Origin of the sequence: Comamonas testosteroni, assembly GCF_030505195.1 — a bacterium.
Lineage (GTDB): Bacteria > Pseudomonadota > Gammaproteobacteria > Burkholderiales > Burkholderiaceae_C > Comamonas > Comamonas testosteroni_G.
This window is the reverse complement of record NZ_CP129673.1, coordinates 113027-169039: the sequence shown is the minus strand read 5'-3', so window position 1 is coordinate 169039 and position 56013 is coordinate 113027. Positions and strand designations below refer to the sequence as shown.

The 56013-nt window shown below is 57.2% G+C and carries 56 protein-coding genes and 4 pseudogenes (1 of these 60 running past the window's edge); 33 read left to right on the top strand and 27 right to left on the bottom strand.

The window, feature by feature from the left end:
* From QYQ99_RS28275 to QYQ99_RS28245, 7 genes are all read right to left on the bottom strand, one after another.
* A protein-coding gene (locus QYQ99_RS28275; RefSeq protein ID WP_302093304.1) for a DsbA family protein crosses the window boundary here: on the bottom strand, positions 1–281 show its beginning. The gene continues 448 nt to the left of window position 1, outside the view; 281 of the gene's 729 nt are visible here — the first part of the coding sequence; the start codon lies at positions 279–281; its stop codon lies off the left edge, out of view.
* Between the two features lie 287 nt (positions 282–568).
* Positions 569–1534 carry a signal peptide peptidase SppA gene (gene sppA, locus QYQ99_RS28270; protein ID WP_052084774.1) on the bottom strand — a complete coding sequence of 322 codons (966 nt, stop codon included), beginning with the start codon at positions 1532–1534 and terminating at the stop codon, positions 569–571.
* 74 nt (positions 1535–1608) lie between these two features.
* The gene (locus QYQ99_RS28265) at positions 1609–1926 is read right to left on the bottom strand and encodes a hypothetical protein (protein WP_046462385.1); all 318 of its coding nucleotides are present in this window, start codon (positions 1924–1926) and stop codon (positions 1609–1611) included.
* 231 nt (positions 1927–2157) lie between these two features.
* Complete coding sequence (locus QYQ99_RS28260; RefSeq protein ID WP_052084773.1) at positions 2158–2619, bottom strand: PD-(D/E)XK nuclease family protein; 462 nt, start codon at positions 2617–2619, stop codon at positions 2158–2160.
* A gap of 29 nt (positions 2620–2648) precedes the next feature.
* Positions 2649–3137 (bottom strand): hypothetical protein, encoded by a 489-nt coding sequence (locus QYQ99_RS28255; protein WP_198529036.1) that lies wholly within the window; start codon positions 3135–3137, stop codon positions 2649–2651.
* A gap of 330 nt (positions 3138–3467) precedes the next feature.
* Positions 3468–4853 carry a YfaP family protein gene (locus tag QYQ99_RS28250; RefSeq protein ID WP_052084772.1) on the bottom strand — a complete coding sequence of 462 codons (1386 nt, stop codon included), beginning with the start codon at positions 4851–4853 and terminating at the stop codon, positions 3468–3470.
* Positions 4846–5397, bottom strand: coding sequence for a hypothetical protein (locus tag QYQ99_RS28245; RefSeq protein ID WP_157839538.1), 552 nt, complete (start codon positions 5395–5397; stop codon positions 4846–4848). Before QYQ99_RS28245 ends, QYQ99_RS28250 begins: the two co-directional genes overlap by 8 nt.
* Positions 5398–5661: 264 nt before the next feature.
* Between QYQ99_RS28245 and QYQ99_RS28240 the strand changes: the two genes are divergently transcribed.
* The 5 genes from QYQ99_RS28240 (at position 5662) to QYQ99_RS28220 (ending at position 9809) form a co-directional block, all read left to right on the top strand.
* The gene (locus tag QYQ99_RS28240) at positions 5662–6429 is read left to right on the top strand and encodes a hypothetical protein (protein ID WP_034367522.1); all 768 of its coding nucleotides are present in this window, start codon (positions 5662–5664) and stop codon (positions 6427–6429) included.
* 14 nt (positions 6430–6443) lie between these two features.
* Complete coding sequence (locus QYQ99_RS28235) at positions 6444–7592, top strand: toxic anion resistance protein (RefSeq protein ID WP_080750473.1); 1149 nt, start codon at positions 6444–6446, stop codon at positions 7590–7592.
* 3 nt (positions 7593–7595) lie between these two features.
* Positions 7596–8624, top strand: a complete 1029-nt coding sequence (locus QYQ99_RS28230; RefSeq protein WP_034367520.1) for a hypothetical protein — start codon at positions 7596–7598, stop codon at positions 8622–8624.
* Between the two features lie 311 nt (positions 8625–8935).
* A complete protein-coding gene (locus QYQ99_RS28225; RefSeq protein ID WP_034367514.1) occupies positions 8936–9397 on the top strand; it encodes a hypothetical protein in 462 nt (153 codons plus the stop codon).
* Between the two features lie 133 nt (positions 9398–9530).
* On the top strand, positions 9531–9809 hold the full coding sequence (locus QYQ99_RS28220) for a hypothetical protein (RefSeq protein WP_034367512.1): 279 nt from the start codon (positions 9531–9533) through the stop codon (positions 9807–9809).
* A 277-nt stretch (positions 9810–10086) separates the two neighbouring features.
* On the opposite strand, the gene QYQ99_RS28215 is transcribed toward QYQ99_RS28220, so the two are convergent.
* The 5 genes from QYQ99_RS28215 to QYQ99_RS28195 are packed head-to-tail and all read right to left on the bottom strand — an operon-like array spanning position 10087 to position 16453.
* The gene (locus tag QYQ99_RS28215; RefSeq protein ID WP_034367509.1) at positions 10087–13053 is read right to left on the bottom strand and encodes a Tn3 family transposase; all 2967 of its coding nucleotides are present in this window, start codon (positions 13051–13053) and stop codon (positions 10087–10089) included.
* 30 nt (positions 13054–13083) lie between these two features.
* Positions 13084–13536 carry a chromate resistance protein ChrB domain-containing protein gene (locus tag QYQ99_RS28210; RefSeq protein WP_034367505.1) on the bottom strand — a complete coding sequence of 151 codons (453 nt, stop codon included), beginning with the start codon at positions 13534–13536 and terminating at the stop codon, positions 13084–13086.
* Positions 13533–14141 carry a superoxide dismutase gene (locus QYQ99_RS28205; protein ID WP_034367502.1) on the bottom strand — a complete coding sequence of 203 codons (609 nt, stop codon included), beginning with the start codon at positions 14139–14141 and terminating at the stop codon, positions 13533–13535. Before QYQ99_RS28205 ends, QYQ99_RS28210 begins: the two co-directional genes overlap by 4 nt.
* Positions 14142–14150: 9 nt before the next feature.
* Entirely contained in the window at positions 14151–15518 is a 1368-nt protein-coding gene (chrA, locus tag QYQ99_RS28200; protein ID WP_034367497.1) for a chromate efflux transporter, read from the bottom strand.
* The gene (locus QYQ99_RS28195; RefSeq protein ID WP_034367493.1) at positions 15515–16453 is read right to left on the bottom strand and encodes a chromate resistance protein ChrB domain-containing protein; all 939 of its coding nucleotides are present in this window, start codon (positions 16451–16453) and stop codon (positions 15515–15517) included. Before QYQ99_RS28195 ends, chrA begins: the two co-directional genes overlap by 4 nt.
* Before the next feature lie 180 nt (positions 16454–16633).
* Here QYQ99_RS28195 and QYQ99_RS28190 point away from each other — a divergent pair.
* From QYQ99_RS28190 to QYQ99_RS28170, 5 genes and pseudogenes are all read left to right on the top strand, one after another.
* Positions 16634–16699 (top strand): annotated as a pseudogene (locus QYQ99_RS28190) (hypothetical protein); the annotation flags it as partial.
* A 74-nt stretch (positions 16700–16773) separates the two neighbouring features.
* Positions 16774–18453, top strand: a complete 1680-nt coding sequence (locus QYQ99_RS28185; RefSeq protein ID WP_000179844.1) for a Mu transposase C-terminal domain-containing protein — start codon at positions 16774–16776, stop codon at positions 18451–18453.
* Positions 18454–18455: 2 nt separating this feature from the next.
* Positions 18456–19364: a TniB family NTP-binding protein gene (locus tag QYQ99_RS28180; protein ID WP_003155746.1), complete on the top strand. Its 909-nt coding sequence runs from the start codon at positions 18456–18458 to the stop codon at positions 19362–19364.
* Complete coding sequence (locus QYQ99_RS28175; RefSeq protein ID WP_006122485.1) at positions 19361–20578, top strand: TniQ family protein; 1218 nt, start codon at positions 19361–19363, stop codon at positions 20576–20578. Before QYQ99_RS28180 ends, QYQ99_RS28175 begins: the two co-directional genes overlap by 4 nt.
* Positions 20579–20639: 61 nt before the next feature.
* Entirely contained in the window at positions 20640–21263 is a 624-nt protein-coding gene (locus tag QYQ99_RS28170) for a recombinase family protein (RefSeq protein ID WP_003155741.1), read from the top strand.
* A gap of 110 nt (positions 21264–21373) precedes the next feature.
* Here QYQ99_RS28170 and QYQ99_RS28165 read toward each other — a convergent pair whose 3' ends face one another.
* A complete protein-coding gene (locus QYQ99_RS28165; RefSeq protein ID WP_048608579.1) occupies positions 21374–22219 on the bottom strand; it encodes an ANT(3'')-Ia family aminoglycoside nucleotidyltransferase AadA11 in 846 nt (281 codons plus the stop codon).
* Between the two features lie 156 nt (positions 22220–22375).
* On the opposite strand from QYQ99_RS28165, the gene QYQ99_RS28160 reads away from it, so the two are divergent.
* The 9 genes from QYQ99_RS28160 to QYQ99_RS28120 all read left to right on the top strand — a co-directional run bounded on the left by QYQ99_RS28160 (position 22376) and on the right by QYQ99_RS28120 (position 27425).
* Positions 22376–22591 (top strand): hypothetical protein, encoded by a 216-nt coding sequence (locus QYQ99_RS28160; protein WP_143008597.1) that lies wholly within the window; start codon positions 22376–22378, stop codon positions 22589–22591.
* A 186-nt stretch (positions 22592–22777) separates the two neighbouring features.
* On the top strand, positions 22778–22993 hold the full coding sequence (locus QYQ99_RS28155) for a hypothetical protein (protein WP_143008597.1): 216 nt from the start codon (positions 22778–22780) through the stop codon (positions 22991–22993).
* Between the two features lie 186 nt (positions 22994–23179).
* Positions 23180–23395, top strand: a complete 216-nt coding sequence (locus QYQ99_RS28150; RefSeq protein ID WP_143008597.1) for a hypothetical protein — start codon at positions 23180–23182, stop codon at positions 23393–23395.
* Positions 23396–23581: 186 nt separating this feature from the next.
* On the top strand, positions 23582–23797 hold the full coding sequence (locus tag QYQ99_RS28145) for a hypothetical protein (RefSeq protein WP_143008597.1): 216 nt from the start codon (positions 23582–23584) through the stop codon (positions 23795–23797).
* A 175-nt stretch (positions 23798–23972) separates the two neighbouring features.
* Positions 23973–24986, top strand: a complete 1014-nt coding sequence (intI1, locus tag QYQ99_RS28140; protein WP_000845048.1) for a class 1 integron integrase IntI1 — start codon at positions 23973–23975, stop codon at positions 24984–24986.
* A gap of 285 nt (positions 24987–25271) precedes the next feature.
* Positions 25272–25577: a hypothetical protein gene (locus tag QYQ99_RS28135; protein ID WP_071038013.1), complete on the top strand. Its 306-nt coding sequence runs from the start codon at positions 25272–25274 to the stop codon at positions 25575–25577.
* Positions 25561–25920 carry a hypothetical protein gene (locus QYQ99_RS28130; protein WP_157128429.1) on the top strand — a complete coding sequence of 120 codons (360 nt, stop codon included), beginning with the start codon at positions 25561–25563 and terminating at the stop codon, positions 25918–25920. Before QYQ99_RS28135 ends, QYQ99_RS28130 begins: the two co-directional genes overlap by 17 nt.
* 298 nt (positions 25921–26218) lie before the next feature.
* Positions 26219–26863, top strand: coding sequence for a recombinase family protein (locus tag QYQ99_RS28125; protein WP_071038012.1), 645 nt, complete (start codon positions 26219–26221; stop codon positions 26861–26863).
* A gap of 250 nt (positions 26864–27113) precedes the next feature.
* On the top strand, positions 27114–27425 hold the full coding sequence (locus tag QYQ99_RS28120; RefSeq protein WP_157128428.1) for a hypothetical protein: 312 nt from the start codon (positions 27114–27116) through the stop codon (positions 27423–27425).
* Here the strand turns inward: QYQ99_RS28120 and QYQ99_RS28115 are convergent.
* The gene (locus QYQ99_RS28115; RefSeq protein ID WP_034390491.1) at positions 27418–28644 is read right to left on the bottom strand and encodes an IS256 family transposase; all 1227 of its coding nucleotides are present in this window, start codon (positions 28642–28644) and stop codon (positions 27418–27420) included. The two genes, QYQ99_RS28120 and QYQ99_RS28115, sit on opposite strands and share 8 nt — an antisense overlap.
* Positions 28645–28712: 68 nt before the next feature.
* Here QYQ99_RS28115 and QYQ99_RS28110 point away from each other — a divergent pair.
* Together QYQ99_RS28110 and uvrB are read left to right on the top strand one after the other, a co-directional pair.
* Positions 28713–28865, top strand: a pseudogene (locus QYQ99_RS28110) (DUF488 family protein); the annotation flags it as partial.
* Positions 28866–29190: 325 nt separating this feature from the next.
* Positions 29191–31167 carry an excinuclease ABC subunit UvrB gene (uvrB, locus tag QYQ99_RS28105; protein WP_071038011.1) on the top strand — a complete coding sequence of 659 codons (1977 nt, stop codon included), beginning with the start codon at positions 29191–29193 and terminating at the stop codon, positions 31165–31167.
* 161 nt (positions 31168–31328) lie between these two features.
* Here uvrB and QYQ99_RS28100 read toward each other — a convergent pair whose 3' ends face one another.
* Positions 31329–32234 carry a LysR family transcriptional regulator gene (locus tag QYQ99_RS28100; protein WP_043387383.1) on the bottom strand — a complete coding sequence of 302 codons (906 nt, stop codon included), beginning with the start codon at positions 32232–32234 and terminating at the stop codon, positions 31329–31331.
* 283 nt (positions 32235–32517) lie between these two features.
* On the opposite strand from QYQ99_RS28100, the gene QYQ99_RS28095 reads away from it, so the two are divergent.
* The 8 genes from QYQ99_RS28095 to QYQ99_RS28060 all read left to right on the top strand — a co-directional run bounded on the left by QYQ99_RS28095 (position 32518) and on the right by QYQ99_RS28060 (position 42936).
* Positions 32518–33627, top strand: a complete 1110-nt coding sequence (locus QYQ99_RS28095) for an S-(hydroxymethyl)glutathione dehydrogenase/class III alcohol dehydrogenase (RefSeq protein WP_043387381.1) — start codon at positions 32518–32520, stop codon at positions 33625–33627.
* 51 nt (positions 33628–33678) lie between these two features.
* The gene (locus tag QYQ99_RS28090; RefSeq protein WP_046462314.1) at positions 33679–34077 is read left to right on the top strand and encodes a VOC family protein; all 399 of its coding nucleotides are present in this window, start codon (positions 33679–33681) and stop codon (positions 34075–34077) included.
* A gap of 172 nt (positions 34078–34249) precedes the next feature.
* Positions 34250–35581 carry a DUF3422 family protein gene (locus QYQ99_RS28085; RefSeq protein WP_302093303.1) on the top strand — a complete coding sequence of 444 codons (1332 nt, stop codon included), beginning with the start codon at positions 34250–34252 and terminating at the stop codon, positions 35579–35581.
* Between the two features lie 55 nt (positions 35582–35636).
* Positions 35637–36467, top strand: a complete 831-nt coding sequence (gene fghA, locus QYQ99_RS28080) for an S-formylglutathione hydrolase (protein WP_071038009.1) — start codon at positions 35637–35639, stop codon at positions 36465–36467.
* Positions 36468–36485: 18 nt separating this feature from the next.
* Positions 36486–37805 carry an NAD(P)/FAD-dependent oxidoreductase gene (locus QYQ99_RS28075; protein ID WP_084084743.1) on the top strand — a complete coding sequence of 440 codons (1320 nt, stop codon included), beginning with the start codon at positions 36486–36488 and terminating at the stop codon, positions 37803–37805.
* 213 nt (positions 37806–38018) lie between these two features.
* Positions 38019–38792, top strand: coding sequence for a ZIP family metal transporter (locus QYQ99_RS28070; protein ID WP_084084741.1), 774 nt, complete (start codon positions 38019–38021; stop codon positions 38790–38792).
* Between the two features lie 131 nt (positions 38793–38923).
* The gene (locus QYQ99_RS28065) at positions 38924–40237 is read left to right on the top strand and encodes a replication-associated recombination protein A (protein ID WP_071038007.1); all 1314 of its coding nucleotides are present in this window, start codon (positions 38924–38926) and stop codon (positions 40235–40237) included.
* A gap of 44 nt (positions 40238–40281) precedes the next feature.
* Positions 40282–42936 carry an excinuclease ABC subunit UvrA gene (locus QYQ99_RS28060; RefSeq protein WP_071038006.1) on the top strand — a complete coding sequence of 885 codons (2655 nt, stop codon included), beginning with the start codon at positions 40282–40284 and terminating at the stop codon, positions 42934–42936.
* Between the two features lie 514 nt (positions 42937–43450).
* Here QYQ99_RS28060 and QYQ99_RS28055 read toward each other — a convergent pair.
* The 4 genes and pseudogenes from QYQ99_RS28055 to QYQ99_RS28040 form a co-directional block, all read right to left on the bottom strand.
* A pseudogene (locus tag QYQ99_RS28055) lies at positions 43451–43690 on the bottom strand (Tn3 family transposase); the annotation flags it as partial.
* Between the two features lie 143 nt (positions 43691–43833).
* On the bottom strand, positions 43834–46749 hold the full coding sequence (locus QYQ99_RS28050) for a Tn3-like element IS1071 family transposase (protein ID WP_003158660.1): 2916 nt from the start codon (positions 46747–46749) through the stop codon (positions 43834–43836).
* A 145-nt stretch (positions 46750–46894) separates the two neighbouring features.
* Positions 46895–47155 (bottom strand): annotated as a pseudogene (locus tag QYQ99_RS28045) (DUF4158 domain-containing protein); the annotation flags it as partial.
* A 2-nt stretch (positions 47156–47157) separates the two neighbouring features.
* On the bottom strand, positions 47158–47718 hold the full coding sequence (locus QYQ99_RS28040; protein WP_003124096.1) for a recombinase family protein: 561 nt from the start codon (positions 47716–47718) through the stop codon (positions 47158–47160).
* Between the two features lie 413 nt (positions 47719–48131).
* On the opposite strand from QYQ99_RS28040, the gene QYQ99_RS28035 reads away from it, so the two are divergent.
* From QYQ99_RS28035 to QYQ99_RS28015, 4 genes are all read left to right on the top strand, one after another.
* A complete protein-coding gene (locus QYQ99_RS28035) occupies positions 48132–49610 on the top strand; it encodes a SulP family inorganic anion transporter (RefSeq protein WP_029306730.1) in 1479 nt (492 codons plus the stop codon).
* 14 nt (positions 49611–49624) lie between these two features.
* A complete protein-coding gene (locus QYQ99_RS28030; RefSeq protein WP_029306729.1) occupies positions 49625–50488 on the top strand; it encodes a universal stress protein in 864 nt (287 codons plus the stop codon).
* Positions 50489–50504: 16 nt separating this feature from the next.
* A complete protein-coding gene (locus tag QYQ99_RS28025; RefSeq protein WP_029306728.1) occupies positions 50505–50840 on the top strand; it encodes a TraR/DksA family transcriptional regulator in 336 nt (111 codons plus the stop codon).
* Positions 50841–51290: 450 nt separating this feature from the next.
* Positions 51291–51554 carry a hypothetical protein gene (locus tag QYQ99_RS28015; RefSeq protein WP_157839568.1) on the top strand — a complete coding sequence of 88 codons (264 nt, stop codon included), beginning with the start codon at positions 51291–51293 and terminating at the stop codon, positions 51552–51554.
* A gap of 99 nt (positions 51555–51653) precedes the next feature.
* On the opposite strand, the gene QYQ99_RS28010 is transcribed toward QYQ99_RS28015, so the two are convergent.
* The 8 genes from QYQ99_RS28010 to QYQ99_RS27975 form a co-directional block, all read right to left on the bottom strand.
* Positions 51654–51890 (bottom strand): hypothetical protein, encoded by a 237-nt coding sequence (locus QYQ99_RS28010; RefSeq protein ID WP_157839567.1) that lies wholly within the window; start codon positions 51888–51890, stop codon positions 51654–51656.
* Between the two features lie 65 nt (positions 51891–51955).
* Positions 51956–52462, bottom strand: a complete 507-nt coding sequence (locus QYQ99_RS28005) for a hypothetical protein (protein ID WP_034367799.1) — start codon at positions 52460–52462, stop codon at positions 51956–51958.
* A gap of 221 nt (positions 52463–52683) precedes the next feature.
* Positions 52684–53049 carry a hypothetical protein gene (locus QYQ99_RS28000; RefSeq protein ID WP_034367795.1) on the bottom strand — a complete coding sequence of 122 codons (366 nt, stop codon included), beginning with the start codon at positions 53047–53049 and terminating at the stop codon, positions 52684–52686.
* Between the two features lie 202 nt (positions 53050–53251).
* Positions 53252–53614, bottom strand: a complete 363-nt coding sequence (locus QYQ99_RS27995; RefSeq protein ID WP_034367793.1) for a hypothetical protein — start codon at positions 53612–53614, stop codon at positions 53252–53254.
* Positions 53615–53621: 7 nt separating this feature from the next.
* Positions 53622–54434, bottom strand: a complete 813-nt coding sequence (locus QYQ99_RS27990; RefSeq protein ID WP_034367790.1) for a hypothetical protein — start codon at positions 54432–54434, stop codon at positions 53622–53624.
* Complete coding sequence (locus tag QYQ99_RS27985; protein ID WP_157839566.1) at positions 54434–54703, bottom strand: hypothetical protein; 270 nt, start codon at positions 54701–54703, stop codon at positions 54434–54436. Before QYQ99_RS27985 ends, QYQ99_RS27990 begins: the two co-directional genes overlap by 1 nt.
* Positions 54704–54778: 75 nt before the next feature.
* Complete coding sequence (locus QYQ99_RS27980) at positions 54779–55381, bottom strand: DUF262 domain-containing protein (protein ID WP_052084796.1); 603 nt, start codon at positions 55379–55381, stop codon at positions 54779–54781.
* 187 nt (positions 55382–55568) lie between these two features.
* Positions 55569–55781, bottom strand: coding sequence for a hypothetical protein (locus QYQ99_RS27975; RefSeq protein WP_034367783.1), 213 nt, complete (start codon positions 55779–55781; stop codon positions 55569–55571).
* Between the last annotated feature and the right edge of the window lie 232 nt (positions 55782–56013).

Sequence of the window (56013 nt, the reverse complement as noted above, 5' to 3'; positions counted from 1 at the left end):
TGCATCCATTGCCAGTTCACATTGCCTTTGCTGGCGTCCACGAGCTGCTTGGGCGTGTTGTGGAAGCGTTTGCAATATGGGCACTCCAGGTCGGAGAACTCCACCAGTGTGTAGCGCGCATCCATGGAGCCGTAGATGTGCTTGCCATCAGGCACAAATTCGGGAGCGGCAGTGAACTTCTGCAGCTTGCTCTGGGCCATGGCTTTCTGTTTGTCTTCAACGATCTTGTTGAAGGCTTTGGCCACTGCATTGTTGAATTCGTCTTCTGTCTTGAAGCTCACGGACGAGCCTTTGCCGAATGAGCTTGTGATGTCGTTGAGCTTGTAGAGTTGCCAGCCCAGGAAGCCAGCGATGATTAAACCGAAGATGGGTAGAAAGATGTTGATGAATGCATTTCGGAACTGAACCGCTTTAGGTTCAGAAGTTTGAGCGGAAGTAGGGGCGTTCATGTTCATTTGGAAGCGGCTGATTTAGATCTGAGCGGAGCTGAGCAAGCACAGGAAGAGAATGACAACGATCAGGGCTGCGATGACATTTTTTGGCAGGTGCTTCATTGCCAGCGACGGAGTTAGCGAAGGGAGGGGAGGGCGTTGCTGAGTAATGCGCGAGCTTCAACCTTGGCGCGCTGAGACATGCGCTTGAAGAAATCTTCGCTTGGGGTGTAGTCAACGAGCTTGCTGACGCCAATAACGTCACTGGCGACCTGCTCCATGCTACCCAGGCCATCGATAAGGCCCAGGTTCTTGGCTTGCTCCCCGTTCCAGATCAGGCCCGAGAAGATCTTGGGGTCGTCTTGAAGGCGATCACCACGACCAGTTTTTACGCGTGAGACAAACTGCTCATTGGTCTGGGCCAACAATGCCTCCCAGAATTTCTTGATCTCGGGCGAGAGGGGAGAGAAGGGGTCAAGCAGTGCCTTGTGCTCGCCAGCGGTTATCGCGCGACGTTCAATGCCTAGCTTGTCCATGAGGCCGGTGAAACCGAAGGTGGAGCTGATCACTCCGATGGAGCCTACCAGGCTCGCCCGGTCTGCATAAATTTCATTGGCCGAAACAGCGATGTAGTAGCCGCCAGATGCACCGATGTCGTCAATGACCGCATAAACCTTCTTCTCAGGGAACTTGGCGCGTTGGACCAAGATTTCATCGTGGATACGCCCGGAGGGAACCGGGCTACCACCTGGCGAGTTGATTTTGATGATGATGGCCTTGGAATGCTCATTCTTGAATGCTTTCTGAATGGCCGGGATCAGGCGGTCAGAATCAGCCAAAGAGCCAGCAGCAATTTCCCCTCGCACGTTGACGAAGGCGGTGTGCGCCTTTGACTCTTCCGATGAAGACCATGGCCAGTTGCCGCCATTCATTGAGAGGACGATGAAGGCCAACGGAAAGAGAAGAACACCTATGGCCCTCATCATGTTGGCCAGAATGTTCCAGCGATTGTGGCGGCGATACTGGCTGTGTATTTCCCAGATGGCTTGATCGACGGACAAAGGAGGGGTAGGAGCTGACCTTGAAAACAGCTTGAACTTCATGGATTACTTTCTATATTGGCGACGACGCAGACCTTGCTTTCAGTCTTGGGTCTTCATGCCAGGGGTCCGCTAGCTCAGATCAGGTTGAGCTTGAGCAGGCGCATGAGCAAATCGATCACAAGGCCCAGCAAGGGGCTGAGAATCAAAGTGGAAACGAGGGTGGTGAATCCCTTGGCGTTTTCTTCAGCACAGAAGAATTTGTAGGCGAGAGGTGCGATGCCGATCACCCCAGCAAGCGCCGAGCCTGCAATTCCCAGCTCAGGGATGAATACAGCTTGGGCACACACCAGCACACCTGTGACGGTGCTGTATCGGCGCAGAGTAGCTTCCTCCTGAGTAGACAGCTTGAAGCTCTCGGTTTGCAGCTCTTGGTATGACGGTGAGTTAGGCATACAGCCCCCTTGTGAGTGAATGTTTCGGTTTGTTTAAATCCTATGCGCCTTTAAAAAAATGCAAGTTTTCAGCAATGCCCCAAAAGGGCCGATGCACCTACGAAGGCCGGTTTAAGCGCTTAAATTGTTCTGAGAGGACAGAGTAGGACCGCAGGGACACCTTTTTCGCATGCGAAAAAGTAGCCACAACATGCCGCTTTTTCGCATGCGAAAAAGCGAACAGGCCACAGCTCAGCCTGTAGCGATCCGAACGACAGCCCGGTCGCTGAGCAACCGAACCCGGTGATAGACCACAGTTTTGTCATTGACGGAGCCAACAACTGTTCTGATATAGCCGTGGCTAACGTTCGCGGTAGGGTACTTCTGACGTAGAGCTACAGCGTAGACAGACAACTGAACAACGTCTGATTCCATGACCCGGTGGGCCGAACGTGTCTTGGTATCAAGAGGAATGACTTCTCCACCTGGGGCGAGGAATACTTGATCGACACGCCCTTGGATAGGGATGGGGTGAGTGCATGAGATTGCTTCCTCATTCATCAGCACAGATGACCTGCGGAGTTCTCGCGGCATGTTCTCGCCTTGCTGCCAGAAATGCGCGCCACCTGCAATCCTGTGCATCAGTTGCTCGAATGCGGAGAGCGCGAGAGGAACGCCGAAGACGACGATCAGGAATTTAGTTGAGGTGTCCATGTATCCCTCTTGGTGCTGTTGACCTGTCCCTATTTACACAGGGGACGGTTTTGTTTGCTGGGCAGTTTGACGTTAGAGATCAATCCGTCTGTGAGGATGGAGGCAAGTGAAGCTGTGAGCTTGTATGGCTCAACTTCCTTGCCGGAGTAGATGAACCTGGGGTGCATGCCTGGTTGGAAGATGCCATGTGGGATTGCTTCGTCATCCCCGAACCACATGCGAAGTCGGAGATCGACAACATATCCAGCAGGCAGTTGAATCCAGTAGTGCGGTGTGACGTACTTCTTCCGATTGCTCAGCATCAAGTGCCCGGACATGCATTTATGAGGCAGCTTTATTCTGTTGAATAAGTACGAAATAACCCATGTCATGTTGTCGCACTCAATTCGGCAATCATCTAAGGCCAGAAGGCCAAGTTCCGCCTCTTCAAGCCATTCTTGATAGGGCGAGGGCATGATCGGCAAGGTTGGGCAGGCTATAGAAGCCTCTTTCAAAGTCGCTTCCAGATGATTTGTCATTTTTCAGATTGTTTTGATGTAACTTACAAGTGGTGTCTAGGTTGCAAGACACTCTTGTGGCGCGGCCAGATAGCGACTTACAGGCGACTTCTAAATAAGAAATCATGCGATTCTGTTGTCTTTCATTGCTGAATCTACTTCTAGATCGCTTTCAAGTAACTTCGACTCCCTGAGCCGCCTACCAACGGTGATCAACATGGAACAGAGGAACCTACAAGTCGTGTTTCCTCAGAAAAGAATACTTGAATGGAGAAAAATGCAAGCCCAAAGAAAAGGGCACTAATAAATAGTGCCCTTGGGTTATGGATACGCTCAGGATCTAAGCGATTCTCAACCGACCTTCTTTACCTTTACCGCACCAGTGGTCTGGTCACGTTTGACATTGATACGTATGGGCATGAGGTAGGTCTGTGTGCCAGTGGCAGTTCCCAGCGTCACAGACTCGGTGGCGATAACGCCTCCATCGGGAGTAGCTACTTGAATGTTGGCTCGACGCCCATCGGCTCTGCTGTAGTTGGCCACACCGATGTTGTAGTCTCCATCCATGATTCTGTTGGTGTCGCAGGAGGCATAGAAGTGCTCAGGGCCATAGCCAGAGATGTTGTCCACATCAAGGCGACCACTGGAGCCGATTTTGTTGCTGAAGTACACCTTGTTGCCGTTCGGCTCGTAGGTGTGCAGATCGACATCACCAGGACCATCCCAGTCCAGAGTCACAGTAAACAGACCTGGTTGCGCAACTTTAGGAGGAGCTTGGATAGAGCTGAGTGCGTTAATGATATGTCCGTCAATCAGCGGCTTTGTGGGAATCAACTCATTCAAATATATCATTTCAAGTGAATGGCCTTTCCAGTCAGTTGGGCCAGGATTTAGACGCTCAAGCAACCCTGGGATGACCGTATAAACTGGTGGATTGGTAAAAAATAGGTTCAGGCCCTTAATCACCAGATCTTTGTCAGCCACAACATGTGGGCCATGCGTGAAGGGTGACGCAGAGGCAATATGAACCACTTTGACAAAGTTAGAAGTGGTCAGTTTGAGGGCATTTTTATATGCCTCGTGAACGAATAAATTTCCCTGGGAATGGGCGACCATTACCAGTTTTCGACCCTCATTGATCGTGGTTTCGAGTCGTTGGCGGTGTTCGACCTCGGTTTGCCAGATTGCTTCGGTTTCATCACCAATAATCAATGAAGCAAGGTTTGCGATGCCAAACCGTGCAGCAATAGCTGAAGGGACTTGAGTAATTAAGTAATCCTGATAGGAATTAATCCAGTCGGTGAAGCCGTTGAAGACTGTACCAAGCTTATCGAACCAGCTATCACCAGGCTTATTAAGATCGCCACTAATGGCTTGCTGAAACAACTCCCAACGACCAGACAGGTTTTCGTCCTGCTGCAGAACGCGCTGTTCAAAGACTTCGATGAAGTCTCGCCAGCCCTTGGAGTCGTTGAAGTAGTTTTGCACGATCAAGGTTTCGCCCGTAGGGACCGCAAAACGCTTCTCATACTGTTGCGCGCGTAGCAAAGCCGCAGAGCGCTCAGCATCTTGGCGGGTGTTGAGAACACCGTTGAAATAGCCAATGGTGTAGCCATCAAGCGTCTGGCACTGGGCGGGCGCTGGAAGGCCAGTTGCGGCTAGGCCTGCTGTGGAAGAGAGCGCGATAGCGCTTGCCAGGACAACCGAAATTGCTTTTTGGAAAATATTCTTATTCATCGCAGTTACCGTTAAGTTGGCCTGTAAACACCATCCCGTTTGAAGCATGGCTGAAATCCACCATCGCTAGGAGTCGTTTTTTGGTATTAGCAGTAATGGCCGATATCTGCTTGCTGACGAAGTAAGGCTTTATTTCAAGGTCCTTATTTCTTGCTGTTTCGAAAATGCATCCATTGGCACGGGTGTATGCGTTGTTGATGTCGCGCACAGCATCTTTATCGTTCACATCCACAGTGAGCATAGACTGCTCAACTTGAGCGGCTTTGGTGGCCGCTTGACGTATTTCTGCAGGGAATACTTGAGAAATATAGGCGTCGATATCGTCGCGGACACCATTGCTGTCAGAATCAATACCCGTCAATGTATCGTCTCGATTCAATTTTGGCAGTTGGCCTGATTCTTCCAATGCAGCAATCTTTTGGGCAACGGTCAAAGGCTTTTCAGGTTCTTCCGGTTTCCCAGATGAAGCAGATGAATCTCCCCCTCCACATCCTTGCAGGAAAGCAATCACTGCAAGAGTGACAAGTTTATTTTTGAATTTCATGGATGCCTTAGTTTGGTATCAGTTGAATATCGATTAAGAATTACTAATGGTGTTCAAAATCGATTGACGATGATACCAAAAGTTACAGGTGCTCCGTCGCTGATTTGGCCCTTCCTGGGCAATTGCCCGTTCGAGGCTATGAGTGCTTCCAAATATGCTTTGCGCAGCAGCTTGCATTTTTTGAAGTGCTGGTAGTTTTAGTCGGGCAACATTTGAAGTTGCCCTTCATTCTGTTTGAACAATACAAATTGAGAGGGCCGATTAATGATGGATTCCATCGAGGTCATCACTTCAGAGCAAATACCAGAGTTGTTCCGTAACCCACTGGGTATCGGTGACTTTGGCAAGCTCGTCCGAGATCCTGAGATCGATGTCAAGCTGGACAAGCTACTGGGGAGCAATCCCTCTGCTGGACTTGCACGAAGCATTCGCGGAGTGGTGATGTGTTTAGAAGATGCAGACCCGAAAGCCATCTCGGAGAAGCCGTCTAAGTGGTCGAGATTCACTGGGCTGGCCCAGACAAAGCGTGTGCGCTTTGAGGTGGCCAAGATCAACATGGATCAACTGCTCAATGCAGCGACCAAGGAAGCCGCGCTGGTGCGCGATGTCATCGATGTGATTGAGTCTCTGTGCTCTACCTATGGAGCCGAGGCCCAAATCATCAGCAACCACATTGAAGCGGGTCAGAAATATCTGGCTCAAACGCCAGATAGCCAGGGTGGTGCATTGGCATTTGACCTGGAAACGAGCCGAGAGCGCTTTTCTCGCCGGTTGATCAACCTTCAAGCCATGCAGGTTTCCCACGCACAAACAGGCCAGCAGCTCCAACTGCTCAAGTACCAGTTGATCGATGTGCTGGATCGGTTTGACGAAACCGCTCAGGTGCTGGTGCCGCTGTGGCGTCAGAACATGCTGGGCCTGGGCGTGCAAAACCACGTTACGGGCGAGCAGCTGGCCATGGCTATCCAAGCCCATGAAAACCTGCGCAAGAGCTTCGCAGACAACCTCAAGTCCATTTCGGTCACTCAGTAACAGGGAAAAGAATCATGAACACGATTGCGACAAAGACACCGACATCTACATATCCCGTTGAAGTCCATCAGCTGAGCGACAAGCAACTGAAGGTCATGGGTCTGGGTAATGGCGATCTGGAGCACATCGCGCAGCTGGTGCAAGACATCGATCCGATGAATCCGGGAACGGTCAACACCTTCGGAAAGCGAGCGGGTGAACAGACTACGGCATATGCCGACGAACTGTTGAGCCAGGTTCGGAACGGTGAAGTGGGGCAAATGGGCGACCAGCTGGTTGAAGTCGTCGGCATTGCCCAGAAAACCAACATGAACGTACTGACAGGACGGCGCTCTAACCTCCCGGTGATTGGGCCATGGATCGACAAGCTGAAGATGCGCGGAATGCGCCTGCAGAACCAGTTCGAAACATCCAAGGAGCAGATCGACAAGGTGATCACCGAAGTTCAAACGACCGTGGCGGGGCTGAGCAAACGCAATGAAACGCTGGAAGTGATGTTCGACAACGTTCGCAAAGAGTATTACGAGCTGAGCGTGCACATCGTAGCTGGCCGCGTTGCATTGGCGCGCGTGCATCAGCTGATCGAGCAGCGCCAGCAAATTGCGAGCAATCCTGCGGAGCTGCAGGAGTTGTCCGATATGCAGGCTTTTGCGAGCAACCTGGGGCTGCGTATCGGCAACCTCGAAGCGCTTCAGCAATCGTCCCTGCAGATGCTCCCCCAGATCCGTGTGATCCAGTCCACGAACTTCGTCCTGGTGGACAAGTTCAACACCATCACTACGCTGACGATCCCAATCTGGAAGCGGCAGTTTGTGCTGGCCATGGGCCTGAATGAATCGAAAAATGCCGCAGAGCTGACTGTGGCCATCGATGATTTCACGAACAGCATGCTCACACGCGGTGCTGATTTGCTGCACAAGAACGCGGTGGCCACGGCTAAGTCAAATCAGCGCTTGCCTATCGATGTCAAGACTCTGCAGTACGTGCAGGACATGTTGGTGAAGACCGCAAACGATGTGAGCCAGATCCAGCTGGAAGGCAAGAGGGAACGCGAGCAGTCGAGTATGCAGATTGAGCACATGTGTGCGCAGATGAAAAAGCAAATTTCGACCAATAGCCAGAATCTGGGCATCTCTCGCGCAAGCGCAGCCACAGGAGCCTAAATCATGAGCGAGACACGTACCAAAAATTGGGGCGCTAAAGGGGTTGAGAAGACCGTGCTTGAAACGAGCTGGATTGAAGAGGTATCGGGCACATTGTTCCAACGTGCGAATCGCCTCAAGCGCGTTTGGCAAATGGCGGCCATTGTTGTCTTCGTAGCGGCAGCAGTTGCAGCTGTCCTGGCTTGGTTGGGAATGGGGCATGAGCCACTGCGGAGCATCGGCAGTCCCGATATTCCGAAGGCACTGGCCAAAGCCTTGGAGGCGAGCGGACCCGCAGAGACTAGCGGGGCGGTGGATGGGATTCGAACCGGAATGAACTCTTTTTCCACCTTTGTCACCCTGAGCAACCTAGTCAAAGTCGTTGGAGTATTGTCCGCGACAGCTCTGGCCATTAGCGGATTGATATTTGGTCAATTCGCTCGTGTGTTCATGGGGTTGATGCTGATCCCCGCATCCTTTGTTTTCCAGAATGTCATCGAAGGGATTGCTCCTCAACACGATGGACTCGAAAGCAGCTTGTTTTCATCAAGCTCCGAGCGAGCAGAGCACCGCCAGTCCAAGAGCGATGCAAGACAAAAGCAGATCGAGGAGGCCATCAGCTTCGGCCTGCCTGCACGCGTCACCGAGTTGATAGGCAATGCATCTGCTGATGCCCAAGAGTTCGGGCCATATCTTGTTGCGCAGGCACAGCTGAAACAGAAGGATTCTGAGATCAACTGGGATGCCTACCGTGCCAACCTGGATTTGGCACTGGAAAGGGCATCGAATGCAACGCCCGAACTGCAGTACTCCGCAGACGTGCTAGCCATGATGGAGAACAAGGCATGGGGTATGAGCCGAAGTCTTCGCTCCTTCAATCATGAGCAGCAGGAAGCTGAGGCCAAGAGCAGACTCAACCTATGGGCGAATTTGGTTCTGGCTGTATGTGGGCTGATGGCACTGCTGTCCGGTTTTGTGTTTGCTCTTGAGCAATACATGCGCAAGAACCTAAAGACGATTTACAGGCTGTCTGGCGTGTCAGCCAATACCTGAAATCACTTTGAGGCTTGGCCCAGTTTCATGGGCCTTTTTTTTGGGAAGGGCAGGGGATGACAAAGGATGAAATGACCGGAGATCTGTTCCCAGAGAGCGTCCCCTTGCCAGTGGAAAAAGCCAAGGCCAAGCGCGCGTCTCGCCGCGTGCTGATGCATGTGTCGGACGCTGGAACCAGCGAGTCTGGTCAGTACATCGCAGTCATGTCATGTCGGCGCTGCGGCATCTCTACAGGCTGGCTGAGCTTCGACAGCGTGACGGACGTGAAGCGCGGCATAGCATGCGTAGATTGCAACGGAGCAACAAAGTAGATGGTTCGACTACTGGGATTGTGGGTCTGCGCTATGGCGTGGCATCTGTGCAGGCTCATCACCTTGCGGCCAATGTTCGCGCTTTTGGCCGACTCGATAGCGACTGTGAGTTCCTTCAGTCTGGTGTTCTTTGTTGCTGGCTGGAGCAGGCTGTACTTGTCCGGTGGCGCGGACTGGCCACACATGCTCATCAATCTGGTGCTGTTCTACCTGTGCATTGTGATCTGTCTTGAGCGACGGACTCGCAGCTCCAGCTTGGTTTGCGCGGCCCTGGGCTTTAGCGCCGCCGTTGATGTCCTGATGATAGGTCTTTACGCCTCGGGCGCTATCTCCGGCCTGAATCCGGGTGCGCGGCTGATGGTCTTGAAAGTCCTTGGCATAGGCGTGCTGCGCCAGCAATTCCTGCGGTGTCCGCCTGATGTTCAAGCGAACGGATATCGCCGGAGCAAAGCACACCGTTAGCAACTGAGGCGCGGGAGTCAAGTTGTCAGGTTAGGACAGGTGAGTTATGTCACGATGCCAACTTGTTACAAAATGCATCTGACGCGCTAACTGTTTCGCATGCGAAAACCTAAGAGATAGAAAAAGAGGAAGTATGTTGAAGAAGAAGTGGGCGATTCTTTGGGTAGTGCGATACGCACCCATTGAGTTGATTTTGGGCCTCACATTGTTCCTGGCAGGAAGCTTTGGGTTGCACTCTTGCATAGAAGCGAGCAAGACAGAACTGCCCTTTGATACTGTGGTGACAGCATTCGGCATCTGGCCGTGGTTGCTCACATTGCTGGTTGGACTGGGCGCCATCCTGTATGCATGGAACATCGGGGCAGGAGTGAAAATGCTCCATGACAGCTTAGAAAGGGCCACAGCCAAATGAGCATTTATCGACTGAATGGTGTGCATGGAGAGATTGTCACAACCGCATTGCCCAGTGGCGACATGGCGGTGTCCAGCCCCAGCAATGGACCACTTGAGCAGATCGTATTTGATGTGTGCCGGTGGGACGGTAAGCGCAACCCGAGCTACGAAGGCTGGATAGTGCCCCACTCCAAGGTGGGAAAGATCAAAGCCCAGCTGGCTGAGAAATGCACACTGATCCGCGCATGAACGATAGCCAGGGCGGGGTCGTCTCAGAAAACGGACCGCAAAGTACGCTAAGGCGGCTGCAGCGGTCGTAGGGGCCTGAATTTGCCAGCTCCGATCTTGGCGCTGCTGCGCCAGAGGTAATCGCCGGTCAGGTTGATGTGCTCCCAGCCCAGCGGCGACAGGTACTGCAACAGCGCATCATCGACGCCGAGACCGTTTCCACGCAGCGCATGCGCTGCGCGCTCCAGGTAGACCGTGTTCCATAACACGACAGCCGCCGTCACCAAGTTTAGGCCGCTGGCCCGGTAGCGCTGCTGCTCGAAACTGCGGTCGCGAATTTCACCCAGCCGGTTGAAGAACACGGCGCGGGCCAACGCGTTCCGCGCTTCCCCCTTGTTGAGTCCGGCGTGGACACGGCGGCGCAGCTCCACGCTTTGCAGCCAGTCGAGGATGAACAGCGTGCGCTCGATGCGTCCCAGCTCACGCAGGGCGACGGCCAGGCCGTTCTGGCGTGGATAGCTGCCGAGCTTGCGCAGCATTAGTGAGGCCGTCACCGTGCCATGTTTGATCGAGGTAGCCAGCCGCAGGATTTCATCCCAATGGGCACGGACATGCTTGATGTTGAGCGTGCCGCCGACCATCGGCTTGAGCGCCTCATAGGCGGTATCGCCCTTGGGGAGGTAGAGCTTAGTGTCGCCCAGGTCGCGGATGCGCGGCGCGAAGCGGAAGCCCAGCAGGTGCATGAGCGCGAAGACGTGATCGGTAAAGCCCGCCGTGTCGGTGTAGTGCTCCTCGATCCGCAGGTCGGATTCGTGGTAAAGGAGGCCGTCGAGCACGTAGGTCGAGTCGCGCACGCCGACGTTGACCACCTTGGCGTGGAACGGCGCGTACTGGTCAGAGATGTGGGTGTAGAAAGTCCGTCCTGGGCTGCTGCCATACTTCGGGTTGATATGGCCGGTGCTTTTGGCCTTGCTGCCTGTTCGGAAGTTCTGACCGTCCGACGATGACGTGGTGCCGTCGCCCCAGTGACAGGCGAAGGGATGCCGGAACTGGGTGTTGACCAGTTCTGCCAGCGCCGTTGAATAGGTCTCGTCGCGGATGTGCCAGGCTTGCAGCCAGGCCAGCTTGGCGTAGGTCGTGCCGGGGCAGGACTCGGCCATCTTGCTCAAGCCCAGGTTGATCGCATCGGCCAGGATCGTGGTCAGCAGCAGGTTCTTGTCCTTGGCCAGGTCGCCGGATTTCAAGTGCGTGAAGTACCGGGTGAAGCCCGTCCACTCATCGACTTCGAGCAGTAGTTCGGTGATCTTGACGTGCGGCAGGATCATTGCTGTCTGGTCGATCAGCGCCTGCGCGGTGTCGGGCACCGCCGCGTCCAGCGGCGTGATCTTCAGGCCCGACTCGGTGATGATGGCATCCGGCAAGTCGTTGGCCGCCGCCATGCGGTTGACGGTGGCAAGCTGCGCTTCTAGCAGTGTCAGCCGCTCGTACAGGTACTGGTCGCAGTCGGTGGCCACGTCCAGCGGCAATTCGCTGCCCTGCTTGAGGCTGGCGAACTTCTCGTGCGGCACCAGGTAATCCTCGAAATCCTTGAACTGACGCGAGCCCTGCACCCAGATGTCGCCCGAGCGCAGCGAGTTCTTGAGTTCCGACAGCGCGCACAGTTCATAGTAGCGCCGGTCGATGCCGGCGTCGGTCATCACCAGCTTCTGCCAACGAGGCTTGATGAAGTCGGTCGGGGCATCAGTGGGCACCTTGCGGACGTTGTCAGTGTTCATGCCGCGCAGTACGTCGACGGCGTCGAGCACGCCCTTGGCGGCGGGCGCGGCCCGCAGCTTGAGCACGGCCAGGAATTCCGGCGCGTAGCGGCGCAAGGTAGCGTAGCTCTCGCCGATGCGGTGCAGGAAATCGAAGTCATCGGGCTGCGCGAGCTTCTGCGCCTCGGTGACGCTCTGGGCGAAGGCATCCCAGGACATGACGGCCTCGATGGCGGCGAACGGGTTGCCGCCCGACTGCTTGGCGTCGATCAGCGCCTGGCCGATGCGTCCGTACAGTCGCACCTTGGCGTTGATCGCTTTGCCGGACGCCTGGAACTGTTGCTGATGCTTGTGTTTGGCGGCGTTGAACAGCTTGCCCAGAATGCGGTCGTGCAGGTCGATGATTTCGTCGATGACGGTGGCCATACCCTCGATGGCCAGCGCGACGAGGGTGGCGTAGCGCCGTTGCGGCTCGAACTTGGCCAGATCAGCGGGCGTCATCTGGCCACCCTCGCGGGCGATCTTGAGCAGCCGGTTCTGGTGAAGCAGCCGTTCGATGCCAGTAGGCAGGTCGAGCGCTTGCCAGGCTTTCAGGCGCTCGATGTGTTCGAGCATGTGGCGCGAGTTCGGCTTGACGGGCGACTGGCGCAGCCAGGCCAGCCAGGTCGTCTTGCCGAACTCGCGGCGCTTGAGCAGATCATCGAGGCGATGCCGGTGGGGGTCTGTCAGCGGCTCGGACAGCGCTTCGTAGATGCGCCGGTTGGCGCGAGTAATGGCCTCGGCGCAGATGCGTTCAATGACGCCCGGTGACGGGAGCAGCACGCTCTTTTGTCGCAGCCCTTCGATCAACTCCGTCGCCAACACGATGCCTTTGTCGGTCTGCCAAGCCAGTTCATCCAGGCTGTGCACGCTGGGGCGATAGTGCCGCGTTGCGAAGGCCTGGAAACCAAAGATCGATTGCAGTTCCAGCAGGTGCTCGCGGCGCGTCTCGGCGCGCTGGCCGTAGTCCGCCCAGGCTTCGGGTGGCACCTTCAGTTGCGTGGCTACCAGACGCAGCAACGGCGGAAACGGCTCCGTATCTACCGCGAGCATCATGCCGGGATAGCGCATGTAGCAGAGCTGCACGGCGAAGCCCAGGAGGTTGGCTGGACCGCGCCGTTGCCGGATGATCGAGAGGTCGGATTCGCTGAACGTGTAGTAGCGGATCAAGTCCTCCATGGTGTCCGGCAACGCCAGCAGGCTCTCGCGCTCGGCGGCGGACAGGATCGAACGGCGCGGCATGTCCGGCGACTCCCTCTCGAATTCGCTTGGTTACATCTTCGGCGGCCAGTTATGCGTCTCACTCTGGCAGTGCTTGCACCATGCATAGAACGCGTCGTACATCACCATGCCGTGCTTGAGCATTTCATGGTCGTCGCTGAAGTTCTGCGACAAGCCAAGAGATAGCGCGTACAACCCTGTCGACTGCGGCGTCAGGTCAAGTCGGGATGTATCGGCACCGCGAACAATCACGGCGAGCTGTTTGAGGGCAGGGTCATCCATCGCGTACTTGGCCAGGAAGGCATCGAAGCTGCAAAGCTCACCGTCATGGGAAAGTTCCACTCCAGGAATGTCATACGGGACCGCGCCGGTCTCCTGAGCGATGCGCAGCACGTCGCCTGCCGGGACGTAGAGGAACTCGGCATCCGTGTCGATGAACCGCGTCACCATCCACGGGCAGGCAATGCGATCGATCTTCGGGCGTTCGCGGGTAATCCATTTCATGAGAGTCCTCCTGAGGGTTGGTGACTAGCCCAGCGAATAGCCGCTCGTTGCCAGTCGATGTTGGCCATGAATGCATCTACATAGGCACCGGCCTTGGCGCCATAGTCGATGTGATACGCGTGTTCATACATATCAAGCGCCAGGATTGGCAAAGCGCCAGCCAAGGTGTGGCAGTGATCGGCGGCCCACTGGTTGCTCAACTTGCCGTCGCGCGCTGATTGGACCAGCAGCACCCAGCCGGAACCGCCGCCGAGCGCCTTGCCCATCGCCGAGAATTCGGCCTGCCAGCGCTCGACGCTGCCAAAGTCGCGCTCGATCGCCTCGCACAGCGGGCCTACGGGCAACACGCCGTTGCCGCCCAGCGAGTCGAAGTAGATCTCATGCAGCAGCATCGAGTTGTAGGCGATCAGTTCTTCGCGTTTGAGACCGTTCAGCAGGAAGCCGGCTTCCTGCGTGAAGTCAAGGGTGCCGAGCTTGGTGTGGATGGCGTTCAGGCGTTTGACGGCCCCGGAATAGTTGTTTTCGTGATGGCTGGCGATCAGCTTTTCGGACAGACCATTTAGGGTACTTGCGGGGAAAGGCAGCGGTTTAATGTCGAAGGACATGGTGTCACCTCACAAGATCAAGGTCTTCAATATCAGGCCCAGCACCGCACATGCCGCGATGACGTGAATCACGTTTCGCTTGAAGCGGAACAAGGCCACTGCCGCACCGATGGTGATCAGTGCCGACACCCAGTCGAAGTGCCCGGCGAGGCCTTTGGGCCAGAGCACGTGATAGGCGAAAAACACGGCCAGGTTCAGGATCACACCGACCACCGCTGCCGTTATCGCAGTCAGCGGCGCGGTAAACCGGAGATCTCCGCGCGTCGACTCTACGAACGGCCCTCCGGCGAGGATGAAAATGAAGGACGGCAGGAAAGTGAACCAGGTCACCAGCGCGGCTGCGACCGCACCGGCAACGAACAACATATCGGGGCCGAATAGTGCCTGTACATAGGCCCCCACAAAGCCGACGAAGGCCACCACCATAATGAGCGGCCCCGGATTGGCCTCGCCGAGCGCCAACCCATCGACCATCTGCGTGGGGGTGAGCCAACTGTAATGGCCGACCGCACCCTGATAGATGTACGGCAATACTGCATAGGCCCCCCCAAAGGTCAGTAATGCGGCTTTCGTAAAGAACCAGCCCATCTGGGTCAGGGTGTGGTCCCAGCCATAGGTGCCGAGAAGGAATGCCATGGGGATCAGCCACAACAGGCAACCCATCGCGGCAACCCGCAGCGAGCCAGACCAGCGGAACAGGGCGTGCGACGGTATGGGGGTGTTGTCATCGATCAGCGCGGGGCCATAGGATTTATCGGCCGCACGATGCGCGCCGCCGGCCCTGAATTTGTCCGGGGTAACGCGACCGCCGATATACCCTATCAGCGCGGCCCCGGCGACGATGGCCGGAAACGGCACATTCATCGCGAAGATGGCGACGAATGCCCCAGCGGCAATCGCCCACATCAGGCCGTTCTTGAGAGCACGCGAGCCGATCCGATGCACGGCCTGCACGACAACCGCGGTGATGGCAGGTTTGATGCCGTAGAACAGGCCGGAAACCAGCGGCGTGTCACCGAACGCAATGTAAATCCACGACAGCGCGATCAGAAAGAAGAGCGAAGGCAGCACAAACAGGACACCTGCAACTATGCCTCCCCAAGTTCGGTGCATTAGCCAGCCCATGTATGTGGCGAGTTGCTGCCCCTCCGGGCCCGGAAGCAGCATGCAGAAGTTGAGCGCATGCAGAAAGCGACGCTCGCTGATCCAGCGCCGCTGTTCGACCAATTCGCGGTGCATGATCGCGATCTGTCCGGCGGGGCCGCCGAAGCCTATGAACCCGATCTTTAACCACAGGCGAAACGCTTGCCAAAAGCTGACAACTTGTGGGGAGGGAGGCACTGCCACAGCCTCCTTGGTTACGACGGTTTGAGTCATACGGTGAGGGTCCCTTTTTCAAAGCTGGCCAGTAAGCCATCGAACACAGTGGAGGCGATGGCCAATAGTTGATCGTCGTGGTCAACCGTTTCCCGCAAACCGGCCAGTACGCTTTCGATACCAGTGGCCTCTGGCGGCTGGATGCCGCCCACGTCGAGGTAATGCACCACAAGGCCAATCCTTGTGATGGCGGGCTGTTCCAGCCCAAAGCTCGCCGCCAGGACCTCGAACGTGACACGGCTGCCGACATGGCTGAACGTCGCGCCATCGAAGTCGAAGCCCAACGCATCCGGCGGGCAGTCCGCAGGGGTTGCCAACCAAAGGATGCGCGCCTGCGGGTCGATGAAGCGCCGGATCAGCCATGCGCTGGCGAGCCGATCAACCCAAGGACGTGCGCGAGTGGCCCAGGTACGGGCCTGGTAATCCAAACGATCCAAGCGGGTAATAGTCCCCTCTACAGCGTGCGGCTCGTCCGGCGACAGCGTGCGGGCGCAAGCTTGTTCCAGTTCACACAACGCACTGTCCGCTTGACGCTGAGCCTCGCCGGGGTAGAAGTCGATTTCAACCAGCGTAGTAAAGGATTTGCGAAGCTTACGCACCTGCCGCAGCACGTCTTGCACGGTATCCAATGTCAGCGTCTGCCTGAGATGATGGACATCGACTAGCAAGGCAGCAAAATCGTTGCTGCGGTCGAATAATGCGACGAAGTTGACCCCTTCAGGGTCTTCCATACGCAGCACATGAGCGACCCCACCGCCTTCACGCACATCGGAGGCCAAGTTATCCAGCACCGCGCGGCATTCGTCGCGGTCGGGCATCAGGTACACGCCGTCGCGCAGCACCGCAGCGCCGGAGGCTTTGAGGGCACGCCACGTCCGTTGCCGGACGGTCGCGTTTTCAGTAGGCAAGGAAAGGATAAGCGAAAGCAAATTCATTTCGTAGATGTTACTACAATAATGAGATAAGATCTACAAAATAAAGTCTTGAGTAGATTGCAAAAACGGTCATTTGCGCAATCACAATGGAGGCAGCACACCCATAAGGTGTTGTGCGTTGCTAAAACGTATTGCAAAATAAAAACAAATGGCAATAGGAATAAGCAATCATGCGCATCTGTCATTTTCAGAAGACGACTGCACCAGTTGATTGGGCGTAATGGCTGTTGTGCAGCCAGCTCCTGACAGTTCAATATCAGAAGTGATCTGCACCAATCTCGACTATGCTCAATACTCGTGTGCACCAAAGCGAGGTGAGCATGGCGACGGACACCCCACGGATTCCAGAACAAGGCGTGGCCACTCTGCCTGATGAGGCTTGGGAGCGTGCGCGCCGTCGTGCGGAGATCATCAGTCCGTTGGCGCAGTCGGAGACGGTCGGGCACGAAGCGGCCGATATGGCGGCTCAGGCGCTGGGCTTGTCTCGGCGCCAGGTATACGTTCTGATCCGGCGTGCCCGGCAAGGCAGCGGCCTCGTGACGGATCTGGTGCCCGGCCAGTCCGGTGGAGGTAAAGGTAAGGGGCGCTTGCCGGAACCGGTCGAGCGCGTCATCCACGAGCTACTGCAAAAGCGGTTCCTGACCAAGCAGAAGCGCAGCCTAGCGGCCTTTCACCGCGAAGTCACTCAGGTGTGCAAGGCTCAAAAACTGCGAGTGCCGGCGCGCAATACCGTGGCCTTACGGATCGCTAGCCTTGACCCGCGCAAGGTCATCCGCCGGCGGGAAGGCCAGGATGCCGCTCGTGACCTACAAGGTGTGGGCGGCGAGCCTCCTGCCGTGACCGCGCCGCTGGAGCAGGTGCAGATAGACCATACGGTCATCGACCTGATCGTGGTCGATGACCGCGACCGGCAACCTATTGGCCGCCCGTACCTGACCCTCGCCATCGACGTGTTCACCCGCTGCGTGCTCGGCATGGTCGTCACGCTGGAAGCGCCGTCTGCCGTTTCGGTTGGCCTGTGCCTCGTGCATGTCGCCTGCGACAAGCGCCCTTGGCTGGAAGGACTGAACGTGGAAATGGATTGGCAGATGAGCGGCAAGCCCTTGCTGCTCTACCTAGACAACGCGGCCGAGTTCAAGAGCGAGGCCCTGCGCCGGGGTTGCGAGCAGCATGGCATCCGGCTGGACTATCGCCCGCTGGGACAGCCGCACTATGGCGGCATCGTGGAACGGATCATCGGCACGGCGATGCAGATGATTCACGACGAACTGCCGGGAACGACCTTCTCCAACCCTGACCAGCGCGGCGACTACGATTCCGAAAACAAGGCCGCCCTGACGCTGCGCGAGCTAGAGCGCTGGCTCACATTGGCGGTCGGCACCTACCACGGTTCGGTGCACAACGGCCTGCTCCAACCGCCGGCCGCGCGCTGGGCCGAGGCCGTGGCGCGTGTCGGCGTACCGGCCGTCGTCACACGCGCTACTTCGTTCCTGGTCGATTTTCTGCCGATCCTCCGGCGCACGCTGACCCGCACCGGCTTTGTCATCGACCACATCCACTACTACGCCGATGCGCTCAAGCCGTGGATTGCACGGCGTGAACGCTGGCCGTCCTTTCTGATCCGGCGCGATCCGCGCGACATCAGCCGTATCTGGGTCCTGGAACCGGAGGGACAGCATTACCTGGAAATTCCCTACCGTACCTTGTCGCATCCGGCTGTCACCCTCTGGGAACAACGGCAGGCGCTGGCGAAACTGCGGCAGCAAGGGCGCGAACAGGTGGATGAGTCGGCGCTGTTCCGCATGATCGGCCAGATGCGTGAGATTGTGACCAGCGCGCAGAAGGCCACACGCAAGGCGCGGCGTGACGCGGATCGCCGCCAGCACCTCAAGACATCAGCTCGGCCGGACAAGCCCGTTCCGCCGGATACGGATATTGCCGACCCGCAGGCAGACAACTTGCCACCCGCCAAACCGTTCGACCAGATTGAGGAGTGGTAGCCGTGGACGAATATCCCATCATCGACCTGTCCCACCTGCTGCCGGCGGCCCAGGGCTTGGCCCGTCTTCCGGCGGACGAGCGCATCCAGCGCCTTCGCGCCGACCGCTGGATCGGCTATCCGCGCGCAGTCGAGGCGCTGAACCGGCTGGAAGCCCTTTATGCGTGGCCAAACAAGCAACGCATGCCCAACCTGCTGCTGGTTGGCCCGACCAACAATGGCAAGTCGATGATCGTCGAGAAGTTCCGCCGCACCCACCCGGCCAGCTCCGACGCCGACCAGGAGCACATCCCGGTGTTGGTCGTGCAGATGCCGTCCGAGCCGTCCGTGATCCGCTTCTACGTCGCGCTGCTCGCCGCGATGGGCGCGCCGCTGCGCCCACGCCCACGGTTGCCGGAAATGGAGCAACTGGCTCTGGCACTGCTGCGCAAGGTCGGCGTGCGCATGCTGGTGATCGACGAGCTGCACAACGTGCTGGCCGGCAACAGCGTCAACCGCCGGGAATTCCTCAACCTGCTGCGCTTCCTCGGCAACGAACTGCGCATCCCGTTGGTTGGGGTAGGCACGCGCGACGCCTACCTAGCCATCCGCTCCGATGACCAGTTGGAAAATCGCTTCGAGCCGATGATGCTGCCGGTATGGGAGGCCAACGACGATTGCTGCTCACTGCTGGCCAGCTTCGCCGCTTCGCTCCCGCTGCGCCGGCCTTCCCCAATTGCCACGCTGGACATGGCTCGCTACCTGCTCACACGCAGCGAGGGCACCATAGGGGAACTGGCGCACTTGCTGATGGCGGCGGCCATCGTCGCCGTGGAGAGCGGCGAGGAAGCGATCAACCATCGCACACTCAGCATGGCCGTTTACACCGGACCCAGCGAGCGGCGGCGGCAATTCGAGCGGGAACTGATGTGAAGCCTGCGCCGCGCTGGCCGCTGCATCCCGCCCCGAAAGAAGGCGAGGCGCTGTCCTCATGGCTCAACCGCGTGGCCCTTTGCTATCACATGGAGGAGCCCGACCTGCTGGAGCACGATCTTGGTCACGGCCAGGTCGATGACCTGGACACCGCGCCACCACTCTCGCTGCTGGCGTTGCTTTCCCAGCGGAGCGGCATCGAGCTGGACCGGCTGCGCTGTATGAGTTTCGCCGGATGGGTGCCTTGGCTACTGGACAGCCTTGATGACCAGATTCCAGACGCCTTGGAAACCTATGCGTTTCAGCTCTCGGTGTTGCTGCCAAGACTCCGCCGTAAGACGCGATCCATCACGAGCTGGCGTGCCTGGCTGCCCAGCCAGCCGATAAACCGCGCCTGTCCGCTCTGCCTGAGCGATCCGGAGAACCAAGCCGTACTGCTCGCGTGGAAGCTGCCCCTGATGCTGAGCTGCCCGCTGCATGGCTGCTGGCTGGAATCCTATTGGGGCGTGCCAGGGCGGTTTCTCGGCTGGGAGAACGCCGACGCCGAACCGCGCACCGCCAGCGACGCGATTGCGGCGATGGACCAGCGTACCTGGCAGGCACTGACAACCGGTCACGTGGAGCTGCCGCGCCGACGCATCCACGCCGGATTGTGGTTTCGACTTCTTCGCACGCTGCTCGATGAGCTGAACACCCCGCTTTCCGCGTGCGGAACCTGCGCGGGGTATCCCCGCCAAGTCTGGGAAGGCTGCGGGCATCCGCTGCGTGCTGGGCAAAGTCTGTGGCGACCGTATGAAACCCTGAATCCGATAGTACGGTTACAGATGCTGGAGGCGGCGGCAACGGCAATCAGCTTGATTGAGGTGAGGGACATCAGCCCGCCAGGCGAGCAGGCAAAGCTATTCTGGTCCGAGCCCCAAACCGGGTTCACCAGTGGCCTGCCGACGAAAGCGCCGAAGCCCGAGCCCATCAATCACTGGCAGCGTGCAGTCCAGGCCATCGACGAGGCCATCATTGAAGCGCGACACAACCCCGAGACGGCACGCTCGCTGTTCGCGTTGGCTTCCTATGGTCGGCGCGATCCCGCTTCCTTGGAACGGTTGCGCGCCACCTTCGTGAAGGAAGGCATCCCGCCGGAATTTCTGTCACATTACCTGCCTGATGCACCCTTTGCATGTCTTAAACAAAATGACGGGTTAAGTGACAAATTTTGACGGATAGAGCTTTCCGGCTCACACTGTCACATAATCGAACGTATACGTGACGGGTGAAAAGGTGCTGATCGGCTACATGCGGGTATCGAAGGCGGACGGATCCCAGTCCACCAATTTGCAACGCGATGCGCTCATCGCCGCTGGTGTGAGCCTTGCGCACCTTTACGAGGATCTGGCCTCGGGCAGGCGCGATGATCGCCCAGGGTTGGCTGCTTGCCTGAAGGCGCTTCGTGAAGGGGACACGCTGATCGTGTGGAAGCTCGATCGGCTTGGCCGTGATCTGCGCCACCTGATCAACACCGTGCACGACCTAACTGCGCGTAGCGTGGGCCTGAAGGTCCTGACCGGTCACGGTGCGGCGGTCGACACGACGACTGCCGCCGGCAAGCTTGTGTTCGGTATTTTTGCCGCGCTGGCCGAGTTCGAGCGTGAGTTGATTTCCGAGCGAACAGTCGCTGGACTTATCTCGGCGCGCGCTCGCGGCAGGAAAGGGGGGCGCCCCTTCAAGATGACCGCCGCCAAGCTACGCCTGGCGATGGCCAGCATGGGGCAACCGGAAACCAAGGTGGGCGATCTCTGCGAAGAACTCGGGATTACCCGGCAGACGCTCTACCGGCACGTGTCGCCCAAGGGCGAACTGCGGCCAGACGGCGTAAAGCTGCTCTCCCTCGGTTCAGCCGCATAAATGGAGGCGACCTGGAACGGGGCGCTGTTCAGTGCGGCAACGATCCGATTACCGGTGTCGACCCAGAGCAGCCGTAGAGCTTTTGGGAAAGCTGTCGTTCAACACCTGAATTAAGCCGACCCGCGAAGCGGGTTCGGCTTGAATGAATTGTTAGACATCACTGGCATGGCACCAAGCAATTTAGTGGCTTCATGTTTCACGAAGTGAACGAACGCCGCCAACTGATCCGCGCGTGAGGCCAAGCAATCTTCTCCTTGTCCAAGATAAGCCTGCCGGGCTTCAAGCAGTACGGGCTTATGTTGATCTGGCAGACGCTCAATTGCCCAGTTGGCAACGATATCCTTCGGTGCGATCTTGCCGGTTGCTGCGCTGTACCAAATGCGAGACAAGGTAAGCACTACATTCCGCTCATCGCCTTCCCAATCCGGCTGCGAATTCCATAGTTTCAGAGTGTCGCTCAATGCCTTGAATAGATCGCCTTCCGGAACTGGGTTAAAGAAATCCTCTGCGGCCGAACCTGCCAATGCAAGGCTATGCTGCCTTACTTTAGTTAGCAGAATAGCCAGATCAACATCGGTTGTGGCGGGCTCGAAGATGCCCGCAAGAATGTCCTTACGCTGCCACTCCCCGAATTGCAGTTCCCGTCTGGCCGGATAACGCCAAGGGACAACATCACCATGCACGACGATGGTAACTTCCAAGGCGCGGAGAGCCTCACTTTGGCCAGGGGAGGCAGAAATTTCCAAGAGATCTACGACCAGGGCTTGTCGGACAGTCTCATCGAGCTGTGCAGCCACAGTAACCAGCAAATCAATATCACTGTATGGCTTCAGGCCACCGTCCAGTGCAGAGCCGTACAAATGCACGGCCAGCAACGTTGATTCCAGATGACGCTCGATGGCGTTGAGAGCCAGTGATAGCTGTACCGAAATCTCGGCGGGTACTGCGTTACTCATGATGTCTAACGTTTGAAATAAGGGGCGGGACAAAGCGCTAGCTTTGGACCGTCCCTGTTGATTGATGGGTTAGGCCAGTGCTTTTCGCAAGAATACCAGCGCTTTGCGCCGCAGCAAACTGACCAGGAACAATCGAATTTCTGACTGCAAAAACTGGTGCACCGAAACAACAACCTGACCGAAGCGATGGGTTTAAACCTGTGCAAGAACGGAGGTTTTCAACCCGCGACCTTGAACGAAGCCAAGGATGTTCTGGCGCGCATTTGGCCGAGAATGTTTCTTGAGACACAACCAGAAAAATGCGCGCCTTGTGCTGAAGAAGCCAATACCGTGAAAAACTTCTGCAAAAACGTTGTTTTTTGCTTTTCCTGACCGAAGCCAATTTTTAAAGCTCTGAACAAATAGGCCTAACGTTTGAAATAAGGGGCGGGACAAAGCGCTAGCTTTGGACCGTCCCTGTTGATTGATGGGTTAGGCCAGTGCTTTTCGCAAGAATACCAGCGCTTTGCGCCGCAGCAAACTGACCAGGAACAATCGAATTTCTGACTGCAAAAACTGGTGCACCGAAACAACAACCTGACCGAAGCGATGGGTTTAAACCTGTGCAAGAACGGAGGTTTTCAACCCGCGACCTTGAACGAAGCCAAGGATGTTCTGGCGCGCATTTGGCCGAGAATGTTTCTTGAGACACAACCAGAAAAATGCGCGCCTTGTGCTGAAGAAGCCAATACCGTGAAAAACTTCTGCAAAAACGTTGTTTTTTGCTTTTCCTGACCGAAGCCAATTTTTAAAGCTCTGAACAAATAGGCCTAACGTTTGAAATAAGGGGCGGGACAAAGCGCTAGCTTTGGACCGTCCCTGTTGATTGATGGGTTAGGCCAGTGCTTTTCGCAAGAATACCAGCGCTTTGCGCCGCAGCAAACTGACCAGGAACAATCGAATTTCTGACTGCAAAAACTGGTGCACCGAAACAACAACCTGACCGAAGCGATGGGTTTAAACCTGTGCAAGAACGGAGGTTTTCAACCCGCGACCTTGAACGAAGCCAAGGATGTTCTGGCGCGCATTTGGCCGAGAATGTTTCTTGAGACACAACCAGAAAAATGCGCGCCTTGTGCTGAAGAAGCCAATACCGTGAAAAACTTCTGCAAAAACGTTGTTTTTTGCTTTTCCTGACCGAAGCCAATTTTTAAAGCTCTGAACAAATAGGCCTAACGTTTGAAATAAGGGGCGGGACAAAGCGCTAGCTTTGGACCGTCCCTGTTGATTGATGGGTTAGGCCAGTGCTTTTCGCAAGAATACCAGCGCTTTGCGCCGCAGCAAACTGACCAGGAACAATCGAATTTCTGACTGCAAAAACTGGTGCACCGAAACAACAACCTGACCGAAGCGATGGGTTTAAACCTGTGCAAGAACGGAGGTTTTCAACCCGCGACCTTGAACGAAGCCAAGGATGTTCTGGCGCGCATTTGGCCGAGAATGTTTCTTGAGACACAACCAGAAAAATGCGCGCCTTGTGCTGAAGAAGCCAATACCGTGAAAAACTTCTGCAAAAACGTTGTTTTTTGCTTTTCCTGACCGAAGCCAATTTTTAAAGCTCTGAACAAATAGGCCTAACTTTGTTTTAGGGCGACTGCCCTGCTGCGTAACATCGTTGCTGCTCCATAACATCAAACATCGACCCACGGCGTAACGCGCTTGCTGCTTGGATGCCCGAGGCATAGACTGTACAAAAAAACAGTCATAACAAGCCATGAAAACCGCCACTGCGCCGTTACCACCGCTGCGTTCGGTCAAGGTTCTGGACCAGTTGCGTGAGCGCATACGCTACTTGCATTACAGCTTACGAACCGAACAGGCTTATGTCCACTGGGTTCGTGCCTTCATCCGTTTCCACGGTGTGCGTCACCCGGCAACCTTGGGCAGCAGCGAAGTCGAGGCATTTCTGTCCTGGCTGGCGAACGAGCGCAAGGTTTCGGTCTCCACGCATCGTCAGGCATTGGCGGCCTTGCTGTTCTTCTACGGCAAGGTGCTGTGCACGGATCTGCCCTGGCTTCAGGAGATCGGAAGACCTCGGCCGTCGCGGCGCTTGCCGGTGGTGCTGACCCCGGATGAAGTGGTTCGCATCCTCGGTTTTCTGGAAGGCGAGCATCGTTTGTTCGCCCAGCTTCTGTATGGAACGGGCATGCGGATCAGTGAGGGTTTGCAACTGCGGGTCAAGGATCTGGATTTCGATCACGGCACGATCATCGTGCGGGAGGGCAAGGGCTCCAAGGATCGGGCCTTGATGTTACCCGAGAGCTTGGCACCCAGCCTGCGCGAGCAGCTGTCGCGTGCACGGGCATGGTGGCTGAAGGACCAGGCCGAGGGCCGCAGCGGCGTTGCGCTTCCCGACGCCCTTGAGCGGAAGTATCCGCGCGCCGGGCATTCCTGGCCGTGGTTCTGGGTTTTTGCGCAGCACACGCATTCGACCGATCCACGGAGCGGTGTCGTGCGTCGCCATCACATGTATGACCAGACCTTTCAGCGCGCCTTCAAACGTGCCGTAGAACAAGCAGGCATCACGAAGCCCGCCACACCGCACACCCTCCGCCACTCGTTCGCGACGGCCTTGCTCCGCAGCGGTTACGACATTCGAACCGTGCAGGATCTGCTCGGCCATTCCGACGTCTCTACGACGATGATTTACACGCATGTGCTGAAAGTTGGCGGTGCCGGAGTGCGCTCACCGCTTGATGCGCTGCCGCCCCTCACTAGTGAGAGGTAGGGCAGCGCAAGTCAATCCTGGCGGATTCACTACCCCTGCGCGAAGGCCATCGGTGCCGCATCGAACGGCCGGTTGCGGAAAGTCCTCCCTGCGTCCGCTGATGGCCGGCAGCAGCCCGTCGTTGCCTGATGGATCCAACCCCTCCGCTGCTATAGTGCAGTCGGCTTCTGACGTTCAGTGCAGCCGTCTTCTGAAAACGACATATACATTGCAGATTCATTCAAAGAGCTATGCCGGGGAGCATGGCTCTTTTGTCTATACCCTATGTATCTATGAAAGGAACGTATGGCGCTCTTCTATGGTTTGGCCTCGGGGTTTGTTGTCATTGGCGTGATATGGCTGATACGCAAGATGCTGCAGCAGAGCTATATCGACAGCATGAAAGACATGCTTGCGCTAGTCGGCATGGTTTCTGGCTTGGCATGGGTGATGGTGCAAGCGCTTGATGCGCCGGAAGGCAGCGCAGGCCCAGCAACAGCATTCTTGCAATCAATCCCTTGGGGGTTGATTTGGGTAGTCGATGGGGTTTTGCTGGCAGTCCTGCTACTCGTTATTCGCAAGTGGAGAGGCCAACATGCTGCCGATAACTGAACCCCTCTCAGAGCCTCAAAAAGTGCAGTGGCAAGTGCTTTGCCGCCGCATGATGCTGGGAAACTTTCTGCTTGCTATTGGTGCGTTTGTGTCTGTGGCCATCTATGTGCGGCTTGTGCCAGGCACGAATGAACCACTCATTCATGCATTGAGCGATACCCTGTTAAATGCGGCTCCAGCTGGGCTTGCAGGGCTCTTGTATGCCATTGGATTGCTGATCTTTACCAGGCGCATAGCGGGCGGCTTTCATCGCTTCTATGTTGATGCCCTGTATTTCCGCGCAATAGGTAGCGCCATTGCCGGTGCCATCGCAGCGATTGGGTTTTACTTGCTTGCAAGGTAGGGGCTGCATGTCCGAAAAACTGACTGGCCGATGGGGGCCATACGACCCCAAAACACCGGAAGATAAGAAGAAGGCCCAAGGGCAGGCACAGAAGCGCCGAGAGCGCCAGGCTGCGCAGCTGGCATGGCTAGACAAGCATAAGAGCTGTGCGAACGGCTGCGGCAAGCCTGTGGCCTTCTACGAGGACTCGCCATCATTGGCGCTAAAGCATGGCGGCTGCTGTTCGCGTGAATGCGAAGAGGCTTGGAAGGCCAACCACCACCAACCCGCCGCCCCCAGGGGGGCGAAAAAAAGAACCATGGCCAAGGCCCCGCAATCTCTCCAGAAGATTGCCCGCGTTTACCTGCGGGTGAGCACAGAAGCCCAGGATTTAGAGCGGCAAGAGGCCATCGTCTTGCAGGCGAAAGCCAGCGGGTACTACGTGGCCGGGGTGTACCGCGAGAAGGCATCAGGAGCCCGCGCAGACCGGCCCGAGCTGCTGCGCATGGTTGCCGATCTGCAGGCCGGTGAAGTAGTCATATCGGAGCGCATCGACCGTATCAGCCGCTTGCCGTTGGCCGACGCCGAAAAGCTGATCCATACCATTCAGGCCAAAGGCGCGCGCCTAGCCGTGCCTGGCGTGTTTGACCTGTCGGAGCTGGCGACCGACGCCCAGGGGACGGCCAAAATCGTTCTGGAGGCCTTGCAAGGGATGTTGCTGCGCATGGCGCTGCAGATCGCGCGGGAAGAGTACGAGACACGCCGAGAGCGGCAGGCCCAGGGGATCGAGCTGGCCAAGAGTGCAGGCCGCTACAAAGGCCGCCAGCCCAACCAGGCACAACATGCGCGGATTGTTGCCCTGCGCCTGGCTGGCTACAGCATCCAGAAGACCGCAGACATGACGGAGAGCAGCACAGCTCAGGTCAAGCGGGTATGGGCCGAGCACAAGAAGAAGACCGAGTAGCGAAAAATTTTTGACAGGTGCCACGACTCATGAAAAGCCGCCTGCTTGATTCATAAGGCTTTTTTCATCTTGTGTGGCACTGGTCAACAAGCAAATGCTGCAGATTCCAGTTAAATTGGTTCGCTGTCCACGAAATATTGGAACGGGTGTCCATATAAAGTGGAATCTGCACAAATGCCATGGATGGTGAAAAAAATACTGTGCTTTGCCACAGATGATGAAAAAAATTGGGCTCATAGGGACACCGAATATGCAAATCAAGATCAACAGACGCAGCGCCTATGCACCTATTCGCTATGAGGCAACAAGGCCTTTTGCAGTGCCTATCAGTAAGGCTTATGTCGCAGCAAGTAAACGAGGCGAAGAGGCCCGCATTGCCTTTGTGAAAAGGCAATTGCTGCCATTGCTGCGCACCGCTGCAGTCAATTTAGGGAGGGAACAAGGGCCAGGCCCGCTGCAAAGCGAGGCGGTGAACATCCAAGTTTTCGGCTCTTATGTTGACAGTGGCAAGGTCATCTGGGCGTGTCCGAATTTTTGTGTAAACGGTTCGGACTTCAATTGACGGAGATGCGGTCTCCGAACTGAATGGTAAAGCGGGTCAGCGCAGCCTTCCAATCCCGGATGGGCATGGTCCACTTCTGACTGATGTTGCGCAGGGCCAGATAGAACAGTTTGGTCAGCGCTTCGTCACTGGGGAACGAGCCCCGGTTCTTGGTCAGCTTCCTCAGGCTCATGTTGACCGACTCGATGGCGTTGGTGGTGTAGATGACCTTGCGGATTTCGGGTGGGTAGTCAAAGAACGGAATCAGCCGGCTCCAGTTCCTGCGCCAGGACTGGCCGATGGGTTGGTACTCGGCATCCCAGCGGGCCTCGAATTCACCGAGCATCAGCTCGGCCTCCTCGGCGGTGGTTGCCGTGTAGATGCGTCGCAGGTCGGCGGCCACTTCTTTGCGACGCTTCCACGAGACGTAGTTCAGGCTGTGGCGCACCATGTGCACGATGCACAGTTGCACCACCGCCTTGGGGAATACCGCCTCAATGGCGTCGGGGAAGCCTTTAAGCCCGTCGACGCAGGCGATGAAGATGTCCTGCACGCCCCGGTTGCGAAGTTCGGTGACGACCTGCAGCCAGAACTTGGCACCCTCGGTTTGCGCCAGCCACAGGCCCAGCACCTCCTTGTCACCCGTCATGGTGATGCCGATGGCCAAGTACACCGCCTTGACCCGCACAGCGCCCTCGCGCACCTTCACATGGATGCAGTCCAGATAGACGATGGGGTAGATTGCATCGAGCGGGCGGGCTTGCCAGGTCTTGACCTCATCGGCCACGGCGTCGGTCACCGAGGAAATCAGGCTGGGCGAGACCTCGGTGCCGTACATCTCCTCCAGGTGGGCCTGTATCTCGCGCACCGTCATGCCGCGGGCGTACAGCGAGATGATTTTGTCGTCGAAGCCGGCCCAGCGGGTCTGGTGCTTGGGGATGAGCTGGGGCTCGAAGCTGCCATGGCGGTCACGTGGCACCTCGATGGGCAACTCGCCGAAATCGCCCTTGAGGGTCTTCTTGCTCTTGCCATTGCGGGTGTTGCCAGTGGTGTTGGCTACCGCTTCGTTGCGTTCGTGGCCCAGATGCTCGGTCAGTTCGGCGTCTAGGGCTCGCTCCACCAGCAGCTTGGTCAACTGCTTGAGCAGGCCGTTCTCGCCGATGAGGTCTTCGGGCTTCTTGTAGTTGGCCAGCAGGCCAGACAGCAGTTCTTCGGGTACGTCGTGTTTCTTGGTGCTCATTGTGCTTACGGACAGGCCGGCTTGCGCCGGCGGTTGATTGTCCGTTTACACAAAATTCTGCACACCCTCTGTCCTCCAGAAAAATTGAATCAATTGATAAAGAAAAACTTAACAATAGTTGCCTGCTTTGCAGCGAAGACAGGCCCCATCACTGCCATCGGAGACTTGTGGCCGAGTACCTTGCTGGCAAGTGGTCGAATGTCGAAATCGTGCATCTTTAGGGCCGAAGGCACGTATCGTGAATGGAAGTACATCACACATTTCGCATCAAGCTCGGGGCCTCCAATCACAGCTCGATCTCGACGGTTCATGAGGCATGCAGCCCCAGGTACAGACAGCTCTCAGAAAGCTGCTCGCAAATGTCGTGGCACTCCTAGGATGCACTAGGAGATCGACCCATGTGTGGGCTATCATGAGCGACGCCTAGGCCCACATGGGGCTCGTCCGGATCACCGCCATTCGCGTCTCGGTTTGGCACTGCTATAGGTCTTCTGAAATAGCTGACGCATCAGGCCAAGTTGAAGTGCTTCAATTAGGAGATGTTCCATGTCAACCGGTATGTTCATACTGCACTCCAACTATACGCCGGCGGGGGACCAGCCAGAAGCGATAGCGCGCCTGCTATCTGACCTAGAAGAAGGTGCGACACACCAAACGCTGAAGGGGATCACTGGCTCAGGCAAGACCTTTACGATGGCCAATGTGATCCATCGTCTGAAGCGGCCTACATTGATCTTGGCTCCTAACAAGACATTGACCGCGCAGCTTTATAGTGAAATGAAGCATTTCTTCCCAGAAAATGCGGTCGAGTATTTTGTTTCCTACTATGACTATTTCCAGCCCGAGGTCTATATACCGGGCAGTGATCGCTTCATTCAAAAGGACTCGGCGATCAATGATCATCTTGAGCGTCTGCGTCTATCCACGACCAAATCCTTGATTGAGCGCCGCGACGTGATTGTCGTTGCTTCGGTTTCTTCAATCTACGGCCTGGGTGATCCAGATGCATACCGAGCGCTGCAGATGGCTCTGTCCCCTGGGGCCAACCTAAATCAGCGGGAGCTGATTCGTCGCCTGGTTCTACTGCAATATGAGCGTACTGAGCGCACCCTCAAGCGTGCAACGTTCCGAGTTCGAGGTGAGGTGATTGATATTTTCCCTGCCGATTCAGAACACAGGGCGGTTCGGGTGGAACTGCTGGACGACTCTGTTGAGTCTGTTCAATGGCTAGACCCTGTTACGGGTAAAACACTGGGGAAAATTGACCACTACTTGGTTTCTCCAAAGACGCTTTTCGCGACACCTACGAACAAGATCGAATCCGCGTCCGAGAAGATTCTCGCTGAAATGGAAGAGCGCGTTGCCCAACTAAACAGGGACAATCGCTTGGTCGAGGCCAACCGTCTGTACGAGCGGATCACAAACGACGTAGAGATGATGCGGGAGCTTGGCTACTGCTCGGGGATGGAGAATTATTCCTGCTACTTCAGTGACCGGGACTCGGCTGCGCCTCCGATCACCTTGCTGGATTACCTGCCGAAAGACGGGCTCCTGTTCGTTGATGAATCCCACGTCATGGTGCCGCAGATATCCGCAATGTACCGGGGGGATCAGGCACGCAAGGATACGTTGATCGATTACGGGTTCCGTTTGCCTTCATCGAAGAACAACCGGCCATTGAACTTTGGCGAATTCGAGAAGGTCAAGCCACAGACCATCTTTGTTTCGGCCACTCCTGGTGAATACGAGTTGAGGGTATCGAAAGGCCGGGTTGTCGAGCAGATCATCCGGCCCACAGGGCTGCTTGATCCCAAGGTGGAGGTGCGAAAGGCGGACGGGCGCATGAACGATCTGCTTGCCGAAATATCGACGTGCGTGAAGAGAAAAGACCGCGTGCTCGTGACCACGCTGACAAAGGTCGGCGCGGAAGAGTTGACGGATTTCTTGACGGACAGCGGAATCCGAGCGCGCTACATGCATTCGGACATCAAGGCGGAGGATCGTGTTGAAATCATCAATGGCCTGCGCGCTGGGGAGTTTGATGTTCTGATCGGCGTGAGCCTTTTGCGCGAGGGGCTGGATATCCCCGAGGCGTCATTGGTAGCCATTCTCGATGCGGACCGTGCGGGCTTCCTGAGGTCGGCCCAGGCGCTCATTCAGATGATAGGCCGAGTCGCCCGGAATGAGAACGGAAAAGCGATCTTGTATGCGGATGCGATGACTCCTGCGATGCAGCAAGCAATTGATGAGACAAATCGGCGCAGGGAACTTCAAATTGCCTTTAACGAAGAAAACGGAATCTCTCCGACCTCTTCTGTGCGAAAGCTGGCAGGAAAAGAGACGAATGCGGAGGAACCCACAGTTCACTCCGAGGCTTTCTGCAAGAGTTTGTCCGACCTTTGCGACCAAATCACTGCCAAGGAACAATTACTACTCGAATTTACCGACGCTGGTGACGAGCAACACGTGGAAGAAATCCGTAGTCAATTGGATGTTTTGTACCGGCAATTCATTTATATCTAATCTTTAGCCGGCTTTAATAGCAACTAAGTTGTACGGTCGACCGATCTGCATCTAGTTTAAGCGAGCAGAAGGTCGACTAACAATTCGGGCATACGTAATGAGCCACCAAGGCTCGGTGCTTTGCTTTCCGAAGCTGATGCCCTACGACGCTTGGTCGCGTGTCACCTCAATGCCGGCAACGATTTAACGGCAGCCAGCATTTCATCAAATACCGCCCGAACTCTTCCCGAGACCGGGCCGCGCTGCGGCCGATAAACGTACAAACCCCATGCTGAAGATTCTTCTTTCTCCAGCACGCGCACGAGCTTTCCGCTGGCAATGTATGGGGCGACTACGTAGTCTGGCAGTTGTGCAAAGGCGATGCCTGCCAACGCCGCCCCCAATTCCATGTCGGCATTGTCGACGACGATTGCGGCAGCAATGGGTGTCCACTGGCGTCCCGCTTTGAAATACCAAGGCCAGGGGCGGCCGGTATTGAGATCCATAGACGCAGTGGTCGGCAGTCTGCTGAGGGCATCAATGGTGTCAGGTACGCCAACTTTTCTAATCAAATGCGGTGCGGCAACGATTGGAAATTTCATGTCGGCGGCCTTTCGCGCGACGAAGCGGCTATCGCGCATAAATCCGAGCCTGACGCCAACGTCAATCCCTTCTTCAACCGTATTGCTGATGCGATCGGACAGACGGACATCCAGTGTGATTGCGGGATGACGCGCGGCCACGCGCTCCAGTGCAGGCAGAACCGCCCGGGTGCCTAAGCTGAGCGGTGCCGTGATGCGAACCGTGCCAGAGAGGGATGTCTGTTCGTCACGCCCAGGAACTCGCCAGAGTTCCTCGAACCGCTCCAATGCGGGGCGCACCTGGTCTAACAAACCTTCACCAAACGCACTGATGCGTACCTGGCGCGTGCTTCTATGAAACAACACCTCGCCGTAGTGTTGCTCCAGTTGCTGGATGGCGCGTGTAACGCCTTGCGGGGAAGTACTGAGCCGGACGGCCGCATCGCGAAAACTGCTGCTTTCGGCCGCCACTCGAAAGATACGCAGCAGTTCAATTTCCTTGTTCATGACGAGCGCCTCACCTGGTCGGTTCCACTGCGTGTTTATTATTCCAGAAATTGGAATTAATAAATCGAAACAATTCCATATACAAGAGTTTTGCGAAATCACATACTTCGATTCCAGAGCAACTCCACAGGAACCGCGCATGAATACTTCGGCATAGATCACCACCTACTACGGCACCTTGCACTGCAGCGATCGCGAAGCCAGTTGCGTTCTTGGCGGCGCTTGATGTGCTCAATATTCATCATCGCTGACGTCAAATTTAGTTAGTAAAGGAAACAACATCATGAAATCACGTGCAGCAGTGGCCTTCGGGCCTGGTAAGCCTCTGGAAATCGTCGAGATCGACGTTGAGCCGCCGCGTAAGGGCGAGGTGCTCATCAAGATCACGAACACTGGCGTTTGCCATACCGACGCTTTCACCCTGTCGGGCGATGACCCCGAAGGACTCTTCCCGGTCGTGTTGGGTCATGAAGGCGCGGGCATCGTCGTGGAGGTGGGTGAAGGTGTCACCAGCGTGAAGCCTGGCGATCATGTCATCCCGCTCTATACAGCCGAATGCGGCGAGTGCCTGTTCTGCAAGTCGGGGAAGACCAACCTGTGCGTCGCCGTTCGCGCCACACAGGGCAAGGGCCTGATGCCCGATGGTACGACCCGTTTTTCGTACAACGGTCAGCCGCTTTATCACTACATGGGCTGCTCGACCTTCAGCGAATACACAGTCGTCGCCGAAGTCTCGCTGGCCAAAATCAACCCGGACGCGAATCCGGAGCATGTCTGCTTGCTCGGTTGCGGTGTTACCACCGGCATCGGCGCTGTGCACAACACGGCCAAGGTGCAGCCAGGTGATTCCGTCGCTATCTTCGGCTTGGGCGGTATTGGTCTGGCAGCTATTCAGGGGGCACGCCAAGCCAAAGCGGGTCGCATCATCGCCATCGACACGAATCCTGCCAAGTTTGAGCTGGCTCGTACCTTCGGGGCGACCGAATGCATCAACCCGAAAGACTTCGAGAAGCCAATTCACGAAGTGCTTATCGAAATGACTGGCTGGGGGGTTGATCACACTTTCGAGTGCATTGGCAACGTCAATGTGATGCGTTCCGCATTGGAAGCAGCCCACCGTGGCTGGGGCCAATCGATCGTCATCGGCGTGGCAGGTGCCGGCAAGGAAATCTCGACCCGCCCATTCCAGTTGGTCACTGGTCGTACCTGGAAGGGCTCCGCTTTTGGTGGCGTCAAGGGACGCACCCAACTTCCCGGCATGGTGGAGGACGCGATGAAAGGTGAGATTGATCTCGCCCCGTTCGTCACCCACACCATGGGTCTGGACGACATCAACAAAGCCTTCGACCTGATGCATGAAGGCAAGTCGATTCGTACCGTGATTCATTACTAACCCACGGATCAATAACGATCTTTTCAACAGCAAATATCAAGGAAAACTTCCATGTCTACTCCTGTTATCTCCGGTGACGGCATTTTCTCCCACGTCTTTATCGGTGCAGCCGATGTTCAAAAGTCGGCCGCGTTTTACGATGCAGCGCTGGGTGCTCTCGGCATCAATAACCTCGGTCCTTTCGGCAATGGCTGGGTACTCTATGGCCGCGAAAAGCCAGCCTTCATCATTGCCCGCCCCGGCAATGGCGAAGCTCCCTCCAGCAATGGCGTGACAGTAGGCTTCGCAGCTGCCTCTCCTGCTGAAGTGGATGCTTTCCATGCAGCCGGCCTTGCAGCTGGTGGCACTGACGAGGGTCAACCTGGTCCTCGCGGACATCTGCCTGGCGCTTATGCGGCGTATCTGCGCGATCCCGCTGGCAACAAGGTCTGCTCTTACACCTTCATCTAAGCTGAAATAGCTCTGACAAAGCCGGTACTGGGTCTACTTGTAGCGCCGGTACCGGCCAAATCCCAGAGCATGAAGCATCTGAAGACTGGCCCATGGCCACGCACCTTGTGCTTGGTCCTGGGCAATAAATGTGAAGCGTGGTGATTTTCAAACTATGAGAGATGAGGTCGGTATGAAAGATCCAGCAAACGTCAATGCGACCGCAGAACCCACTCACACCGCCACCGTGTATGGCATGCCAGCTTATGCCGATCGTGATGCTGCGGTCGGTGAAGTGCATGCGCGCCCACATCTGCTGATAGAAGCCCCTCGGGGCATATTGCAGTTCGCCTTCATGACCGAAGGCGACGCTGCAAAGGACCAAGCTGCGATGAGTGAGCTGTCTCATCGCTTCGGCGTTGCAGAGCCCGATCATGCCACTCCTCTTCACGGATTGACATGGGACGAGGGAGATCTGCACTGCGAAAAACACACTGAATTTTCTACGTACCTCTGGTGCGCAGCGCTGGATGCTGAGAGTGGTGAGCCATGCGGTGCAAACCCCTTCAAGCACGGATTTGTTCCTCCCGGTCCGGTGGTGTCCGGCATTAGCTTGAGGCTACTTCCATGGACTTCGGAAACTGAGAAGGAAGCTGAGCGCTTTGATCCAGCCAGCTTGTGCTACTCGCTGGTGGAGAATGGCTCTGCCGCTGTCTTGACCGACTTTCGTCAGGATGAGGATGGTCTAACGCACATTCTCATACTCGCTCGAGATTTGAATCCTGCGCGTGCTGGAGCACTTTCTCAACGTCTGTTGGAGATAGAGACTTATCGGACGTTGGCATTGTTATCCCTTCCGTTGACTCGTTCGATGACGCACGAACTTCGACGCATGGAGTCAAGACTGGCAGCCATCACAGACGAGATGTGCACCAGTTTGGCCGGACGGAGGGACAGTGACGTTTTGCTGGCCGAATTGACTCGCCTAGCTGCGGAACTGGAAGCCGGTGTTGCGGCAAACCTCTATCGTTTTGGCGCAAGCCGTGCTTACTACGAGATCGTCGAGGAAAGACTGGCTTCTCTTTCGGAAGAGGCAGTGTCCGGTTACTGCACATGGGCAGATTTTCTACAGCGTCGCATCGCTCCAGCGATGCGGACCTGCCAGTCCGTAAAGGAGCGCCAGGCAAAGCTCTCAGACAAGTTGAATCGATCCATTTCGCTACTGCGTTCCTGGATAGACGTTGAGCTCGAACGACAAAATCGGGACCTACTCGCGTCGATGAATGACCGGGCCAAGATGCAGCTGCGCCTTCAGCAAACGGTTGAAGGTCTGTCGGTCGCGGCAATTTCTTATTACGTCGTGAGTCTGCTGGGCTATCTGCTCAAAGGCATTCCCGTCATTCACGACGTGGTTGCGCCAGTAAGGGCTGTCCTGGTGCCTGTGGTGATGCTGGCCATCTGGTGGACGGTCCGCAGGATTAGGCACGCCCACGGCGACCCGGCAGCAGAAGTGAAATCCTCCTGACAGCGCAGCTGTCTTGGTGCGCAATGGCTGCGCAGTTATGAATATTGGAAACAACATGGAACGCATTGAACATCACGCCAGCTCTGAAGGCTGGCAGGACGTCTATCAGCACGCATCGACGACACTCGGTTGCACGATGAAGGTCGGTGTCTATCTGCCTCCACAGGCGCAGCACGGCAAAGTGCCGGTGCTTTACTGGCTATCGGGCCTCACCTGTACGGAGCAAAACTTCATCACCAAGTCCGCTGTCCAGCGCTTCGCTGCTGAGTATGGCATTGCCGTTGTCGCACCGGATACTAGTCCTCGCGGTGAAGGTGTTGCCAACGATGCGGCCTATGACCTCGGGCAAGGGGCAGGCTTCTATGTCAATGCGACACAGGAGCCCTGGGCGGCGAACTATCGGATGTATGACTACGTGGTGCATGAGTTGCCTGCACGTATCGAGGCGCAGTTTCCTGTAACGACGGAACGCGGCATCAGTGGCCATTCCATGGGTGGACATGGGGCTCTAGTCATCGCCCTGCGCAATCCTGGCCGTTATCGCAGCGTATCTGCCTTCTCCCCCATCGTGGCTCCCACTCAAGTGCCCTGGGGACAAAAGGCCTTTGGAGCCTACCTGGGCGGTGATCAGGAGGCATGGAAGCAATACGACTCGGTGGAATTGATCCGTACCGCACGGGAACGTTTGCCGTTACTGGTAGACCAGGGCTTGAACGATGAGTTCATTGAAAGTCAATTGCGTCCCGAACTGCTGCGCAAAGTGTGTGAAGAAACGGGGCATCCGCTGACATTGAACCTGCGGCCGGGCCACGACCACAGCTACTACTTCATTGCCAGCTTCATCGGCGAACACATGGCACACCATGCGTCAGCGTTGAACCGCTGACTAAGAGGAGATCAGATCATGTTAAGGACCTCTACAGACCGACATCACGTCGTCATCATTGGGGCAGGCTTCGGTGGGATCGAAGTTGCCAACGAGCTAGCTGGCACCGAGGTCGATGTGACGATCATTGATCGGCGCAATCATCATCTGTTCCAGCCATTGCTTTACCAAGTCGCAGGGGCGTCCCTATCTACCTCGGAGATCGCTTGGCCTATACGCTATCTCTTCCGCAATCGGCCGGAAGTGAACACGTTGATGGCCGAAGTGGAAGGTGTAGACACTGACGCACGTGAAGTCATTCTCAGCAATGGATCGCGCCAGCCCTATGACACGCTCGTGCTCGCTACAGGCGCGACCCACGCTTATTTCGGGCATGACGAATGGGAGCCTTTTGCCCCAGGCCTGAAAACTCTTGAGGATGCCACGACCATCCGAGGCCGAATTCTCGCTGCATTCGAAGAAGCCGAGCGCACGAGCGATCCGCAACGACGCGCTGCGTTGCAGACCTTCGTCATCATCGGTGGCGGCCCCACCGGGGTGGAATTGGCGGGCACCATCGCGGAGCTTGCACGAGACACGCTGGCGCGAGACTTTCGCTCCATCGATCCAAGCACGTCGCGGGTTGTACTGATCGAGGCTGGTCAACGCCTGTTGTCCGTCTTTCCAGAGGATCTTTCGGCCTATACGCGCCAGGCGCTCGAAAAGCTCGGGGTCGAGGTCGTGCTGGGTACGCCGGTCACCGAATGCTCGGCGGACGGCGTGGTGTATGGCGGCAACCCCCTTTCGGCCAAGACCATCGTCTGGGCCGCCGGAGTCCAAGCGTCTCCTGCAGCCCGCTGGTTGGGTGCTGCATCTGATCGTGCTGGCCGAGTTGTCGTAGGGGCCGACCTGACGGTGGCGGGATACCCTGAGATCTTTGCCATCGGCGATACGGCCTCGTGCACTATGCCTGATGGAAAGCCTGTCCCAGGAATTGCACCAGCAGCAAAACAGCAAGGCAAGTACGTTGCTAGCCTGATTGGGCGACGCTTGAAGGGTAAGCCCAGCGATGGTGCCTTTAAATACCGACATCAGGGGAACCTAGCAACCATAGGCCGTAGCCTGGCGGTCATTGACATGGGACGAGTGAAGCTGCGCGGAGCGTTTGCATGGTGGATTTGGAAACTCGCGCATATCTACTTTCTTATTGGTACTCGAAATCGCCTTAGCGTTGCCTTGAGTTGGGTATGGAACCACAGCATTGGCTACCGAGGCTCTCGCATCATCCTTCGGACAAGCCCGGACAAGGACCACCCCCCTAAGCCTATGGCGTTGGGTAAATCCGGACCTTCGGATTAGAGGACCATGCTCCGGAGTAGGCAAGACCACGTTTGGGTGCAGTACGGATTCTTGATCGTCTTGCTTAATCGACGTTGATCGTCAGTAGCCTGGATAAGACAGCTGGTTGTTCTAAACAGCGCGCAAGGCCGCGCAGTTAAGTAGCCAGCAGGCAATTCAGGCAAGACAGCTGCTCTTTCACATCCATTGGCCTACTAACTACGTACAAAATCTATGTCACTGATGATCGTCATCCTGGCAACGCTGGCCGCGGGCATAGGGAGCGTCTGGATAGCCTATCTGTTGGTCGCCCGTACCAGGGCAAGCAATGGACAGACTAGTTACGCGCAGCAAGGCTTTCTTGGTTTGGCAGCTGGCGCACTTTTAACTACAAGCCTCACTCATCTGCTGCCTGAAGCGCTTGAAAGCAATGTAGATGCGCATGAGCTCTTCTTGGTCATTCTGGCGGGCTTGGTTTTCTTTTTTCTTTTGGGCAAGGCAGAGCTATGGCATCACCCGCACGACCATGAACATACAAGCCCTTCTCACAGAGGCTCCAGTTGGGCATTGCTGATTGGCGATGGTGTTCATTGTTTCGGTGACGGCGTTCTGATCGCTTCTATGTTCATCGTGGACATTCGATTGGGCGCGATTGCTGCCGCATCAGTATTAGCGCATGAGATACCTCACCACATGGGTGATCTGGCCGTTCTACGGGAGGGGAGTTATCGAGGTTCTGCGGTTCTGAAACTCACCATGGCTGGCGGGATGACAGCATTAGGAGGTGTAAGTGGATATCTTCTGCTTGCAAAGCTACAGCATTGGCAACCATTCTTGATGGCTGTGGCTGGGAGCAGCTTTATCTATGTGGCGCTCTCAGACGTAATACCTCGGATGCAGCAACGCCGAACGGCGAAGGACGCCACGATACAAGTGGCTTGGCTTCTGCTTGGGATCGCGATAGTTGCCGTAGTGAGCTCGCTGTCTCATGGCAATAGCGCCTTGTGAACCAAGGGGTGATCCAGCGCAGTCGCTGGCTGGTTCCAGTCAACTCAAATGTTGGGTTTGAAGAAATACGCGTACTTACACAAGAACCTGCGCCATCGGAATCATTTTCTTGAAATGCCTGGGAGACGAACTTGACCGATCTATTCACGACAAAGCCCAAGCCTCCCTTGGCCGAACTCCTGCGCCCCAAGACGCTGGATGAATTCGTCGGGCAAAGGCACTTGCTTGGCCCCGGCAAGCCGCTGCGCCTCGCATTCGAGTCGTGCAAGCTGCACTCGTTCATCCTCTGGGGGCCACCGGGCGTGGGCAAGACCACCCTGGGCCGCCTAGCCGCCAGCGTGACCGACAGCCGCTTCATCGCCATCTCCGCCGTGCTGGCCGGGGTGAAGGACATTCGGCAAGCCATCGACGAAGCCCAGGCTGAACTGGACAACCACGGTCGTTCTACAGTCCTTTTCGTTGATGAAATCCATCGCTTCAACAAGGCGCAGCAGGATGCGTTGTTACCCCATGTCGAGTCGGGTCTGCTTACCCTGGTGGGAGGGACTACGGAGCATCCGGGGTTGGCTGTCAATTCCGCCCTTCTCTCTCGTGCTCAGGTCTACACACTGGAGCCGCTGTCTGGCGAAGAGATGCAGCAGCTCTATGCACGCGCACTGCCGCATCTGCAGGGCATCAGGTTGGATGCGGACGCGCTGGACTTGCTCAAGGGCTTCGCCGATGGCGATGGCAGGCGCTTCCTCAATCTGCTTGAGCAGGTGACAAATGCGGCGGCGGGCGCCGGCAAACCTCTGGTCGATGGCGAGTTCACCAGGTTGTCCACCAGTCCGTCGCTGCGCCGCTTCGATAAGGGCGGCGACGAGTTCTACTGGCAGCTCTCGGCATTTCACAAATCGCTGCGGGGTTCCGACCCCGATGCGGCCCTGTATTGGCTGGCTCGCATCCTCGATGGCAGCGGTGATGTGAGTCAGGTGACCCGTCGCATGGTGGTGATGGCCAGCGAAGACATCGGCAATGCAGACCCGCAGGCGCTGCAATTGGCACTCAATGCCGCGTTGGCCTACGACAGGTTGGGCTCGCCCGAAGGCGAGATACCGCTGGCCCAGGCGGTGACTTACCTTGCTCTGGCCCCCAAGTCGAATGCCGCATATGCCGCGTGGGACCAGGCCAAGGCGTTCGTCAAGCGCAGCGGCTCCCAGCCTGTACCACTTCATCTTCGCAATGCGCCGACGAAGCTGATGAAGCAGATGGGATATCGCGAAGGCTACCGCTACGCCCATGATGAGCCCAATGGCTATGCCGCTGGGCAAACCTATTTTCCTGAAGGGGTGGCGCGGCCGGGTTGGTATCAACCAACCGACAGAGGCGTTGAGCGCAAGCTGGGAGAACGGCTCACTTGGCTACGTTCGCTCGACGATGAGATGCCGCCAGAGGCGGAATCTTGACCGATCGCCCCCCGAAATCGGCTCATGAACTACAGGATAAGAACATGCCCAACCCTTCTTTCGGTGAATCCTCTTGTACTGCCGCCGCCAGCGGCCTCGTGCAGGTGCGGGGAGCGCGTGAGCACAATCTCAAGGACGTGGACGTCGACATCCCGCGCAACGCGCTGGTTGTGTTCTCGGGTGTGTCCGGCTCCGGGAAGTCCTCGCTGGCCTTCGGCACCATCTATGCAGAAGCCCAGCGGCGCTACTTCGAGTCGGTGGCTCCCTATGCACGACGCCTGATCGACCAGGCCGGCGTACCCGATGTCGATGCGATCGACGGCCTGCCTCCAGCGGTGGCGCTGCAGCAGCAGCGCGGAGCCAGTAATGCGCGTTCTTCTGTGGGCAGCGTCACGACATTGTCCAGCCTGGTCCGGATGATGTATTCCCGCGCCGGAGCCTATCCGGCCGGTCAGCCGATGCTGTACGCCGAGGATTTTTCCCCCAACACGCCGCAGGGGGCATGTCCGACCTGCCACGGCCTGGGTCATGTGTACGAGGTGACCGAGGCCATCATGGTGCCCGATCCATCGCTCACCATCCGCGAGCGGGCGATTGCCTCGTGGCCGCCCGCCTGGCAGGGGCAGAACCTGCGCGACATCCTGGTCAGTATGGGCTACGACGTGGACCGACCGTGGAAGGACTTGCCGAAGACGGATCGTGACTGGATTCTGTTCACCGAGGAAACACCGACGGTGCCGGTGTACGCGGGCTTCACACCTGCTGAGACCCGCGCCGCGCTCAAGCGCAAGATGGAGCCGAGCTACATGGGTACCTTCACCGGCGCCCGTCGGTATGTGCTACACACCTTCGCGAACACCCAGAGCGCGCTAATGAGAAAGCGTGTGTCCCGGTTCATGGAGGGCAAGCCGTGCCCCACGTGCCAAGGCAAGCGGCTCAAGCCTGAGGCACTGTCGATCACTTTCGCCGGTGTGGACATCGGCGCGTTCATGCAGATGCCGCTGGACCGACTGGCGGCCTTGCTCGAACCCATCGCCCAGGGCGATTTCCGCGCCCATGCAGCGGGAGCGGCCACGGACAAAGAGGCAACCCGGCGCGACCGTGCAGAACGCGCGACCTCCGGCCGTGCCGTGCATGCGGTATCGCCCGACGTGCGCCGCACCTCCGCGCTGTCGGAAGAAAAGCGTCTCGCCGCGCAGCGCTTGGCCGGTGGCGTGATGGCACGACTGCGTCAGCTGCGCGGGCTGGGCCTAGGCTACCTGACGCTGGACCGGGCCACGCCGACGCTTTCGGCTGGCGAATTGCAACGCCTGCGGCTGGCCACGCAGCTGAGTTCCCTGCTGTTTGGCGTCGTGTATGTCCTCGACGAACCCTCGGCGGGGCTTCACCCCTCCGACAGCCAAGCCCTGTACGACGCGCTCGACCGGCTGCGCGACGCCGGCAACTCGGTGTTCGTGGTGGAGCACGATCTGGACCTGATGCGCCGCGCGCAATGGCTGGTGGATGTCGGGCCGGATGCCGGAGAGCGTGGCGGCCACGTGCTCTACAGCGGCGAGCCGGATGGCCTGCGCAAGATTGCCGAATCGCGCACCGCCCGATATCTGTTCGACGAGATCCCCGCGCCGGGGAGCCGGGCACGCGAAGCGACGAGCTGGCTGGAGCTACAGGGCATCCACCGCCACAATCTGCATGGTGTGGATGCACGGATTCCGCTGGGCGTGCTGACAGCCGTCACCGGCATCTCCGGCTCCGGCAAGTCTAGCCTTGTAGCGCAGGCCTTGCCGGAGTTGATGCTGCTGCACCTGGGCCACGAGCCTGAAGACGATGCGGCCGAAAACGCCTCCAGCGAAGGGCCGGCCGTAATCGAAGCGACCGGCGGTCGTCTGGCGGGCGACGTGGACGCCATTCAGCGCCTGGTGCAAGTGGACCAGAAGCCGATTGGGCGTACGCCGCGCTCGAACCTGGCTACCTACACCGGCCTGTTCGACCACGTGCGCAAGCTGTTCGCCGCCACGCCCGATGCTCGACGCCGACGCTATGACGCCGGACGGTTCTCATTCAATGTTGCCAAGGGGCGCTGCGAAACTTGCGAGGGCGAGGGTTTCGTCAGCGTGGAACTGCTGTTCATGCCCAGCGTGTACGCGCCGTGCCCGACATGCCATGGCGCACGCTACAACCAGGCCACGCTGAAGGTGCAATGGCACGGGCGCAATATCGCTGAAGTGCTGCAGATGACCGTGGACGAGGCCAGCGAATTCTTCACGGATGAAGGCGCAGTGGCAAGGACACTACAACTGCTGCGTGATATCGGACTGGGCTATCTTCGCCTGGGGCAACCAGCCACAGAGCTTTCCGGTGGTGAGGCGCAGCGCATTAAGCTGGCTACCGAGCTTCAGCGCAGTCAGCGCGGACGCAACCTGTACGTGCTCGACGAGCCGACCACCGGTCTGCATGCATCGGATGCGGACCGGCTGCTAGTGCAGTTGCAGCGCCTGGTCGATGCCGGCAATACCGTGGTGATGATCGAGCATGACATGCGTGCGGTGGCCCAGGCCGACTGGGTGATTGATGTGGGGCCGGGCGCAGGCGATGCCGGCGGCCGCATCGTGATAGCCGGTTCTCCGGGACAGGTGGCGCGAATGCCCGACAGCCGGACTGCGCCGTTTCTCGCGCAGGAGTTGACGCGGGCCCGGACGTGAGGCTGGGTTTTGTCTACGGGATCAGTCCATGTCCGAAGTCGGTCAGAGCGGAATTGGGCAGGCCAGAACCGAATGACTCAGTTCAGCCTAGACCTGCCGCTCACTGCTACCGACCGGACGCCAGCTTCTGGCCGATCCCAAGCCGGTCACGACCAGCAGGCTGGTCAGCCGCGACCGGCACAGGCGGTCAATGCAACCGGAATCCGCACTAAAAACTGAATCTTGCCCATCTGGGGATAGCCAAAGTAGCCAGGGGACGGTGCGGCCTCACATAAGGCGTGCTCATTGGCACGGGTACTGGCTTGGCCCCAGGGATGGGGATCGAACCTTTGATTTGCGTTGGCTTCCGCCTGTGGCTGTGAACGTCAAAGAGAATGAGCCACTACCGGCAGTGCTTCATCCCGTCAAGTGACCAAGGAAATCAAGGAAAAAGGGGGCATGAGCCCCCTTTTTTTCACCAACTTGGCAAAGTTTTCACCAAGGGGTCGCCTCAGAAAACGGAAAATAAAGCACGCTAAGCCGGTTGCAGCGGTCGTAGCGGCCTGAACTTGCCCGCGCCGATCTTGGCGCTGCTGCGCCAGAGGTAATCGCCGGTGAGGTTGATGTGCTCCCAACCGAGCGGCGACAGGTACTGCAACAGCGCGTCATCAACGGCATGGCCGTTGCCACGCAGCGCGTGCGCAGCCCGTTCCAGATAGACCGTGTTCCACAACACGACGGCAGCCGTTACCAGATTGAGGCCGCTAGCCCGGTAGGGGTCTCCTCGTTTTCAGTGCAATAAGTGACGGTACGAAAAGCTAGCACTGGCGCGGAGGTGGTGTTGGTAGATCGTTGATTTCATTGACTTTCCTGTTCACTTTCAAATCTGCGATTCGTGGCGTCAAACCGTGGTCGGTTTCATCCATTGGTGCCAGTTATCGATGCATTTGGCCGCGAAGGCAGGATTTGGTCAGCATAGCGGTCAACCGGGAAGCGAAACACACCCCGCAAGTTGATGCTCTCCAGCCTGGTGGGCGCAATCTTCCCGATCAGTTCCGGTGGAATGACCTGGCGGCGGTTCGACCAGCGATCCAGGACCGCCTGCATCTGTGAGGTATTCCACGCCATCACGATGTTGGCCATCAGGCTCAACGCATCGGCCACAGCCTGCATTTCATCGACACGTTTGGCCTGCGCCGGGCTGATCCGGCCGGTATAAATGGCGCGCTTGAGGGCGTTAACAGCCTCGCCCCGATTGAGCACCCGGCGCAACTCGTTCCTGAAAGCGTCCTTGACAAAGTAGTCAGCCAAAAACGCCGTACGCAGCAACCGCCCCAATTGCACGCCAGCCTCATAGATTGGATCGCCCTGGGCGGCAGAACCGAACCGCGCAAGAGCTGCCACCGCACTGGCATGTCCGCTCATGACCGAGGCTGCCAGGTGCACCAGACTATCCCAATGCTTTTCGATCAAAGCGACGTCGACATTGGCTTCGCACACCGCAGCGATTTCTGCGGGCACTTTGGTGCCGCGTGGCACAAAGAGGTGGCGCTGTTTGAGTTCCTTCAACCGCGGGCAAAGATCAAAACCAAGCAAACGGGCATGTGACATGGCAAAGTCGGTGTAGCCATGGGTATCCACAGCAAGCTGGCTGGTCTCCAGCTTTTCTTGGCGGATGACACCTTCAATGGCCACGCCCGCCTGGCGCTCATTGAGCACAAAGGGCTGCGCATGGAAGATGCCCCACCGGTCTTTTACATGGGAGTAGATTCCAATGGAAGGTGTGTTGCGCCGAGGATCAAGCCGGGCTTGCCACACCCGTTTGGTGGTCTCCATGGTCATCATGTCAGAAGATGCCAAATCGGACCGCCCCCAGGTGGCGGCAATCGGGTGTCGCTGCATGAATTCCAGCACAGCCTGGCAGGCCTGGCTCAGACGCCGTTCGTCCCGCGCCCAGCGCATGGCCTGGCGAATGCTGGTGGCAGACAATTGCGGAATCATGCGCGCGCATTCGACCGCAGTCAGACTGGTGCCGTGGGCCATGATGCCGGCATAGACCATCAGCAGCTCGTCGGTAGAGCGCGGCTCACGTCCGAGCATGATCCAGCTAAAGCGCACCTGGGCGTCAACGGCCAGAATCACTTCCGGCAATTGAACCTCACCGATGCGGTGATCCAAAGCCGCGCGCAGCTTGGTCACTTCTGGGTCTTCGTCCTCTGCGGGCAATGGCGACAAATGGAGTTCATCATCCACGCGCAGTACGCCACTGCGGGCTGCAGCGGCCACCGCATCGACACCGGCAGTTACTCTGGCCAGCAAAGGCTTCAAGAAAGTGGCAGCCTTGCTGGGTAACGATAGACGGGCATAGTGTTTCTTGGACTCTGCCTGCCAACGCTCGTCCGTGAAGAACAAGCGCGCACGACCCCGAAAGCTCAGGCTGTGCTCAATCCAGACCGAGCCATTGCGCACCGCGCGGCGCAGGGCAAACAGGGTGGCCACCTCCAACGCCTGAAACGCCCGTTCCCGGTCTGGGCTGGAGATCGAAACCTGCCAGATCATTCCCAGACTTGGTGCCACCACTTCAACTGGCAGCTTTCTGGATCCTTTGAGATATAAAGCTTGCAGCTTGGCAAGGTACTCGATGGCAGGATGCTCGCCGGTGGCCTGCCAGGGCAGCTTTGCAATGGCGACGAGCAACGACCGCACGGGGCGAATTCCATCAATCAATCCCTCGCGGACCAGGGAGGCCCTGCTCGGTGGTTTGCGTTTCTGGGTTTCGGTGATCAAGGCTTCAAGACGGGCACGCAACTCAGCATCTGGCACCGCACCTTGCGCGCTCAAGGCAACAAGTTCGCCGAGCAGCGTTTTGTACATTGCGGCCCAATTGACGGTAGCGGGGACATCGGCGGCAGCCTGACGCCACAGATCGGCGATCCGGCGCTGCACCATAAGGATCAACTGGTCTGTGGTGGTGAACAGGCAATACCGAAGAAAGCATGCGACCTCCACGGTGCGCGCTGGCTCTTTGATCTTGGCTCCGGCTGAGGGCGGCCTGGAGACAAGTCGGCGCGCGTAGCGGCGCAAGATGAGATCGGGGATGTCTGCCAGGTGCTTATGAACGTCCAGCGTGTAAAGCAGGTCGATGCGCTCCAGTACCTCGCTGATTTGGCGGGTTGAGTGTTTCGCCGGTGCAGCCCATAGCCAACTCTGCTGGGTTTGTCCATCTGGGCGCAGCTCTGAAACTGAGGCTCGCCAGCGATCAAGTGTTGCTGGATCAACGCTGGCGGCGATGGCGGTGCCTGTTTCAACTTCAAGCTGGGCAAGTGCCGCCGCAATCAGTGTCCGAATTGCCCGCTCGTGCACGATCACCAGCTTGTTCTTGTACAGCCATTGACGCGCCCGCACGAGTAGCTGATCGCGGTCGGCGCAGCGCGCCACTTCGTCGCGCAGTTCACGTACCAGTGAGCGGCGCTGGTGCTCGCTCATCCACTGGAATCCAAGGACCGTGCAGGCTACTTGTTGGTGATCGAATAGCGTGCGCCCGCGTTCATACATGGCTCTCAGCGAGGCGACTTCTGGTGCTGCAATGCCAAGCTCGTTGCCAAGGTGGCGCCACAAGGCTACTGGAATTACCCGAAAGGCACCGAGCAAACGCCCACTCATGCGCAGGAAACCAATATGGAGCGCCAGACCAAGCTTGTGGGAATCACCTCGGCGTGCATTGATTGCGTCGCGCTCGGCACCATCGAAGGTGAAAAATGCCTTCATCTCGAAGTCGCTGATATCGCGGGGGAGCCCACGCATCCCCAAAAACGTTGTGTGCCAACCCTGCATCGTGAACCTCAAAAGTGGGAGGCCACCATACCCGTTTACAAAGCGAACAGGAAAGTCAATGAAATCAACGGTCTACCCAGACCACCCCCGCGCCAGTGCTAGCTTTGCGTACCGTCACTTATTGCACTGAAAACGAGGAGACCCCGACACTGACCTTGAGCTGGTCGGCGACCAGTTTCAGCAAGGGCGGAAACGGCGGCTCATCGACGCCAAGGAGGATGCCGGGAAAGCGCAGGTAGCAGAGCTGAACTGCAAAGCCCAAGCGGTTCGCAGGCCCGCGCCGCTGCCGGATGATGGAGAGGTCGGTTTCGCTGAACGTGTAGTGACGGATCAACTCATCCTTGGTGTCCGGCAACGCCAGCAGGCTTTCGCGCTCGGCGGCGGACAGGATTGAACGACGTGGCATATTTACTGATCCGTTCTCAAGTATTGATACAGGGTTTCGCGACTGATTCCGAATTCACGAGCCAGCTTGGTCTTTTGCTCGCCAGCCTCGACACGTTGGCGCAGTTCGGCAATACGCTCAGACGACAGGGATTTCTTCCTGCCACGGTAGGCCCCGCGCTGCTTGGCGAGCGCGATGCCCTCGCGCTGCCGCTCGCGGATCAAGGCGCGTTCGAACTCGGCGAACGCGCCCATTACCGACAGCATCAGGTTCGCCATCGGCGAGTCCTCGCCGGTGAAGGTCAAATGCTCCTTAAGGAACTCGATGCGTACGCCGCGCTGGGTGAGGCCCTGCACCAGGCGGCGCAGGTCGTCGAGGTTGCGCGCCAGACGATCCATGCTGTGCACCACGACCGTGTCGCCTTCGCGCACGAAGGCGAGCAGCCGTTCCAGTTCGGGCCGCCGTGTGTCCTTGCCCGACGCCTTGTCGGTGAACACTTTATCCACCTGGATCTGTTCGAGCTGCCGTTCTGGGTTCTGGTCGAAGCTGCTGACGCGGACGTAACCGATGCGCTGACCGTGCAAGGTATCCTCCTGAGGGAAATGTGTCAGGAAGAAATCTATGACCCTTGACGGCGCATGTCAATCAATTCGGAAGGCAACTCTATTCTGACGATTTAGCGCCGGATGGTCTGACGCCAAGTTAGGGTATAGCTCAGACTGACATTATTATTGCTGCGCCGCCGCAAAGAAGGTAAAATACCCCTTCCAAAAAATCAGCAAGCCAACTATCGGAGTTCCTACCCGTGTAAGCCTCTTTCTCGCTGCGAGCCAGCTTCAACCACTCACCACGCTCGCACGAGGCTGCACGTCCGATTCACTGCGTCTTGCTGGCCCCGGATCACTCGGGGTTCGTTCTCTATTCCGCTGGCCGGGAAGACGCGCTTGCGCTCGCCCCAACTGCCACCACTGGCTGGCAACCACAACGGAATAGAAGAATGATGAAATCCTTACGCCAGGACTGGCTTTCCAATGTCCGAAACGACCTACTAGCGGGCATCGTCGTCGCGCTGGCACTGATCCCCGAGGCGATTGCCTTCTCGATCATTGCGGGCGTCGATCCCAAGGTCGGCCTTTACGCCTCATTCAGCATTGCCGCAATCATTGCCTTTGCCGGTGGTCGCCCTGGCATGGTGTCTGGGGCCACAGGTGCAATGGCGCTGCTGATGGTGACCTTGGTCAAAGACCACGGCCTGCAATATCTGCTGGCTGCCACCGTGCTGACCGGCGTGCTGCAAATTCTCGCGGGCTGGCTCAAGCTCGGCGCATTGATGCGCTTTGTCTCTCGCTCGGTCATCACGGGCTTTGTCAACGCGCTGGCCATCCTGATCTTCATGGCTCAGTTGCCCGAGCTGACCAACGTGACGTGGCATGTCTATGCCATGACGGCGGCAGGTCTGGGCATCATCTACGGCTTCCCCTACATCACAAAGGCGGTGCCGTCGCCGCTGGTCGCCATCGTCGTACTGACTGCCGTAGCGATCTTCCTCGGTCTCGACATTCGCACCGTGGGCGACATGGGCAAGCTGCCCGACAGCCTGCCGGTGTTCCTGCTGCCTGATGTGCCGTTGAACCTCGAAACGCTCAAGATCATCTTCCCTGTCTCGGCCACCTTGGCAGTCGTCGGCCTGCTGGAATCCATGATGACGGCTTCCATCGTCGATGATCTGACCGACTCCAACAGCAACAAGAACCGTGAATGCGTGGGCCAGGGTGTCGCCAATATCGCCTCCGGCTTCCTCGGTGGCATGGCCGGTTGCGCCATGATTGGCCAGTCGGTCATTAACGTGAAATCCGGCGGCCGTGGCCGACTCTCCACGCTGGCCGCTGGCGTGTTCCTGCTGCTGATGGTGGTGTTCATCGGTGACTGGGTGGCCCGCATTCCGATGGCCGCACTGGTCGCGGTGATGATCATGGTGTCCATCGGCACCTTCAACTGGGCCTCGATCCGCAATCTGCGCGAGCACCCCAAAAGCTCCAGCGTGGTGATGCTGGCCACCGTGGTGGTGACGGTCGGCACCCACGACTTGGCCAAGGGCGTGCTGGTCGGCGTGTTGTTGTCAGGCTTTTTCTTCGCGCACAAGGTGGGCCAGATTCTGCGCGTCACCTCTCGCACTGAGGACGAAGGCCGCGTGCGCACCTACACCATCACCGGCCAGGTGTTCTTCGCCTCGTCGGAACGCTTCATCAATGCCTTCGACTACAAGGAGGTCATCGAGAAGGTGCGCATTGACGTGAGCCGTGCCCACTTCTGGGACATCACCGCTGTCAGTGCCTTGGACAAGGTGGTCATCAAGTTCCGCCGTGAAGCCACCGAGGTAGAAGTCATCGGCTTGAACGAGGCTAGCGCCACGCTAGTGGACAAGTTCGCCGTGCATGACAAAGACGGTGCCGACGACATGCTGATGGGCCACTGAGAGGAAACAGGATCATGAAGAACGAAAACAAAGTGCTGGCCTGCGTGGATCAATCCCACTTCGCCGAATACGTGGCTGACTACGCCGCATGGGCCGCTCGCCGCATGGACGCGCCGCTGGAGTTCCTACACGTCATCGACCGCCACCCCGAGCAGGGATCAGGCGAAGATCACAGCGGGGCCATCGGCATCGACGCCCAAGAAAACCTGCTGACCAAGCTCTCCGCAGAAGACGAGGCCCGCACCAAGAATGCTCGTGAACAAGGCCGCATCTTCCTGAACCGCCTGCGCGAACGGGCCACCGCTGCCGGTGCCGCGCTGGTCGATGTTCGCCAGCGTCATGGTGAGCTGGAAGCCACGCTGGCCGAACAGGAAGACGGCGTGCGCCTGCTGGTACTCGGACGCCGTGGCGAAGCCGCAGAAACGACACAGCGCGACTTGGGCCGCAATGTGGAACAGGTAGTGCGGTCCCTGCACAAACCGATCCTGACCGTGACCGAAGGCTTCAAAGAGCCGCAGCGCGTGATGATCGCCTTCGACGGTAGTACCGTGACCCGGCGTGGCGTCGAAATGGTCGCAGGCAGCCCGCTGTTCCGTGGCTTGCCAATCACCCTGCTGATGTCGGGAAAGGAAAGCCAGGACGCACCCAAGCAGCTTGATTGGGCCAAGACCACCTTGGAGGCCTCTGGCTTCAATGTGACCGCCTCGCTGATCCCCGGCGATGCGGAAAACATCATCGCCAAGACGGTCAAGGAGCAGTCCATCGACATGCTCATCATGGGCGCATTCGGTCACTCGCCGCTGCGCACTTTGATGTTCGGCAGCAAGACCGCTGACCTGCTGCGTTCCTCGACCGTCCCCACGCTTCTACTGCGATAGCGAAGGAGTCGCCTCAATGGACATGGAACAGTTCCGCGCTCGACTGCTGATCGAGCAAAGGGAAACCGTTGAGGCAATCCAGCAGGCTCAACAGTCCGCCGCGCCGGTCGAGCTGGATCAATCCTGTGTCGGTAGGGTGTCGCGTATCGACGCCCTCCAACAGCAGGCTCTCGCCCAAGGATTGCGGGAGCGGCTGACCATTCGCAAGCGCAAGGTCGAAGCTGCGCTGGCCCGCCTCGACTCTGGCACCTATGGGCTGTGCTGCGCCTGTCACAGTGATTTGGAGCCGGAACGGTTGAACGCCGATCCTGCTGTTGTGTTCTGCCAGGAATGCGCAACAGAGCGTCAATGACAAAGCCGTATTGATGCCCAACGGTGGAGCCGTTTTGCCTTAACGTGCTTTATTTTCCGTTTTCTGAGACGACCCCAGGGCGCGCAAGCTCGATTGCCTGTCCTGACGCTATCGCTCAAAGGAGCATATTTCGAGGCCATCCGGGACGGTTCAAAGCATGAGGAATATCGGCTGGCCAAGCCCTACTGGTCAAAGCGTCTGGAGGGGCGCTCCTACGCTCAAATCGTGCTGACCCTGGGCTACCCCGCCGCAGACGACCATGAGCGCCGCCTGGTGCTTCCTTGGCGTGGGTACACACGGAAAACTATCACGCACCCTCATTTCGGGCCAGATCCGGTAGATGTCTATGCCATCGATGTGAGCGCGATATCGTAATCCACACAATAGAGCCAGCTCAAGCAGGCAACCAGGCCCGACAACCAGCAAATCCCAACTCACAGAAAGACCTTTATGGAAAACAAGCAACCGAAGATTGTTCAGATCGCGCCTGCAGGAGACTGGTGCTATGAATACAGGCCTGATCCCAATGAGAACTGGAAAACAACGATCCCAGTCGTGCTCTGGGCGCTCTATGAAGATGGCAGCGTGAAAGGGCTTAGAGGTCCAGAAGCTCCAGATGGTCTGACGGTGGAGCTGAAGCCTATCGGGGCAACAAACACCACGGGCCGCTTTGTGACCAAGGCCTGTCCAGAAGGGTCTGGCACTTCGCGCTAAACCGCGCCAGCTCAAAAGAAAAAGCCCGCTTGGCATGCCAGCGGGCTTTTGTATTGGTGCGACAGGTAGATCTAAGGGTGCGGCTTCGGACCTAGAGCGTTAGCTGTTGTAGCGCGCCTCTTCAGCTTGGCTCCACAGAATCTGACAGTTAGATCTGCCATCACGAGGACTTACCGGGTTAGGTACGTAGCGAGATGGATAGCGCCTGCGCCACTCTGTCTGCAGCGTGTTCAGAAACTCACCTGCATGATGGCTGTCTGCATAGCAGAAGTCGCGGTTAGCGTAGTCGCGCCAGAGGTTGAATTGCGTGACCAAATCGTTATCGTCAATTTCCATTTCAGCTCATTTCGTTGTGGTGGTGTCGCACAAAGCTATATCGTCAAAGCAGCACAAAGCTGAAATCAGTGGTGAATCATGTTGGGAAGATCTCGGCCCAATCGACCGCCTACTTTGTCAGGGTAAAAGAGTTCGTCATGCTGGATGGTTCGCATAGCGGGGTTAACTATGCATCTGGCGACTGCGCACAGATCACTCGTGTGGAGCATGAAGGTCACGCAGTCCTTGCGTTCAGGATGTTGGCTAGGGGAAAGATCTGGCCTATCCGGTGGCGCTGTCCAGGCCTCAAAGACGTGCGCCACCATCGGGGAATACTGCAGCATGGCATGGCGCAATCCTGGCACATCCTCCAAGCGGCGAATGACTGTGGGGTAGAGGCGATCAAGCAGACCGTTATCGAAATGCATGCCTATGAGCGTATTGGGGAATCCACCTTTGGAGGTGTAGACCTGCTCGACTTGTTCATACAGGAACTTGTATGCAATGTTGAAAGGGTCATTGCCCAGCATGTTGGCGCGCATGGCCTCGGTTAGTACAGAGCGGCCAGAGTTCTTGGCCTTCGCTTGTCCCATGGAGTTCTTTCAGGAAGTGAGTACGCTTCTAGTCTCCTGGTAGTTCAGAAAATGCAACCCTCTCCAGTAGGCTCAGGACGGGCAGGCTCAGCCTCGGGGCGCAAAAAAAACCTGCACTTGGCAGGTTTCTTGAAGTGGCGCTGGATTGTTCAGTCCTGAGACGCGGTGCTGAGTTCAAGCGCCCCCCGGTAGGTAATCTCAAAGTCGATCTATTTCTTGTTCTATCGAGCTGTGCGCCGCGCGCGAGAAACGCCGTCGATGACTTCAGCAAGTGTGAAATCTACAGTATCGCCATCCTTCAGATGTGCAAACTTTGCCGTCATAGCTTCGCTCACGTCCTGTCCGTACATGCGACGTAATTTGGCAGCATGGATGAAGCCAATCAAAGTTGGAGAGCCGAAATACGCGAAGAAGGAACCGATGATGATTGCGGAATAACGGATGCTCCTGGTGGACTCGAAGAACACATCAGCTGCTGTGGTTCCGTAGAACAAGCCAACAGTGAAAATGAAGAGGAGAGGCCAGAGCGAACTGCATGTGTGCAGTCCAAAGAGACGATAGGCGTGAAATTTTGCTTTGAAGTTCATAGCGGCTCCCTCATATTCCTTGATGTGTTGTTCGATTCTTGCTTAATGGTTGTCACAACGTGGCTTCAGCCAACCAGTTGAAATCCACTTTAAGGGTGCCTCATAAATTGCAACCCTTTCCAGGACCTGAAAGTAGGCAGCGCCAGCAATAGCGTAAAAAAACCTGCCCAAGGCAGGTCGTTCGGGAAGGGAGCACCTGGTTCTAGGCCCGATCGGTAGGGCGCTCGCCCTTTCGCATGCTCCTGAAAATGTCATATCCGAAGAGCAACAGCATCAAAACGATTGTTCCGTACATAGTGACCGTGGACTGCCAGGGCAAGCCATCGCTCTCAACATAGACCAGTCCACCAATTTGTTCTTTCGGGATGATCCTGACCTCGCCAACGCTCGACGGAGAGTCGATTCGATAGTCCCCAGTCAGGATATCGCGGCTCATGCGGCCTTCGAAGACTTGGCCGCTCTTATCGATAAGCTTGGCCTGCTCGTGGACCTGCAGCCGCGCTGCGAGGTTGAGGCCTGTGTAGAAGACAAAGAGGGCGAGAGCAAAAGTAAGAAGGGAACGCATGGATCTATCAGGGGGCACGTTTTCGAGGCTTCTGGGCTGTGCGCTGCACTTTGGCAGCATTCATGGCGTCCTCAGCAGCGCTGTACTCGTCAGGGGTTAGTAGCTTGTCACCAGGACACAGGAACCAGCCCTTGATGCAAGAAAGATCGTGGACCGCGAGCTGGAGGTGTGTGTCATCGAAGATCGCGCTTGATGGGTCAACTTGCTTGCCTTGTTCAAACGCACCCCGCGAAGCTTGAAATGGTGCAGTGTTGACTATCTGAAGTGTGGCTTCTTCCAGTAGCTTCATCTGTGCAGTGGTCAACATAGGTGAACCGCTCACATTCAACCCGAGCGATTGAGAAATCTGCGCGGCCAGGGCAATCGCCTCGGTATTCGCATGCCTGCGTAAGGCATGAACCATCTTGCACACTTCTCGGTCAAAGGCCCTGTGAAGATTCTCAGTGTCGCCCTCAAAGGAGGGCTTATTCTTGGGAGGATCTTCTCCATCGACTTCATAGGCCTTGACCATGATTTCCGCCGCAGAAGAGAAGTTCTCGATACCGCTTTGTGTGGTCAGGTCAAACAGGCGATCAATCTCAATAATTGCCCCAACTACAGCAGGCGTAGCTATGGGGTTGCGAGTGAGCTTGTGTTGAGGCCGCGTGCTGGATGCTGTAGCAAGTTTCAAGGCGCGGGCCGAGTCGCCTTCGAAAAAGTACATCCCATCGTAGAGCCAGTCATAGGAATTGGACGAGGGTAAGGGATTCTTTCGCCTTGCCACGAGCGAATCGCGCACCGTTGCGTCACAACCGTGATACGCAATAAGGATCTGACCCATCAGTTTTTGGACTTGGCAGTCTTCGCGTGAGACAGAGCAAATCCGCCGACGCTGCGCATGAAGTGCAATGCCTCTTGGCCCGTCAACTTGGGCACAACAAAACCGAGGTGGCTGTTCACGGATGCTTTGCGCGCGGCAGCCATTTTCTTCTCGAAACTGCGTGCGACGACATCGGCGTTGTGAGCCTTCTCAGCGGATTGAACGACCACGCTACCGCCAGCGCGGCTCGTGCCCGCTTTTGCTTTGGAGGAAGTGTGTGCTTTTGCCATGTTCATAGTTTGCCACATACGAAAAAAAAGGACAGCTGAATGGCTTGGACAAGCCTACGTTGCGTGTTGCGGCTCTCATGCGACCAGCGCCAGCAGAGCGCGAACGCGGTCCAGCTCTTCTGGGGTGTGGACAGAACCACCGGCATTGATTCTCAGGTAGTGGTTGAGCAGATCTGCGCGCGAATTGAATTCGTAGATGCAGAACTGAAGCGTGAAGCGACGTGGGTCAAAGGGAGTGCCCTTGAGATCCTGTGCTTTGTACTTTCCGAACACTGCGAACTCACCAGCCATAAATTTCCGGCAAGCGGTCAGGCGTTGCAGGCCGTCGATGCACTGGAATTCGTTGTCGTTGATGTCGCCAGCCGTGGTGGACTCGCGTGTCCAGCCGGGGCAGTTGAACATGATTCGGTTGGGCGCGGTCTTTCGAAAAATCGCCTCCACATAGGCAACCTGCTGGGCCTGGGACCAGACATGGCCACGCTGAAAGTCCGGTTCCAGCTCAAAGCAGCCGCTAGGCGTATCGGTGCAGTCTCGCTCAATGGTGGCCAGGGTCTTTTCAATTGAAGCGATGGCACAGTCCATGGTGTATGCCGCATCAGGCAGAGGATGGATGAGGGCGTACATCTCCTGGTGCTCGGGTGGCAGGTTGGCGACAAAGCGGTTTTGGGCGGTGGTCATATGGCACTCGTGTTCACGGCGTTTTGATTGAGCTTACGTGGGGTTGCCAAAATGCAAGTTCGCCGGGAGTGCCGAAGCGACTAGAAGATCTACAGACCCACCAATGGTGCAGGTCGAGTGAATTTGAACTGCAGTCACCAAAGAAAAACAAAGGGCCATTGCGGCCCTCTTGTAACGAACGAGCAGGCTAGACCTCCCCGCCCTCCAGAGCAGTGATCGCGCGTCTTAGTTGTTCTAAGGCCTTCTGCTTAGCTTCAGCTTGCATTGCAGATATCGAATCTTGGTATTTGACCCAGACAGACACATCCACTTCTGTGCCGCGACCGTCAATTTCTTCGTGGAGGTTCACCTTGACTGCCAGTTGTCCATGATAGGGTTCCTTGAAAATCGTGATTTCCATTGCCATTCCTTTAAGTTGCGCTCATGTAAATAGGATTACCTCACAGAATGCTCCGCTAGAGCAGCGGCTTACCTTCTGTCTCACTGGCAGTGATTTCACGCCCAGCTCAGGCAGAATACTAGCTTGTGAGGCATGTTTGACGCGACCGTGCAGCTTCCCTGGTCAGAGAGGCGGGCATAGAAGTTCGTCGTCATCTGTTTTGCAGCTATGCAGCGTATTTCGTATGGATTGA

Bases quoted from the DNA above. Each gene is read 5' to 3' on its own strand.
- QYQ99_RS28235 (WP_080750473.1), top strand. From the start codon at position 6,444: ATGAACACGATTGCGACAAAGACACCGACATCTACATATCCCGTTGAA.
- fghA (WP_071038009.1), top strand. From the start codon at position 35,637: ATGGAACGCATTGAACATCACGCCAGCTCTGAAGGCTGGCAGGACGTC.
- QYQ99_RS28015 (WP_157839568.1), top strand. From the start codon at position 51,291: ATGGAAAACAAGCAACCGAAGATTGTTCAGATCGCGCCTGCAGGAGAC.
- chrA (WP_034367497.1), bottom strand. From the start codon at position 15,518: ATGACTCAAACCGTCGTAACCAAGGAGGCTGTGGCAGTGCCTCCCTCC.
- QYQ99_RS28130 (WP_157128429.1), top strand. From the start codon at position 25,561: ATGCTGCCGATAACTGAACCCCTCTCAGAGCCTCAAAAAGTGCAGTGG.
- QYQ99_RS28030 (WP_029306729.1), top strand. From the start codon at position 49,625: ATGAAGAACGAAAACAAAGTGCTGGCCTGCGTGGATCAATCCCACTTC.
- QYQ99_RS28060 (WP_071038006.1), top strand. From the start codon at position 40,282: ATGCCCAACCCTTCTTTCGGTGAATCCTCTTGTACTGCCGCCGCCAGC.
- QYQ99_RS28000 (WP_034367795.1), bottom strand. From the start codon at position 53,049: ATGAACTTCAAAGCAAAATTTCACGCCTATCGTCTCTTTGGACTGCAC.
- sppA (WP_052084774.1), bottom strand. From the start codon at position 1,534: ATGAAGTTCAAGCTGTTTTCAAGGTCAGCTCCTACCCCTCCTTTGTCC.
- QYQ99_RS28120 (WP_157128428.1), top strand. From the start codon at position 27,114: ATGCAAATCAAGATCAACAGACGCAGCGCCTATGCACCTATTCGCTAT.
- QYQ99_RS28220 (WP_034367512.1), top strand. From the start codon at position 9,531: ATGTTGAAGAAGAAGTGGGCGATTCTTTGGGTAGTGCGATACGCACCC.
- QYQ99_RS28205 (WP_034367502.1), bottom strand. From the start codon at position 14,141: ATGTCCTTCGACATTAAACCGCTGCCTTTCCCCGCAAGTACCCTAAAT.
- QYQ99_RS28185 (WP_000179844.1), top strand. From the start codon at position 16,774: ATGGCGACGGACACCCCACGGATTCCAGAACAAGGCGTGGCCACTCTG.
- QYQ99_RS28165 (WP_048608579.1), bottom strand. From the start codon at position 22,219: ATGAGTAACGCAGTACCCGCCGAGATTTCGGTACAGCTATCACTGGCT.
- QYQ99_RS28255 (WP_198529036.1), bottom strand. From the start codon at position 3,137: ATGACAAATCATCTGGAAGCGACTTTGAAAGAGGCTTCTATAGCCTGC.
- QYQ99_RS28265 (WP_046462385.1), bottom strand. From the start codon at position 1,926: ATGCCTAACTCACCGTCATACCAAGAGCTGCAAACCGAGAGCTTCAAG.
- QYQ99_RS28225 (WP_034367514.1), top strand. From the start codon at position 8,936: ATGGTTCGACTACTGGGATTGTGGGTCTGCGCTATGGCGTGGCATCTG.
- QYQ99_RS27980 (WP_052084796.1), bottom strand. From the start codon at position 55,381: ATGACCACCGCCCAAAACCGCTTTGTCGCCAACCTGCCACCCGAGCAC.
- QYQ99_RS27995 (WP_034367793.1), bottom strand. From the start codon at position 53,614: ATGCGTTCCCTTCTTACTTTTGCTCTCGCCCTCTTTGTCTTCTACACA.
- QYQ99_RS28125 (WP_071038012.1), top strand. From the start codon at position 26,219: ATGGCCAAGGCCCCGCAATCTCTCCAGAAGATTGCCCGCGTTTACCTG.
- QYQ99_RS28210 (WP_034367505.1), bottom strand. From the start codon at position 13,536: ATGAAATGGATTACCCGCGAACGCCCGAAGATCGATCGCATTGCCTGC.
- QYQ99_RS28085 (WP_302093303.1), top strand. From the start codon at position 34,250: ATGAAAGATCCAGCAAACGTCAATGCGACCGCAGAACCCACTCACACC.
- QYQ99_RS27990 (WP_034367790.1), bottom strand. From the start codon at position 54,434: ATGGGTCAGATCCTTATTGCGTATCACGGTTGTGACGCAACGGTGCGC.
- QYQ99_RS28035 (WP_029306730.1), top strand. From the start codon at position 48,132: ATGATGAAATCCTTACGCCAGGACTGGCTTTCCAATGTCCGAAACGAC.
- QYQ99_RS28245 (WP_157839538.1), bottom strand. From the start codon at position 5,397: ATGAAATTCAAAAATAAACTTGTCACTCTTGCAGTGATTGCTTTCCTG.
- QYQ99_RS28250 (WP_052084772.1), bottom strand. From the start codon at position 4,853: ATGAATAAGAATATTTTCCAAAAAGCAATTTCGGTTGTCCTGGCAAGC.
- QYQ99_RS28090 (WP_046462314.1), top strand. From the start codon at position 33,679: ATGTCTACTCCTGTTATCTCCGGTGACGGCATTTTCTCCCACGTCTTT.
- QYQ99_RS28115 (WP_034390491.1), bottom strand. From the start codon at position 28,644: ATGAGCACCAAGAAACACGACGTACCCGAAGAACTGCTGTCTGGCCTG.
- QYQ99_RS28215 (WP_034367509.1), bottom strand. From the start codon at position 13,053: ATGCCGCGCCGTTCGATCCTGTCCGCCGCCGAGCGCGAGAGCCTGCTG.
- QYQ99_RS28095 (WP_043387381.1), top strand. From the start codon at position 32,518: ATGAAATCACGTGCAGCAGTGGCCTTCGGGCCTGGTAAGCCTCTGGAA.
- QYQ99_RS28195 (WP_034367493.1), bottom strand. From the start codon at position 16,453: ATGAATTTGCTTTCGCTTATCCTTTCCTTGCCTACTGAAAACGCGACC.
- QYQ99_RS28240 (WP_034367522.1), top strand. From the start codon at position 5,662: ATGATGGATTCCATCGAGGTCATCACTTCAGAGCAAATACCAGAGTTG.
- QYQ99_RS27985 (WP_157839566.1), bottom strand. From the start codon at position 54,703: ATGGCAAAAGCACACACTTCCTCCAAAGCAAAAGCGGGCACGAGCCGC.
- QYQ99_RS28070 (WP_084084741.1), top strand. From the start codon at position 38,019: ATGTCACTGATGATCGTCATCCTGGCAACGCTGGCCGCGGGCATAGGG.
- QYQ99_RS28135 (WP_071038013.1), top strand. From the start codon at position 25,272: ATGGCGCTCTTCTATGGTTTGGCCTCGGGGTTTGTTGTCATTGGCGTG.
- intI1 (WP_000845048.1), top strand. From the start codon at position 23,973: ATGAAAACCGCCACTGCGCCGTTACCACCGCTGCGTTCGGTCAAGGTT.
- QYQ99_RS28050 (WP_003158660.1), bottom strand. From the start codon at position 46,749: ATGCAGGGTTGGCACACAACGTTTTTGGGGATGCGTGGGCTCCCCCGC.
- QYQ99_RS28025 (WP_029306728.1), top strand. From the start codon at position 50,505: ATGGACATGGAACAGTTCCGCGCTCGACTGCTGATCGAGCAAAGGGAA.
- QYQ99_RS28260 (WP_052084773.1), bottom strand. From the start codon at position 2,619: ATGGACACCTCAACTAAATTCCTGATCGTCGTCTTCGGCGTTCCTCTC.
- QYQ99_RS28010 (WP_157839567.1), bottom strand. From the start codon at position 51,890: ATGGAAATTGACGATAACGATTTGGTCACGCAATTCAACCTCTGGCGC.
- uvrB (WP_071038011.1), top strand. From the start codon at position 29,191: ATGTCAACCGGTATGTTCATACTGCACTCCAACTATACGCCGGCGGGG.
- QYQ99_RS28230 (WP_034367520.1), top strand. From the start codon at position 7,596: ATGAGCGAGACACGTACCAAAAATTGGGGCGCTAAAGGGGTTGAGAAG.
- QYQ99_RS28100 (WP_043387383.1), bottom strand. From the start codon at position 32,234: ATGAACAAGGAAATTGAACTGCTGCGTATCTTTCGAGTGGCGGCCGAA.
- QYQ99_RS27975 (WP_034367783.1), bottom strand. From the start codon at position 55,781: ATGGAAATCACGATTTTCAAGGAACCCTATCATGGACAACTGGCAGTC.
- QYQ99_RS28075 (WP_084084743.1), top strand. From the start codon at position 36,486: ATGTTAAGGACCTCTACAGACCGACATCACGTCGTCATCATTGGGGCA.
- QYQ99_RS28005 (WP_034367799.1), bottom strand. From the start codon at position 52,462: ATGGGACAAGCGAAGGCCAAGAACTCTGGCCGCTCTGTACTAACCGAG.